This is a genomic window from Streptosporangium sp. LJ11, assembly GCF_051918945.1.
In the GTDB taxonomy this organism is placed as follows: Bacteria; Actinomycetota; Actinomycetes; order Streptosporangiales; family Streptosporangiaceae; genus Streptosporangium.
Genome location: NZ_JBPXMB010000010.1, coordinates 56,468 through 114,138, shown reverse-complemented (window position 1 = coordinate 114,138; position 57,671 = coordinate 56,468). Strand labels below are relative to the sequence as shown.

The 57,671-nt window shown below is 72.3% G+C and carries 45 protein-coding genes and 1 pseudogene (2 of these 46 running past the window's edge); 26 read left to right on the top strand and 20 right to left on the bottom strand.

Going from position 1 to position 57,671, the window contains the following annotated elements; all coding sequences use genetic code 11:
• The 4 genes from ACTOQ3_RS16770 to ACTOQ3_RS16755 form a co-directional block, all read right to left on the bottom strand.
• A protein-coding gene (locus tag ACTOQ3_RS16770; RefSeq protein ID WP_440084308.1) for a hypothetical protein crosses the window boundary here: on the bottom strand, nt 1-244 show its start. The gene continues 644 nt to the left of window position 1, outside the view; only the first 244 of its 888 coding nucleotides appear in the window; the start codon lies at nt 242-244; the stop codon falls past the left edge of the window.
• Between the two features lie 2 nt (nt 245-246).
• Complete coding sequence (locus ACTOQ3_RS16765) at nt 247-2,817, bottom strand: DUF7824 domain-containing protein (protein ID WP_440084307.1); 2,571 nt, start codon at nt 2,815-2,817, stop codon at nt 247-249.
• A gap of 218 nt (nt 2,818-3,035) precedes the next feature.
• A complete protein-coding gene (locus ACTOQ3_RS16760) occupies nt 3,036-3,719 on the bottom strand; it encodes an ArsR/SmtB family transcription factor (RefSeq protein WP_440084306.1) in 684 nt (227 codons plus the stop codon).
• 4 nt (nt 3,720-3,723) lie between these two features.
• The gene (locus ACTOQ3_RS16755; RefSeq protein WP_440084305.1) at nt 3,724-4,212 is read right to left on the bottom strand and encodes a cupin domain-containing protein; all 489 of its coding nucleotides are present in this window, start codon (nt 4,210-4,212) and stop codon (nt 3,724-3,726) included.
• 311 nt (nt 4,213-4,523) lie between these two features.
• Here ACTOQ3_RS16755 and ACTOQ3_RS16750 point away from each other — a divergent pair, with 311 nt between their 5' ends.
• On the top strand, nt 4,524-6,569 hold the full coding sequence (locus ACTOQ3_RS16750; protein ID WP_440084304.1) for a hypothetical protein: 2,046 nt from the start codon (nt 4,524-4,526) through the stop codon (nt 6,567-6,569).
• 117 nt (nt 6,570-6,686) lie between these two features.
• On the opposite strand, the gene ACTOQ3_RS16745 is transcribed toward ACTOQ3_RS16750, so the two are convergent.
• Entirely contained in the window at nt 6,687-7,661 is a 975-nt protein-coding gene (locus tag ACTOQ3_RS16745) for a GNAT family N-acetyltransferase (protein WP_440084303.1), read from the bottom strand.
• Here ACTOQ3_RS16745 and ACTOQ3_RS16740 point away from each other — a divergent pair.
• From ACTOQ3_RS16740 to ACTOQ3_RS16730, 3 genes are all read left to right on the top strand, one after another.
• On the top strand, nt 7,660-7,911 hold the full coding sequence (locus tag ACTOQ3_RS16740) for a hypothetical protein (protein WP_440084302.1): 252 nt from the start codon (nt 7,660-7,662) through the stop codon (nt 7,909-7,911). The two genes, ACTOQ3_RS16745 and ACTOQ3_RS16740, sit on opposite strands and share 2 nt — an antisense overlap.
• Nucleotides 7,902-8,216 (top strand): hypothetical protein, encoded by a 315-nt coding sequence (locus ACTOQ3_RS16735; protein WP_440084301.1) that lies wholly within the window; start codon nt 7,902-7,904, stop codon nt 8,214-8,216. The genes ACTOQ3_RS16740 and ACTOQ3_RS16735 overlap by 10 nt, the downstream gene beginning before the upstream one ends.
• Before the next feature lie 300 nt (nt 8,217-8,516).
• Nucleotides 8,517-9,584 (top strand): N-acetyltransferase family protein, encoded by a 1,068-nt coding sequence (locus ACTOQ3_RS16730; RefSeq protein ID WP_440084300.1) that lies wholly within the window; start codon nt 8,517-8,519, stop codon nt 9,582-9,584.
• Nucleotides 9,585-9,627: 43 nt separating this feature from the next.
• Here the strand turns inward: ACTOQ3_RS16730 and ACTOQ3_RS16725 are convergent, their stop codons facing one another.
• Nucleotides 9,628-9,864, bottom strand: coding sequence for a nucleoside triphosphate pyrophosphohydrolase (locus ACTOQ3_RS16725; protein WP_440084299.1), 237 nt, complete (start codon nt 9,862-9,864; stop codon nt 9,628-9,630).
• Between the two features lie 247 nt (nt 9,865-10,111).
• Between ACTOQ3_RS16725 and ACTOQ3_RS16720 the strand changes: the two genes are divergently transcribed.
• Complete coding sequence (locus tag ACTOQ3_RS16720; protein WP_440084298.1) at nt 10,112-11,080, top strand: hypothetical protein; 969 nt, start codon at nt 10,112-10,114, stop codon at nt 11,078-11,080.
• A 99-nt stretch (nt 11,081-11,179) separates the two neighbouring features.
• Here ACTOQ3_RS16720 and ACTOQ3_RS16715 read toward each other — a convergent pair whose 3' ends face one another.
• A complete protein-coding gene (locus tag ACTOQ3_RS16715) occupies nt 11,180-11,416 on the bottom strand; it encodes a DUF397 domain-containing protein (RefSeq protein WP_440084297.1) in 237 nt (78 codons plus the stop codon).
• Nucleotides 11,413-12,270: a helix-turn-helix domain-containing protein gene (locus ACTOQ3_RS16710; protein ID WP_440084296.1), complete on the bottom strand. Its 858-nt coding sequence runs from the start codon at nt 12,268-12,270 to the stop codon at nt 11,413-11,415. Before ACTOQ3_RS16710 ends, ACTOQ3_RS16715 begins: the two co-directional genes overlap by 4 nt.
• A 338-nt stretch (nt 12,271-12,608) precedes the next feature.
• On the opposite strand from ACTOQ3_RS16710, the gene ACTOQ3_RS16705 reads away from it, so the two are divergent.
• Entirely contained in the window at nt 12,609-13,106 is a 498-nt protein-coding gene (locus ACTOQ3_RS16705) for an ATP-binding protein (RefSeq protein ID WP_440084295.1), read from the top strand.
• A 345-nt stretch (nt 13,107-13,451) separates the two neighbouring features.
• A complete protein-coding gene (locus ACTOQ3_RS16700) occupies nt 13,452-13,994 on the top strand; it encodes a hypothetical protein (RefSeq protein WP_440084294.1) in 543 nt (180 codons plus the stop codon).
• A gap of 156 nt (nt 13,995-14,150) precedes the next feature.
• On the opposite strand, the gene ACTOQ3_RS16695 is transcribed toward ACTOQ3_RS16700, so the two are convergent.
• Nucleotides 14,151-15,302, bottom strand: coding sequence for an HNH endonuclease (locus tag ACTOQ3_RS16695; RefSeq protein WP_440084293.1), 1,152 nt, complete (start codon nt 15,300-15,302; stop codon nt 14,151-14,153).
• 310 nt (nt 15,303-15,612) lie between these two features.
• On the opposite strand from ACTOQ3_RS16695, the gene ACTOQ3_RS16690 reads away from it, so the two are divergent.
• Nucleotides 15,613-15,864, top strand: coding sequence for an AbrB/MazE/SpoVT family DNA-binding domain-containing protein (locus ACTOQ3_RS16690; protein WP_440084292.1), 252 nt, complete (start codon nt 15,613-15,615; stop codon nt 15,862-15,864).
• Nucleotides 15,865-15,867: 3 nt separating this feature from the next.
• Complete coding sequence (locus ACTOQ3_RS16685) at nt 15,868-16,278, top strand: type II toxin-antitoxin system VapC family toxin (RefSeq protein ID WP_440084291.1); 411 nt, start codon at nt 15,868-15,870, stop codon at nt 16,276-16,278.
• Here the strand turns inward: ACTOQ3_RS16685 and ACTOQ3_RS16680 are convergent.
• Nucleotides 16,214-16,882: a zinc-binding dehydrogenase gene (locus ACTOQ3_RS16680; RefSeq protein ID WP_440084290.1), complete on the bottom strand. Its 669-nt coding sequence runs from the start codon at nt 16,880-16,882 to the stop codon at nt 16,214-16,216. The genes ACTOQ3_RS16685 and ACTOQ3_RS16680 overlap by 65 nt on opposite strands.
• 13 nt (nt 16,883-16,895) lie before the next feature.
• Here ACTOQ3_RS16680 and ACTOQ3_RS16675 point away from each other — a divergent pair.
• A pseudogene (locus ACTOQ3_RS16675) lies at nt 16,896-17,117 on the top strand (helix-turn-helix transcriptional regulator); the annotation flags it as partial.
• Nucleotides 17,118-17,205: 88 nt separating this feature from the next.
• Here the strand turns inward: ACTOQ3_RS16675 and ACTOQ3_RS16670 are convergent.
• Nucleotides 17,206-20,700: a BTAD domain-containing putative transcriptional regulator gene (locus tag ACTOQ3_RS16670; RefSeq protein ID WP_440084289.1), complete on the bottom strand. Its 3,495-nt coding sequence runs from the start codon at nt 20,698-20,700 to the stop codon at nt 17,206-17,208.
• 430 nt (nt 20,701-21,130) lie between these two features.
• On the opposite strand from ACTOQ3_RS16670, the gene ACTOQ3_RS16665 reads away from it, so the two are divergent.
• The 7 genes from ACTOQ3_RS16665 (at nt 21,131) to ACTOQ3_RS16635 (ending at nt 38,126) form a co-directional block, all read left to right on the top strand.
• Complete coding sequence (locus ACTOQ3_RS16665) at nt 21,131-23,656, top strand: hypothetical protein (protein ID WP_440084288.1); 2,526 nt, start codon at nt 21,131-21,133, stop codon at nt 23,654-23,656.
• On the top strand, nt 23,649-27,089 hold the full coding sequence (locus tag ACTOQ3_RS16660) for a DUF6603 domain-containing protein (RefSeq protein WP_440084287.1): 3,441 nt from the start codon (nt 23,649-23,651) through the stop codon (nt 27,087-27,089). The genes ACTOQ3_RS16665 and ACTOQ3_RS16660 overlap by 8 nt, the downstream gene beginning before the upstream one ends.
• Complete coding sequence (locus tag ACTOQ3_RS16655; RefSeq protein WP_440084286.1) at nt 27,086-30,082, top strand: hypothetical protein; 2,997 nt, start codon at nt 27,086-27,088, stop codon at nt 30,080-30,082. The genes ACTOQ3_RS16660 and ACTOQ3_RS16655 overlap by 4 nt, the downstream gene beginning before the upstream one ends.
• Nucleotides 30,079-34,953: a hypothetical protein gene (locus ACTOQ3_RS16650; RefSeq protein ID WP_440084285.1), complete on the top strand. Its 4,875-nt coding sequence runs from the start codon at nt 30,079-30,081 to the stop codon at nt 34,951-34,953. Before ACTOQ3_RS16655 ends, ACTOQ3_RS16650 begins: the two co-directional genes overlap by 4 nt.
• Complete coding sequence (locus ACTOQ3_RS16645) at nt 34,950-36,734, top strand: hypothetical protein (RefSeq protein ID WP_440084284.1); 1,785 nt, start codon at nt 34,950-34,952, stop codon at nt 36,732-36,734. Before ACTOQ3_RS16650 ends, ACTOQ3_RS16645 begins: the two co-directional genes overlap by 4 nt.
• A gap of 74 nt (nt 36,735-36,808) precedes the next feature.
• Nucleotides 36,809-37,579, top strand: a complete 771-nt coding sequence (locus ACTOQ3_RS16640; RefSeq protein ID WP_440084283.1) for a neutral zinc metallopeptidase — start codon at nt 36,809-36,811, stop codon at nt 37,577-37,579.
• A 247-nt stretch (nt 37,580-37,826) separates the two neighbouring features.
• Nucleotides 37,827-38,126 carry a hypothetical protein gene (locus ACTOQ3_RS16635; protein ID WP_440084282.1) on the top strand — a complete coding sequence of 100 codons (300 nt, stop codon included), beginning with the start codon at nt 37,827-37,829 and terminating at the stop codon, nt 38,124-38,126.
• A 51-nt stretch (nt 38,127-38,177) separates the two neighbouring features.
• Here ACTOQ3_RS16635 and ACTOQ3_RS16630 read toward each other — a convergent pair whose 3' ends face one another.
• Entirely contained in the window at nt 38,178-38,666 is a 489-nt protein-coding gene (locus ACTOQ3_RS16630) for an N-acetyltransferase family protein (protein WP_440084281.1), read from the bottom strand.
• Between ACTOQ3_RS16630 and ACTOQ3_RS16625 the strand changes: the two genes are divergently transcribed.
• A complete protein-coding gene (locus ACTOQ3_RS16625; protein WP_440084280.1) occupies nt 38,665-39,192 on the top strand; it encodes a hypothetical protein in 528 nt (175 codons plus the stop codon). The two genes, ACTOQ3_RS16630 and ACTOQ3_RS16625, sit on opposite strands and share 2 nt — an antisense overlap.
• Before the next feature lie 979 nt (nt 39,193-40,171).
• Nucleotides 40,172-40,465: a MerR family transcriptional regulator gene (locus ACTOQ3_RS16620; protein ID WP_440084437.1), complete on the top strand. Its 294-nt coding sequence runs from the start codon at nt 40,172-40,174 to the stop codon at nt 40,463-40,465.
• A 124-nt stretch (nt 40,466-40,589) separates the two neighbouring features.
• On the opposite strand, the gene ACTOQ3_RS16615 is transcribed toward ACTOQ3_RS16620, so the two are convergent.
• The 3 genes from ACTOQ3_RS16615 to ACTOQ3_RS16605 all read right to left on the bottom strand — a co-directional run bounded on the left by ACTOQ3_RS16615 (nt 40,590) and on the right by ACTOQ3_RS16605 (nt 43,499).
• Nucleotides 40,590-41,024, bottom strand: coding sequence for an N-acetyltransferase family protein (locus ACTOQ3_RS16615; RefSeq protein ID WP_440084279.1), 435 nt, complete (start codon nt 41,022-41,024; stop codon nt 40,590-40,592).
• A gap of 199 nt (nt 41,025-41,223) precedes the next feature.
• Nucleotides 41,224-42,132 carry a phosphotransferase enzyme family protein gene (locus tag ACTOQ3_RS16610; RefSeq protein WP_440084278.1) on the bottom strand — a complete coding sequence of 303 codons (909 nt, stop codon included), beginning with the start codon at nt 42,130-42,132 and terminating at the stop codon, nt 41,224-41,226.
• Nucleotides 42,129-43,499, bottom strand: a complete 1,371-nt coding sequence (locus ACTOQ3_RS16605; protein WP_440084277.1) for a helix-turn-helix domain-containing protein — start codon at nt 43,497-43,499, stop codon at nt 42,129-42,131. The genes ACTOQ3_RS16610 and ACTOQ3_RS16605 overlap by 4 nt, the downstream gene beginning before the upstream one ends.
• 276 nt (nt 43,500-43,775) lie before the next feature.
• Between ACTOQ3_RS16605 and ACTOQ3_RS16600 the strand changes: the two genes are divergently transcribed.
• The 3 genes from ACTOQ3_RS16600 (at nt 43,776) to ACTOQ3_RS16590 (ending at nt 47,877) form a co-directional block, all read left to right on the top strand.
• On the top strand, nt 43,776-44,276 hold the full coding sequence (locus tag ACTOQ3_RS16600) for an ATP-binding protein (protein WP_440084276.1): 501 nt from the start codon (nt 43,776-43,778) through the stop codon (nt 44,274-44,276).
• A 227-nt stretch (nt 44,277-44,503) separates the two neighbouring features.
• A complete protein-coding gene (locus ACTOQ3_RS16595; protein WP_440084275.1) occupies nt 44,504-45,319 on the top strand; it encodes a TetR/AcrR family transcriptional regulator in 816 nt (271 codons plus the stop codon).
• The gene (locus ACTOQ3_RS16590) at nt 45,316-47,877 is read left to right on the top strand and encodes a PEP/pyruvate-binding domain-containing protein (protein WP_440084274.1); all 2,562 of its coding nucleotides are present in this window, start codon (nt 45,316-45,318) and stop codon (nt 47,875-47,877) included. The genes ACTOQ3_RS16595 and ACTOQ3_RS16590 overlap by 4 nt, the downstream gene beginning before the upstream one ends.
• A 21-nt stretch (nt 47,878-47,898) precedes the next feature.
• On the opposite strand, the gene ACTOQ3_RS16585 is transcribed toward ACTOQ3_RS16590, so the two are convergent.
• On the bottom strand, nt 47,899-48,729 hold the full coding sequence (locus tag ACTOQ3_RS16585) for an SDR family NAD(P)-dependent oxidoreductase (protein ID WP_440084273.1): 831 nt from the start codon (nt 48,727-48,729) through the stop codon (nt 47,899-47,901).
• A gap of 165 nt (nt 48,730-48,894) precedes the next feature.
• On the opposite strand from ACTOQ3_RS16585, the gene ACTOQ3_RS16580 reads away from it, so the two are divergent.
• The 3 genes from ACTOQ3_RS16580 to ACTOQ3_RS16570 all read left to right on the top strand — a co-directional run bounded on the left by ACTOQ3_RS16580 (nt 48,895) and on the right by ACTOQ3_RS16570 (nt 51,336).
• Complete coding sequence (locus ACTOQ3_RS16580) at nt 48,895-49,398, top strand: MarR family winged helix-turn-helix transcriptional regulator (protein WP_440084272.1); 504 nt, start codon at nt 48,895-48,897, stop codon at nt 49,396-49,398.
• A gap of 276 nt (nt 49,399-49,674) precedes the next feature.
• Nucleotides 49,675-50,457 (top strand): SAM-dependent methyltransferase, encoded by a 783-nt coding sequence (locus tag ACTOQ3_RS16575; RefSeq protein ID WP_440084271.1) that lies wholly within the window; start codon nt 49,675-49,677, stop codon nt 50,455-50,457.
• 360 nt (nt 50,458-50,817) lie between these two features.
• Entirely contained in the window at nt 50,818-51,336 is a 519-nt protein-coding gene (locus ACTOQ3_RS16570) for an O-acetyl-ADP-ribose deacetylase (protein WP_440084270.1), read from the top strand.
• 153 nt (nt 51,337-51,489) lie between these two features.
• Here the strand turns inward: ACTOQ3_RS16570 and ACTOQ3_RS16565 are convergent, their stop codons facing one another.
• Both ACTOQ3_RS16565 and ACTOQ3_RS16560 read right to left on the bottom strand, forming a co-directional pair.
• Complete coding sequence (locus tag ACTOQ3_RS16565; protein ID WP_440084269.1) at nt 51,490-52,248, bottom strand: restriction endonuclease; 759 nt, start codon at nt 52,246-52,248, stop codon at nt 51,490-51,492.
• A 134-nt stretch (nt 52,249-52,382) separates the two neighbouring features.
• The gene (locus ACTOQ3_RS16560) at nt 52,383-52,994 is read right to left on the bottom strand and encodes a TetR/AcrR family transcriptional regulator (protein ID WP_440084268.1); all 612 of its coding nucleotides are present in this window, start codon (nt 52,992-52,994) and stop codon (nt 52,383-52,385) included.
• Between the two features lie 83 nt (nt 52,995-53,077).
• Here ACTOQ3_RS16560 and ACTOQ3_RS16555 point away from each other — a divergent pair, with 83 nt between their 5' ends.
• Complete coding sequence (locus ACTOQ3_RS16555; RefSeq protein ID WP_440084267.1) at nt 53,078-54,076, top strand: SDR family NAD(P)-dependent oxidoreductase; 999 nt, start codon at nt 53,078-53,080, stop codon at nt 54,074-54,076.
• A 93-nt stretch (nt 54,077-54,169) separates the two neighbouring features.
• On the opposite strand, the gene ACTOQ3_RS16550 is transcribed toward ACTOQ3_RS16555, so the two are convergent.
• Nucleotides 54,170-54,976 (bottom strand): thioesterase II family protein, encoded by an 807-nt coding sequence (locus ACTOQ3_RS16550; protein ID WP_440084266.1) that lies wholly within the window; start codon nt 54,974-54,976, stop codon nt 54,170-54,172.
• Nucleotides 54,973-57,671: the 3' portion of an SDR family NAD(P)-dependent oxidoreductase gene (locus ACTOQ3_RS16545; RefSeq protein WP_440084265.1), read on the bottom strand. Its footprint extends 373 nt past the window's final position; 2,699 of the gene's 3,072 nt are visible here — the last part of the coding sequence; its start codon lies beyond the right edge, outside the window; it ends in the stop codon at nt 54,973-54,975. Before ACTOQ3_RS16545 ends, ACTOQ3_RS16550 begins: the two co-directional genes overlap by 4 nt.

Sequence of the window (57,671 nt, the reverse complement as noted above, 5' to 3'; positions counted from 1 at the left end):
GCAGCTCGCAGGAGAACCACGTGCCCTCGCCGTCGCGATAGGCCAGCTCGCGGAGTCGCCGGACCTGCTCCTCCAGCCCCTGAACGCCGACCTCTGCCCCGTCGCAGTCCACGACGACGCGGGTGAATCCCCCGACCTGGCCGCAACGGACCGTGGCGTCGCTCCAGCCGGGAGGCGCGGCGGCACGGACCAGGTCGCCGATCGCCAGCCGCAGGCGGCGCTCCTCGTCGTACTTCGAGCGCATGGTCAGCCTTCCTTCGCCGTCAACAGCCCGTGCAGGCGGCGCGCCTCACGGAGCAGGCCGCTCGATCCCCTGCGCGCCGCCATGGCCTCGATCTCGGGGATCGCCCCGCGGGCGCGACACCACGCCGCCGTGGTGGCGGCCAGCTCCACGAACCCGGTCAGCCCGTGGCGCGGCCGGTCACCGGCCCGGGGCAGGAGCGACGGCAACGCCGCGGCGACCGCCGTCCACACCTCCTCGTGGGCGCCCTGGCGGGCCGCCGACTCCAGGGCCGCCGTCAGGTGGACGAGCTTGATCTGGTCGTATCCGACCAGCGCCGCCGCCTGCCCGCCGAGTTCGGCGGCCGGCAGGTCACCGCGACCCGCCATCGTCAGCAGGATGTCGACGGCCTCCGGCGTGTCCGGGTTTCCCAGCAGGCGGGCGAGGACGAGCGCCACGGCGGCTCCCGGCGGCCCGTCGAGCCGGGCGAGCTCGCGCAGCTGGCCCGGTCGTACCGCCATGTGGTGCCACTGGTCGTGCCGGAGCCAATGTGACAGGTAGGCGGCGGCCACCTCGCGGTGGGACGGGAACATCGACGGCCACCAGCTCGGCTGGACTCTGTCGCCATACCGCGGGGGGTCGACGAACATCCGGTCGACGAGGGGCAGCCCGGTGGCCGGCGCGCGCAGCGACGGGACGGGCTTCGCCTCCCCATGCCCGTATTCCGAGTGGGCCCAGCCCATCTCCACCACCGGGTCGGCGAGCCGGGCGCCGGACAGCCATCGGGCGACCAGGCGACCGGCCGCCGAGGAGAGCCGGCCGGCGCGTTCGGCCGCCTCCCCGTCCCGCTCTCTCGGCAGCCGCAGGAGCGCCTGCTGCAGGTCCGCGGCGAGCGGCTTCGCCCCGGCGGCCTCGATGACCTCCAGCCTCGTCACCAGCTCGGCCGCCTCCACGTGCCCGGTCGTGAGGGTGGGGGTGGCCAGCAGCAGGGGCGGGACGACGTCCTCCTCCACGGCCCTCTGGATCTCGGCGGCCCGGTGCAGCAGGAGCAGGTGCGGCGGGCAGAGATACCGGGTGCTGGGGAGCCTGGTCTTCCAGATGCCCCGCTCCGGCGCGATGCCGATGAGGGAGTACACGGCGCCGATCAGCCAGTGGTCGACCCGCTTCCAGCGCTCGGCCCGGTCCCAGTAGTCGTTTTCTCCGTACAGGTACTCGTACCTTCCGATCAGGCTGGGCTTGAACGCGGCGGCCGTACCCTCCCGATCCTGATGCACGAGGATGACGAAACCGGCGAGCAGCCGCTCCCACGCCTGCCAGTCGCCGGAGTCGTCCAGCAGGGGCACCATCTCGGCCACGGAACCGATCGGTTCCGGCATCCGCCGCGGGGCGTCGGGCCGAGGGAGCGCGGGCGGATCGAACCCGTCCCGCGGTCCGGTCCCGGCCGGCTCCTCGCCGCCGAAGACCGCGAAGGCACGCCGTCCGAGGTCGGGCGGGAGCGCGCCGAGCGCGCCGCGGATGACGGCACGGCCCTCGTCGCCCATCAGGTCCGCGTGCTTGATCGCGAACGTCAGCGCCCTTTCCTGCAGCTCGGCGGAGTCTGCGGCGAGCGCGAGCGCCAGCGGTCCGGCGATCGAGGTCGCGAGGCCGGGCGAGAGCCGTACCCGCTGGTCCAGCCAGGTGAGCCCGGCGCGGACGAGCTTGCGCTCGGGCCGGAAGAGCACCGACTCCCAGCCCTCCAGCAGGTCGAGGGGGTCGAGCCCGTCGAGCCCGCGCAGGTGCCGCAGCGCCAGCTCGGCGACCGGCCCGGGGGCCGCGGGCAGCAGCCGCAGGTAGTCACGGGCCTGCGGCTCGATCTCGTGCGGCGCGGGCTCCAGGGCCTCGTGCAGGCGGACGAAGAACCGCAGTTCCGTCACCGAACCCCCCAGCAGGAACCGCCTGACGCATCCCTGGAGCAGCTCCCGCCGTCTCGTCACGTCCCGGGCGGCCAGGGTGCGCAGGGCACCCAGCAGCGACCGGGCCGGATCGCTCTCCCACTGCAGGACCCGCCCCACGCCCTGGGCCTCGAAGAGGCGGGGAAGCATGACGTCGAAGAGCGGATCCTCGTGCGGAGCGGGCAGGGCGCCGGCCGCGCTCGCCCATCCGGCGACCACCGGGTCGTGGTCCGGCACCTCGGTCCCGGTCGCGCGGAGCAGGGCGAGCGCCAGTTCCAGGCCGCGGTCCTCCCATGTCCGGAGCCTCAGCACGAGCCGCCCCGCCAGGTCGGCCCGCCACTCCGCCGGCCGGGCCGCGAGAATCGTCATGATCCGCTCGGTGTCCTCGTACGGCGGGCTCCAGCGGGAGGTGAAGTCCCGGCGGTTCAGCCAGGTCGCCACGGCGGCCGCCCCGGGAAGGACCCCGGCCCCGGCGGCGCGGAGCGCCTCGGCGTGGTCGTCGAGCCCCTCCCAGGATTCGCGCCGGCCGCGCAGCGTCTTCAGGTGTCCGGGAAGACGGCCGGCGACCTCCTTGCGCGCCTCCTCGTCCAGCCCGGCGATCCGGGCCGCGACGGCGTCGGCGTCCCGGCGGTCGATGAGCCCGCGGATCTCCTCCCAGGCGGTCATGCGCCGGCCTCTTCGCGGCGGCCGGGCTCTTCGCGGCGGGAGGTGGGAGGGAGTTCGCCGGGAACGGGGACCTTCGTCCCGGCCGGCGAGGCAGCGTGCGGGTGGGGGGTGGACATGCCGCGAACAGTAGTGATCCACTCCGACAATTCGGCCGCGGACCCGTCACGGAGCCGGGACCTGCGACGAGTCCGTGGCCTTGTCGCAGGTCCACCGACTCGTCACAGGGTCACGGGGGTGGAACCGGCCTGCAGCCGGTTGCCCGTACGCCGCCAGCGAACGAGCCCGCCGTCCAGCGGGCGCGCGTGAAAACCTCGCTCGCGCAGCAGCCGCACGGCCTCCGGAGAGACCGCGCAGTAGGGTCCGCCGCAGTAGGCCACGATCTCGGCGTCCCGGGGGAGCTCGTCGAGACGATCGCGCAGCTCGGCCAGGGGCACCGACAGCGCCCCCGGCACATGACCGCGGGCGTGGTCGGCCGCGGGACGGACGTCGACGATCACGATGCCGGATCCGGGGTCGGCGACACGCGCCGCGAGCTCGCCGGCGGTCACCGGCTCCAGCGCCGCGAGGTCGCCGAGGTGTTCGGACACCGCCTCCCGCAGGTCGGCGAGCCTTTCCCCGGCGAAGTCCTGCAGCTCGCCCAGGAACCGGGAGACCCGCTCGTCGGCCAGCCGGTAGTAGATCCGCGTACCGTCCCTGCGGCTCGTCACCAGGTGGGCGGCGCGGAGCTGCTGCAGCTGGGCCGAGGTGTTCTTCAGCGGGACGCCGGCCGCCTCGGACAGCTGCTCGACGGTGCGTTCCCGCTGGTCGAGCACGTCGAGCAGCCTGAGCCGCACCGGGCTGGCCAGCGTCTTCCCGATCCGCGCCAGCTGCCGGTAGATCGGTTCCTCGCGAAACTCCGCCATGACGTCAGACCATGTACTGGTCGTGGCGGAGGTAGAGATCCGTCCACTCCGCGTCGCTGAGCCGACGTCCCTCGGCCACGATCGCGCCGAGTTCCTCGAAGTACGCCTCGCGCGGTGCCCCGGGGGCGAAGAGCAGGAGCATCGAGGCCGGCTCGCCTGACTCGTTGCGGAAGCTGTGCACCCCGCCCGCCGGGACGTGCAGGAAGTCACCCTCCGTCGCGTCGATCTGGCTCCGCCCGTCGAACAGCCGCACCGTCCCGGACAGGACGAAGAAGGACTCGGAGATCGTCCGGTGGAAATGGGGCGCCGGACCGGACGGCTTCGGCCCCATCTCCCAGCGGTACAGGCCGAACTGCCCGCCCGTCGAGGCACCGGTGCCCAGATAGTGCACCGCCGTCCCGCCGATCGTCAGATCCGGACCCGCGCTCGCCGGCCGGAAGCTCCCGCTGCTCTCGCCCGCCTCGCCCAGGTAAAGCGCCTCCGGGTACGACATCGCACGCTCCATCCCTTTGAGCCAATATTCCAAAGAACTATAGAACACAGAGGTGAAGGTGCGAAAGATAGGGCGCGAGCGACGGGATTCGTGACGCCCCTACGGGCTCGGTCAGCCCCCGCGCCGACGGCGCTGCTGTCACGATGGATCCGTGCGTGTCGAGGAGGAGCCCGTCCTCAACGAGCTCCTGGCCGCCGACCCGCACACGCCGTCCCTGCGGAAAGGGACGGCCGGGACATGACACGGACGGCGAGAGCGGCCGGGAAAGAGCAGTTCGACCTGGTCCGGCGATATGAGCGTGGGGGTTCACGGTGCGAACGCTTTTCGATCCGGAGGAGACCGAGAAGTTCGAGTCGGCGAAGGGCCTGCTGATTCGCCGCTGCCTCGCCTGGGCGGGCGAGCACGGCACGCGGGCCGACGAGGCGATGCTGGCGGCGGCTCTGAACGCGCGGCACCACAGCCGTGACGGGCGGCTGGCCTGCTGGGACGCGCGACAGGTGCGGCGTTTCCTCCTGGAATGGATTCCCCGGCACCTCGTGGCCGAGCGGGAGGTCCTCGACACCGCGCCGGAAAGCCTGCTGACGCTCCTGCGCTACCTCACCGCGTCCGGCCTGCGCGACCCTCGGGGCGCCTCCCTCGCGGAGCTGGAGGCGGCCGTGGCCGAGGCCGCGGCGGAGTATCCGGCGGCGCTGGCCGACCCGGCCCGGCAGGGCGTCGGGAAGTTCTGGACGCAGACCGCCCTCGACAACGGCGTCGTCCTCGACGACGAAAGGGCCGTGGCCGGATTCCGGCGCGATGTCGACGCGGGCCGGATACGGTTCGACGCCGACGTGCTCGACAGGCTTCTCGAGGCCGAGTTCGCCGGTGAGGGACCCGACGACGAGCGAGCCTTCCCCCAGTGTCCCGTCGCCCTCCCTCCCGCCGCCGAACTCGCCGCCGAGGCCGCCCGGAGCGAGATCGTACGGCAGCTGGCCGCCCTGCCCGGCTGGGTAGGGACGGACGGGCGGCCCCTCACCAAGACCGGAAACCTGCGGCCGGCCGACGCCCGCGAGCTGGCGGAGCTGCTGGGCACCGGGGAGCGGGACCTTCGGGTGCGCGGCTCCGCCGAGCTGCCCCGGGTGAGCCTCCTGCTCGCGTGGGCGAAGAAGGCGGGCCTGGTGCGGGTGCGCAAGGAGCGCCTGGTCCCGGTGGCCAAGGCCGCCCCGCTCCTGCGCGACCCCGAGAAGCTGTGGGGGCGCGCGTTCGAGGCGGCCTTCGAGCTGGGCGCCGCGATCTGCGCGCCCACCTCCGGGTGGTCTCGCCCCTCGATGTTCGTCACGGCGTTCGACGAGCTGCTGCCCGACGTGCTGAACACGATGTACAGCCTGCCGGCCCCGATCCCCGTGGCCCGGCTGCAGGAGACCGTATGGCTGGCCTGCCAGGCGTACTTCCTCCTCGACCCCGAGGAGAACGGTGTCCGTCAGGACGTCTGGCGCCGTCAGGTCGACAAGGACCTGCTCGCGGTGCTCGACGCCCTCTCCCGCCTCGGTGCCGTCGAGACGAGCCACGGCATGGCCGACGAGCTGTACTCCAGCGACCTGCGTCCCGGCATCGTCGAGGGGATCGGCGAGCTCACCGAGGACGACCTGCCGCTGCCGCCCGAGGCGTGCGCCCGGCTCCTGTCGCGCCTGGCGGAGCCGGGCCCGCTGGTACGGCTGACGCCCCTGGGCATCCGAGCCGTACGGGAGCGGCTGCTCGCCGACGGGCGGGACGCCCCGCTGCTCGGGGAGCTGGCGGACGCCGAGCCGGGCGAACTGCTGGGGGTGCTCGCCCAGCACTACACCCGGGAGACGGCCACGGCAGAGCTCGAGGGCTGGCTGGCGGCGCACGGAGGTGACGTCGAGCCGCTTCTGGAGGCCGTACGCGCCTGCCCCTTCCGTACCCGCGCCTCCGCCATGCTCTCCACCCTGGTGGAGGCGCTCCCCGACGGCCGGTCGACGCAGGCGAGGCTCCGGCGCGACTCGGCGCTGGGACCCCTCGTCCTGACCGCACTCCTGGAGGCGGGAGAGCTGAGCCCCGAGGATCTCACCGCCGACGAGCACCCGCTGCTCCTCGCCGAGAGTTTGATCATTCTGCTGGAGCTGGGCGGTCCCGAGGCCGTCGTGGAGCAGCTCCGCGAGTCGGCGGGCAGGAACGCGTCCGAGTTCGTCGCGGAGGTGCTGGACTCGGGGCATCCCGCGAGAGCGGCCCTGGAGGAACTGCGCGTGCTGGTGTACGAGCCGATGCTTGCCAGGAGCGCCCGGCTCCGCCTCGTGCCCGGCCCGGCACCGGGCTCGCGCGGCCGCCCCAGTGGCCGCGGCAGGAAGCGCAGGCACTGACGCGGCCTCGCCGGCGCCACCGTCCGCCGGGACGTTCGGCCCCCGGCGTCCCCGATCCACCTGGCCACCGGTCCACCGGACGCCACCGGTCCACCGGACGTTCCTCGACGGCGGTCGTCACGCCGTCGAGGGAACCAGCGGGAGCCCGTGGTAGGCCGCACGGCGCGCGATCTCGAACCCGGCACGGGTGTAGAGGCCGAGGGCCCCGGTCGGGTTGTCCGCGTCCACCTCCAGCCCCGCCGTGTCGTACCCCTGCGCGCGGAACTCGCCCAGCGCGTGCGCGAGCAGCGCGCTCGCCACCCCGCGCCCCCGCCACTCGCGCAGGGTGCCGATGATCTGGATCCACGCCTCACGGACCCCGGTCGCCGCGGTGTCGGCCTCGAAGTAGTGGGTGAGCAGGATGCCCACGCACTCCCCCGACGCGTCCAGCGCGACGAAGGACCCCTCCGGCCGGAACGCCCGCACCCCGACGATGGTGCTCCGCCAGGACTCCGGGGTGTGCTGGACACTCCCCCAGTGGTCGACGAACGAGCGGTTGCGCACCTCTCTGGCGGCATCCTCCAGATCGTCCCGGTAGGTGATGACCTCCACCCCCTCCGGCGGCGAGACCTCCGGCAGTTCGGCGCCCAGGTCGAGGTTCATCTCGTAGAACCACCGGACCGGCTTCATCCCCGCCCTGGCGACCAGCGCCCGCAGGCCCTCGTTGCGGCTGTCCACCTCGATGTGGAGTTCGAGCGGCTGCCCGGGAAAGCGGCGCTCGTGCAGCACGGGGGTGTTGCCGATCGCCCACTCCAGCAGACGGCCCCCCAGCCCCCTGCGCCGGTACTCCGGGTGCACCCCACCCCACAGGCTCATCTGATGGATCGGCTCGGCCGCGGACCGGGACATGGTCATCCCGTACGCGACCAGCCGGCCGGACTCCCACGCCCCCAGCGTGCCCTCGACGGGGTCGAGCAGCGGGTTGGCGAGATCCTCGGCGAGGGCGTCCGCGGTCTCCCTCCCCCCGACCTGGTCCACCTCGCCGATCGCCACCAGCAGCTCCGCCCACGCCCCGACGTCGTCCTTGGTCAGCGGAGCCCACTCGAAGGTCATGGTTGTCGAGCGTAGAAGCACGCCGCTCTCGCCGGCCACCCATTTTTGGGGCGACTGGACATGCGCCGGCGAGGCGCTCGCCCCGCAGGCCGAGTCGTTCGGCGCGTGGTACCACGACTGGCTGGAGGTTTCGCTGCGCGAGGTGCTGGGTGAGCGGATCGAGGACACCGTGCGTGACGAGACCGGCTGGAGCGTTGACCGGCGGTTGCTCGGCCTCCTCCCGCCGCCCTGCGCGTCGAGTTGCTTCTGACGCAGGGTCGGCTGGACGACGCGCGCGCGGCGACCGAGGAGCACATCGCGCGCTGTCCCGACGACGACTTCGGCTACGTGCGCCGCGCTCTCCTTCGGGTGTTGACCGGTGACCCCTCGTCCGCCGAGGAGGTCCTGCGCGCCGACGCCCCGCTCGGGAGGGGAGTTCGATCGGCAGGCCACCCACGTTCCGCCGACCGCGCCCCCATCGCGCTACGACTCCGCGCCCGGCGCCTGGCCTGGGAGTGCCGCCGCTGGGGACACGCCACCGACGCGTCACGCTTCGACGCGATCGCCACCGGCTGACCGTGGGCCAACGCCTGGAGACCCGGACCCGGCCGCGCGACCAGCAGAGCCGAACCATGCCGGGCCACCGCCGCACAGCCGCGTGAGCCCATCGTCCCCGTACTCGGCGCCTTCCCGCTGCCGCACCGGCCACCCGACGAGGCCGCGCTGCGCGCCCGCGCCCTACGGCCACGCCAGCCGCTCGGCCTGGGCTGACATCAAAGGGTGCCGCGATATCCGATGGTTCGTTCATATCCAAACATGTCACTGTATGACGATGTTCGAGAAGGTGAACGCCCGCGAAGTCGTCCGAGCGGCATCATGAGCTTCGGTACCTACGCGCGCCAGGTCCGGAACCAGGATCTGCCGTACGGCCTGCGCTACGTCTCCCTCAGATGCGCGGTCGAGCGATACATGCCCGTTGGATACAACGCGACCTGGGACTACCTCAACAGCCGCGCCGGACGGTTACGGAAGGACGAGACCGCCCTGCTCCGCGCGCTGGACATCCTGGAGACCAGCCGGAAAGCCCGGCTGGCGGAGATGGCGGCGTTCGCGCTGCGCCGTACGAGCGAGAAACGCGATCGCCGCACACTGTCCGCCGGCGAGTACCGATACCGGCACGGCTGGCGCTGGCCGGGCCCTGACGCACACGAGGCCATGCACCGAACGGTCCAGACCCTGTGGACCCAGCACCAGCGGCTGCCCTTTCCGGAGGTACCATCCCTGGTCACGCTGGGCTCGACCGTCGCGGACTGTGTACAGACCTACCTGCGCCGGCGCGGAGCCCTGCATCCCGGCCATCGGGACATCCTGCGGTCCTGCCTGGCCGACCTGCGTGCCGTACGGTTCGATCACCGTTCGCCCGTCTCCGAGGCGTTCCCCTGTTTCCTTCGGCTGCACAAGATGGCCGAACTCATGGCACACGACGCGCTGCCCCTCGTACGCCGGGCATGGCACGGCGACGTGGAGCGGATCGCGGACGTCTTCCTGGCCGCGCGTGGTCAGATGACCTACCTGCCGCGCCTGCACACCGACAGGGAGACCAGGGCCTGGATCGCCGGAGTCGTGGTCGCCCACCACGAGACATGGGTGGCCGAACGACACGGCCAGGTCGCCGGGTTCGCCGCACTGGACGACCGGTGGCTGGAACACCTGTACGTCGCGCCGGAGGCCCAGGGCCACGGCATCGGCTCGGCCCTGCTCGCCCAGACCAGGAAGGTACGGCCCGGCCCGCTCGACCTGCACGTGTTCCAGCAGAACACCGGCGCCCGCCGCTTCTACGAACGGCACGGCTTCGCCCTGGTGGCGCTGGGAGACGGCGGCGACAACGAGGAGAACCTCCCCGACGCCCACTACGTGTTGCGAACCACCCCGCCGGGCAGGTGACAGCCCAGCCCCGGCGCCCCGTTTCCCGCCCCCGGCTCACCCTTCACCCGAGGTGGATCCGCCCGGAGAACGCACCCCGCTCGGCGCGTTTGACCTCCGCGACCTTCTCGATGTCCCACCACTCGTATCCGTGGACATGGGCGACGGCCCGTAGCACTTCGAGCACGTCGGCGATCTCCTCCGCCACCCCGGCCGCCGGAGCCTCGCGCAGTTCCGCCGCCTCCTCGAACAGCTTCTCCAGCAGAGCCTCGCGATACTCGGCGTCCCCGAGAACGGTCACCGCCGGTTCCCCGCCACCCTCACGAATGATCTCCGGAATCCTGTCCCGCACGAGTTTCCCCACCTCAGACCGCCCCTTCGCGCACGTACGGCTTCCTTCGGAAAGCCCAGAGACTACCGGCCTCCTCCTCCGTGCGCGCTTCCCTACACGAGCGGTGAAAATAGCCTGTATTTCGGCAAATACACACCAAGGGCGGCGGCGGATGGATTTCTCTCACTGGGAGCGGAGCCCACGCTCCTCGTGGCGCATGGCCGTGCTGATAGGGGCGAACAGCCGTACCTACAAGTTCGCCCTCGGTGCCGCCCTCCTGGACGCCGCAGCCGAAGGCCGGTCGGAGCTCCTGCTCCGGGATCTGGCGGCGCCGTACGCGATGGGGCTGGTACGGCATCTCGGCCAGGCGCCACAGGTATCCCAGAAGGGCGAACGGGGAGAGAAGGACTTCCTCTCGGTGGCCGAGCGAGAGGCCGCGGAGTCACTCAGGCTCGGGAGCCCCACCGAAGAACTACTGGCGGCGGCTGTCGACTCCATGCCCAGGATGGTGATGCGGAAGTTCCACAACCTGCGTGGCGAAGGAGCGGAGGTGCCGCACCGCTTCTACGAGGTGACGGGCCGTTCCCACGAACAGGTCGTCCGGCTGAGCAAGGAACTCAGCGATATCGCCCGGTCAGAGCAGGCTCCGACCCTGCGGGGCGAGCTGTCAGCCCGCTGGAGCATCGTGGAGACGTCCTTCGCCGCCGGGATCGGCCGCAGCCTGATCGATGAGGGTGTCGCCGTGGACATGACCACCCTGCAGATCACCGACAGGCGGCGCCGCCGATCGGTCACCGGCGTCACGGACGCGGTCATCGGCTTCCAGCAGGGTCTCTGCATGATCTGCGCGGAACCCATCACCCCGGGCATCGACGTCATCGCCGTCGACCACGTGTTCCCTTACTCGTTCATGAGGCTTCTCCGCCCCGGAGGCGGGGGCGCGGCACCGGACCTGGACGCGGTCTGGAACCTGGCCCCCACACACGCGTGGTGCAACGGCCAGAAGAGCAACCGGCCACCTGCTCCAGCGGAAATGACCAGGCTGGCTCAGCGAAACGAAGCCATCATGCGGTCACCGCACCCACTCAAGAAGACCCTGAAGTTGGCCTTGGAGCACAACGGGTACAAAGGAACCCGGCCGGGCCAGTGGTTCACGTTCATCCAACACGTACGCGACCTTCTCTGACACGCCCGTCCACGGTGAGGGGCCGGCCGTCGAGGGCTTCTCCGGCTGGAGCCCTTCTCGCGGTTAGAACGCCGGATCACGGGCAACGACCGGTCACGTTCAAGGACGTCGGAGTTCCCCGCGTTCGATGCCTCCGGTGAAGGCGTCGTACTCGGCGTCGGTGAACAGGTGCGGAGCTTTCTCCGGGTTCTTGGAGTCGCGCAGGGCCACGATGCCCTGGTCCAGGAAGGCGATTTGGACGCAGTTGGTGCCGCCACTGCTAAGGCTGCTGGTGTGCCAGCAGACGTCGCGAAGCTGGGTTTCGATCCAGTCGGGGTCGAGGGTGGTCTTGTTCATGAGGGGTCCTTGGCGATCGCGGTGAGGAGCGGTATCGATGCCTTCGGGGAGAGTGCGTCGGACTTCAGCAGGTCGCTGGTGGTGCGGTAGAGCTCGACGGTCTCGGGGTCGTTCAGGTGCAGGGAGGCGCGCAGGGACTCGATGCACACAAGGTCGCGACCAGTGGGAAACGACATGAGCATGAACGGGCCGTCCATTCCCGCGTGGGCTCCGGCGGAGAACGGCAGGACCTGGATCGTGACGGCGGGGTTGGTGCGGGCGAGATGTGTCAGGTGCTCGATCTGGGCACGCATGCAGGCCCGTCCGCCGACTTCCTGACGCAGCAGGCCCTCTGGAAGCACGACCCAGATCTTCAGTGGAGGTCGGCGCTCCAGCATGGTGCGCTGATGCTCCAGCCGCAGTGCCACAAAGCGGTCAATGTCCTCCGGCGTCTTCCAGACTCTGCTGCCCTCGGTCACCGCGCGGGCGTAGTCCGGGGTCTGGAGAAGGCCGTGGACGGCGAGGGGGTTGAAGACGAACAGGGCGTCGGCGCTCTCCACCTGGGAGAGATAGTCGCCGAGCGGGTCGTCGACCACGCCTTCGTAGCGCTGCCACCAGTCGGCTTCACCGGCTCTGCGTACGAGGTCGCGAAGTTCTTCTTTCAGAGCGGTGTCGGTGATGCCGAAGACCTCGAAGAAGTGCGGAAGCTGCTGGATCCTGAGCCCCTGCAGTCCGTTTTCGATCTTGCTGACCGTCGAGAGGGACTGGTAGCCGAGGTGGCCTGCCGCCTCCTCCTGGGTCCAGCCGAGGGCCTCACGGATGCGTCTGAGTTCCGCGCCCAGGCGTCGGCGTCGCGGCGTGGGTTCGACGGGCATGGTCACCTCCTTCCTCGTGGGGAGCGTAGTGCTCAGGACGGGGCAAGGAAATGCCATCCTCCCTGGAGGAAAGACTTTCTTATAGGAATGACTTGCCTGAAGGGTGGCCTTCGCTGCATTATCGAGGCGTGACAGCGGTGAGTGTTTAAACAGTCACAGAAAGGCGTGATCGTCGGCTTTGTCTGTATGTCTTCGCGGAGACGTCCCCTGTGCGCCGCCGATCCCGAAAGCACCGTTGACCTCAGGCTTCCTCACCGGGGTGAAACCCAAGCGAGCCCGCAGAGCATCTGCCGACCTGCTCGCAGGGCTGCCCCCAGTCCCATCCGTTAGGAGCAACGATGCTCATCGAGCACGTTCCGGATACCGGCGAGTACGACAGACCACGCAAACGCTTCCGGATGACCGCCTGGTGCCTGCCTCCTGGCAACGCGGCCCGGCGCGCCCGGGAACTGTTCCGCGACCGGCTGGCCAAACTGCCCCTGGATCCCGACGTGCTCGACGAGCTGGAAATCGTGGTCTCCGAGCTGGTCACCAACGCCACCCGCTACGCCCCGGGCCCCTACGAACTACGCCTCCTGCACGACCACGGCCTGCCCGTCCGCACTGAGGTCGTCGACGCCGGAGCCGGAACCACTCTCATCGACCACCTCCTGCACCGCCCCCTGCCCGTCCCCGAGCGGATCGACGATCTCGAACTCGGCGGCCGGGGCCTGCGCATCGTCGCCGAACTCACCCACGGACGCTGCGGCACCCAGTGGACCCGCCTGTGCGGCACCGGCCGGCTCGGCACCGTCGTCTGGTTCGACCTCCCCACCCAGCGGCACCGGCACCCCTGAACGCCCCGACCTCCGAGCAGACGGGATCGTCCCCCGATCTCCCTGACCTCGGAGCCGGTCCACGCCAACGGCTCCCCCGTACCGGGCGTGGACCGTACAAAAGGCCGGCGTCCACGGACTCCATGCCCACTCCCGTCCGGGACGCCGGCCTCCCACCCCTCATGAAGCGGCAACGCCCGACCTGCACGTAGAAAGCTTTGATGGCCCGCGCCACGCGGCCGGTGTCAATGACAGCTCGGGCAAGTTCATGACGTACGCGCGCGGCGTGCGGAAGGATGACGCCGGACGACTGGACGTACGGTGAACTTCGGAGAACCACGCATGTCGCAACATGGCTACTGGCGCGTGTCTGACGGCACTCCCGTGACGGCGGCGGAGGCCCGGGAGATCTGGACCCGTGAGGCCTATCCCCTGCTCGTCGGTGTGGCGCGCACGTATCACGCGGTCATCACCTACAAGGAGCTCGCCGAGAAGATCCAGGAGAGCACGGGCATCCGCACCAGGACCCTGCTCCACAACTGGATCGGAACCGTTCTGAGCAAGGTGGTCCGGGAAGCTCATCGCCGCGGCGACCCGCAACTCACCGCCCTGGTGGTGCACACCGACGACGGCATGGTGGGCGAGGGCTACAAGGAGGTTCTCGAGGTTGCCGGAGAGCCGGCGGCGGACAGCGTTTCGGATCGCGAGCAGCACGCCGCTCGTGCCCGGCTGGAGTGCTACCGGCGCTTCGGTGCGGCCCTGCCCGCCGATGGCGGCGTTCCCGCTCTCGCCCCGCTGTATCAGGCCGCCGTCGAGCGTCGACGCGTACGCACCGAGAGTCCTCCCCGGCTCTGTCCCCGCTGTTTCGTGCAGCTTCCGTCGACCGGCGCCTGCGACTCGTGCGACTAGCGGCGGCCGAGCCGGGAAGAGCCGACCCCCCTCAGTCGTTCGCACAGGACAGAGCCCCCGCCGACTTCCTCAGGGTGTTCCAACCAGAGCGGCGCGAACCGGTGAGTCGTGGGTGCCCATCGCCTCCGGCTCGGCGCGGGAAGGAAGAACCCGGGCTCAGCTCTGCTTTGCGATGACCTGCCGGTGGTAGTCGAGGTGATCCCGGCTGATCCCGTGGCCCTGGATGACTCGGAGATGGCCGAGCGAGACACCGGATGCCGTGTCCGTCGTCGTGAGGTCGGCCTGGATGGTGATCATCCCTCGGTCGAACAGGACGTGGTGGTTGGGGCAGAGGCAGAGCAGGTTGCCGGGCTCGTCGGGGCCGTTGTGCGGCTTTCCGAGCGGGCGGATGTGGGCTCCCTCGGCGTAGAAGCCCCGGTGGAGAGCGAGACGGTCGCCGCAGATCTGGCAGTGGAAGCCGTGAGCGCGCTTGATCTGCTCGGCGAGCGGGGAGTCGCGGATGACGCGCTCCACGACGGCCTCGCGACGGCTGGGTGGAGAGGACGCCGCGTCCAGTCCGACCCTGGTGAGAAGCCTGTGGTGGTCGACGCCGTGGAAGTACGCGCTGAGCAGCCTCACGACGATCCGGGCCCGGATGTCCTCCCGGTCGGTGATGATCTCATGCGCCCACGGCCGCAGGCCGCTGTCCGGCTGGTGCTCTTTCATCCACTTCTGCGCGTGCCGACCACTGGCGGCCGGTACGTCGGTGTGGCCGGGCAGATCCCAGAGGCCGTGATGGTGAAGCCACAGCACGGGGAACTCCGGGTTGGGCCGGTCCTCCTCAAGACCGAACTCCTCGATGAGCCGCCCGAGTTCGCGGTAGGTGCTCTCCCACCGCCGCAGGCGTGGCTTGCCCTGGGCCGCGCGGCCGATCACCCAGAGCAGGGTCAACGGCTGATGCCTTTTCTGCGCACCGGTCGCGGGAGACACGGCGGGCTTGAGCGACTCGACCTTCCGCAGGAGGTCTTCGACGGAGGACACCTTGGCAGCCTGCCCCGGTTTCGTCACCTCGAAGCCCAGGCCGCCGAGCACCCGGGCGACGGTGGCGTTCCCGCCGGAGAACTCGTCAGGGCGCAGGGGCCTGCCCCCGACTCCGCGGTGAGCGACTCCGGCGATCGCCTTGGAGTCGTACCGCCTGCCGCCGTGAAGGAGGAAGTAGCCGAGGGCGGGCCGGTAGCCGTACTTCTCGAGAAAAGCGTCGCGGCCCAGCTTGTCGAACTCGTCGATGGCGGCGAGCACCATCTCACGTCGAAGATCGGAAAGCGCCACCCCACGAGCCTATGCAGGTATCGCCGAAACTGCCGCTGATTTCAGGTGAAATCGGACTTCAAATCGGCAGGGACACTGCCTGAATCCTTCGGCGGATACCAGCCGTTCCTTGAGAGGTGCGCTTCGCCAACAGCCACGTTCGCCAAGGACCCGGGATCGTCCCCACCGGCAGAGTTGAATCCGGTAGCTCGCGTGGAGCGCGTTTGACGAGTCGGCAAACGCCGGCGAAGGGTCGGTGACTTTATGGAATCACTCACGCGCTTTGAGTGACACAGTTTAACCTTTACCCATGACGGTTAAGGTAAAGGTTATGGAGCATGACAAGAGGACGCGTGCCAGGCGTACGGGGCCGGCGCGCATCTCCAGCAAGAACCAGGTGACCCTGCCTGCGGCGGTGTTGCGCAAGCTCGGTCTTCACGCGGGAGACTCGGTCGACATCACCGAAGATGACGGTCAGATCATCATCCGGCGGCACCGCAGCCGTCTCGACGGGGTGGTCGGCACCATCCCAGGCTTCACCGAAGCCGTGGACGTCGAGGCGAGCCGCGAGAGCTGGGGATGACGGGTGCCGACCGTGATGCTCGACACCAATGTCATCGTCGGCCTGCTCGATCCCGACGACGCACTGCACGGCCAGGCCCGCGACGCCGTTCGCCGCTGGGAGGACAAGATGGCCTCGTTCGCCATCTCTGTGATCACCTGGGGCGAGCTGCGGGTGGGTGCGGTCCGCAAGGGTGTCGCGGCCGAGAGGATGCTCGAGGCGTTCCGTGCCACCGTCATCGATCGGATCGTCGGGGTGGACGAGGCGACGGCCGAGAGCGCCGCCCTGCTCAGGGCCGCGGATTTGACGATTCGGGTACCGGACGCCCTCATCATCGCGACCGCCCGTGGGGCGAAGGCCGACGCGCTGCTCACCACAGACCGGAAATTCCCGGGCATCGCCCCGGAACTCGTCGAACTGCTACGGCCGGGCTGATTCGGTGGAACATCCGCCATCCCCGGTCGCTGACCTGGTCCAGACCGCTCCGGTGATACAGGCTCTTCGACGTCACGCGAGGTGAAGGTGCCCCCGATTGTTTCGGCCGCCGAGCGTGCCGGCCGGACTCGGCGTCGCGGTGTACCGAGGCCAGGTCGGCGAGCGGGCGGGACGCGGAGACGTCGACGTGGACGGCTCCGGCGTCGACGAGCTTGACCAGGGCGGCGAGGTGGCTCGTGTCGTTGCGGACCACGAAGTGCGTCGCGGTCACCGGGGAGTCGGCCGGCACCTCGACCGGGACGGTGATGGACACGAGGACGCCGGACGGCCGGACCAGCGGTATCAATGCCGCGGCCTGCCCCGCGTCCACCGCGACGAGGTTGAGGACCACGTCGACCGGTTCGCCCAGCGCGCCGGCGACGGGCGTGGCCGTGTAGTCGACGATCTGGTCGGCGCCGAACCGGCGGACCGCCTCGGTACTGCGCGGACCGGCTGTGGCGATGACGTGCGCACCGGCGTACTTGGCGAGCTGGACGGCGAACCCGCCGACGCCGCCGCCTGCGACCCGGACGAGCTGACCGGGCCGGACGCCCCGCGGTTCCACGCCAGCGTCCCCGAGGACGCCGTTCGCCCGCCGCTTCACCGCCCTGCTCGGCCAGCCGCCGCTGACCTACCTGACCTGGTGGCGGATGACCGCCGCCGCCCGGCTCCTCCAGGAGTCCGACGCGCCGCTGCACGCCGTCGCGGCCAGGGTCGGCTACACCTCGGAGTTCGCCTTCGCCGGCGCGTTCAAACGCCGGTACGGCATCGCCCCGGGCAGATACCGCCGCACCGGGTGACGGCGGTCCGCGGCACGCGCCATCCGGAAGGACCGGACGGGCCTGCCACGACCGGCCCGGCCGCCGGGGCAGGCGCACAAGGCCGGGACTAACGGGTCTCCGCCTGGGCGGCCAGCACGGCCTGGCGGAGGGGCCGGGCGCCGCACAGGTCGGCGAGTTCCAGGGCCGCCTTCAGCCGGGAGCCCGCGTCCTGGAGGCGGCCGGAGCGTCGCAGGGCCTCGCCGAGCCGGTACAGAGAGGTGGCGTGTTCGAGGCGGGCGTCGGTCGCTTCGAGCAGCCGGACCGACTCCGCCAGCATGTCGAGCCTTCCCGGCCCGGTCACGGTGGCGGCGGCCGACCTAAGGGCCCTGCCGACCGCCCTGGGCGTCCCCCACCCGGCCGCGGCGGCGAGCAGGTCCTGAGCGACGGCGTGCGCCTCCTCCCGCTGTCCCCGCAGGAGCAGGCAGCGTACGAGCGGCGTGCGCCAGTCGAGGATTTCCGGGTTGGTGATGCCCATGGTGCGACAGTGGTCCCTGGTCGCCCGCGTCATCTCCGTCGCGCGCCGGATGTCGCCCTGAGTGAGGAGTAGGTCGATCTCGCCGTTGGCGTAGATGTGGTGGTTGAGCTCGGGGCCGTGGGCGGCCTTGATCTCCTTGAGGACGGATCGCGCCTCTTCGAGGTCGCCGCGTGCCAGCAGGGCCGAGATGAACGGGTTCCCGACGAACACCAGCCCGAGGCCGAGGCCGCCGTTCCTGGCCGCCTCCACGGCCAGCCGCCCGTCGTGGACGGCCTCGTCGAGGTTGCCCTTGGCGTGCATGACCATTGACCTGTAGGTGAACGCGGGGGCGGTCCCGCGCAGCGAGCCGGCCTCGCGGCTGTACTCCAGCATCGCCTCGACGGACGTCAGGAGTCGCGGGTTGTCGCAGGGGCTCAGCGCGTACCACGCGCACGTCAGCAGGGGGAACGCCAGCGGCTGCCCCATCAGGCGGTCGCCGGTGACGGCCCGCAGGGCGCGCCGCTCGGCCGATTCGCGCCTGTTCCGCATCGCGTCGTGGAGCGCGAGGCTGCATTCGAGCATGAGGCCGCCGAAGGAGGCGTCGGGCTCCTGCGCGCCGAACTCGTCGAGCGACGCGACGAGGTCGGTGCCGTACGGCGTTCCGTAGGACACCATGCCGATGCAGGCCTGCAGCGCCCTGCGCGCGGTGACGGAGATGTCGCTCTCCCCGCCGAGGACGGACTGGCAGGCCAGCGCCGCCTGCCTGGGCCGGCCGATCGTCCAGGTGGTGCAGCCGAGGATGAAGGCGATCTCGGCGCGCCGCTCGGGGTCGGGTTCCAGGATGAGCACCTCGGAGAGGCGTTCGACGGCCTGCGGCATGTTCACGAGCGCCTCGGTCATGCCGAGCCGGGTCAGCACGCCTAGCCGCTGGTCGGCGCGGGCCTCGTCGAGCTGCCTGCGCAGGAACGCGACCGCGCCGTCGACCGAGCCGCGGGCCAGGCTGAGATCGACGGCCTCGCCGAGGATCGCCGTCGGATCGTAATCGCCCATGCCGGGAGGGACATCGTGGTCGCCCATGCCCGGAGGGACCCGGAGCAGGTGGGTCGCCGCCCTGATCGGGTCGTGCCCGGCCATCGCGGCACCGGCGGCACGCAGGTGGAGGTCGGCCAGCCTGCTCGCCCTGATCCCTGAGTAGACGGCGGCCTGGATCAGCGGATGGCCGAACGAGAACCGCGCGGGCACCCCGTGCGAGGTGACCAGGTCGTTGACGACCAGCGAGGACACCGCGTCGAGCGCCTCCCGCGACGAGAGCCCGGCCACCTCGCCTAGCGCGCGGGCACCGGCGCCGTCGCCGAGGACGGCCAGGGCGTGCGCCACGCTCGTGGCGTGCGCGGGCAGGTGGCGGAGCTGCCCGGCGACGAAGCGCTCGATGTTCGGCGAGCCCTGGAGCAGGGCGGGTGCGCGGCCCCCCGGCGCGGTCAGCTGGCGGCCGAGCTCGCGTACCAGAAACGGGTTCCCGCGTGTCGAGTCGTAGCACCGCCGGACGAGTTCCTCGTCGGGCGGGGCGGCGGTGAGGCCGGCCAGCAGCTCGGCGCAGCCGCCGGGGGTGAGCGGGGTCAGCGTGGCCGTGACGGCCAGGGGCAGGCCGGCGATGACCGAGACGATGTGGTCGACGCGTTCCGAGCCCGGTCGCAGCCCGGTTACGACCGCCGCGGGCAGCCCGTCCAGCCGCGCGGCCAGGTAGGCGAGGAACTGGGCCGAGGCGGCGTCGCTCCAGTGCAGGTCGTCCACCACGATCAGGAGCGGGTTGCGCGACGCCAGGTCGTGGGCGAGCCAGAAGAGGGAGTTGATGATCGAGTACTCGCCCTGCGGGGTGGCCGGATCGGCGCCGGCCGGTCGCAGGACGGCCGGGGTCGGCACCGCGGGGTCCCTGGCGAACGGCTCGAACAGCTGCCGGACGCAGCCCCAGGCGTATCCGACCTCAAGGTCGGTGCCGCGGGCGCCGGCGACCGTGAAGCCCAGCTTCTCCGCCCGCGCCCGAGCGTGCTCCAGCAGGCTCGTCTTCCCGATCCCGGCCGGTCCCGCCAAGAGCAGGAGGCCGCCCTGCCTCCCGATCATCGCGGTGTTCAGGATCCGGTCGATGAGGTGCGTCTCCGCCGCCCGCTCCACCAGGGCGGGCACCGGGGGAACGCTTCCGGCCCCCTGGGACCTGAACGCGACCGCTTCGACTCTCCAGGGCTCGGACCCGGCCGCTTCAGCTCCCTGAGCCCCGGACGCGACCCCTTCCACTCTTCGTGCCCCGGACGCGACCGCCGGGCCCGGGGCGAGCAGGTCGAGGCTGGGGTCCTGCCGGAGGATCGCCGTCTCCAGTTCGCGGAGCGGGAGCGTGGGGTCGATGCCCAGCTCGTCGAGCAGCCGGTCGCGTAACCGGCGGTAGACCGCCAGCGCGTCGGTCTGCCGCCCGCTGCGGTACAGGGCGACCATCAGCAACCCGTGCAGGTCCTCGTCGTAGGGGTGCGGCTCGACCAGGCCCTCCAGCTCCGGCACCAGCTCCGCGTGTTCGCCGAGCGCCAGCCTGGCCTCGGCCAGCCCCCGCCGCGCGCCGTGGCGCAGCCGCTCCAGCCTGGCCGCCTGCTCCTTGAACCAGGACAGTCCCGCCACGTCCTCCAGGGGGCGCCCGCGCCACAGTTCCAGGGCGGCCGTGAGCGTGGCCGCCCGCGCGGCGGGATCGGCCGCCCTCTTTCCCCGCTCGACGAGGGCCTCGGCCCTCCGGACGTCCGTGTCCACCGCGCCGGGGGTGAGCACGTACCCCGGCGGGCGGGCCACGATCGCCCCGGGCACCCCCAGCAGCCTGCGCAGGTAGGACATGTGGCTCTGCAGGGTGTTCGTCGCCGTCGCGGGCGGCCTGCCGTCCCACACCGCGTCGATCAACCGGCCGGCGTCGACCACGTCGCCGGCCCGCAGCGCCAGGACGGCCGCCACCGCCTTGCGGCGCAGCCCGGAGACCGGCAGGACGGCGTCTCCCGCGACGACGTCCACCGGGCCGAGGAGCCGCACCAGGACGGGCCGCGGACCACCGTCGTGATCATGATCGTCGGGGACGGTCATCGCCACATCACCCCCGGACCGTACGCCGCCTGAGCCGAGACGGATTCAGGCTAACCGCCCGAGAGGGGGTTGAACACCGGATGGGCCTGGCGCGTTCCAGCGCCGCGTCAGCCGCGTTTCAGCGCCCGGTGGCAGTGTTCCCGCGTACGGCAGGGCAGCCGGCCCGGCCGTCACGGATCGACACGGGGTCAGGGTGCCGGCGCGCTCACGGGGTTCATCGCCGTCAGCGAGGGCGCGCACGCGCTGCCTGACCACTTCCGCGCGGTGCTCAGAGGTTCGAATCGGGGACTTCGGAGTCTGGCTCGCGTGACCATCACCACCGATTCAGGACGCCTTCCGAACGGACGCGAGGTCGGCCCCGGCCCGGGGCGGCACGGTCCGGAACGCTCTGCCGGACGACGGCGCCTGACCGACTTCCACGGGGGACGCGTTGATTCCCGGCATTGTCCTGTTTCCGCACTGCGACCTGCACCTCTCTCTCGACGACCCGGAGCTCGGCGTCCAGGTCTTCCGCCGCACGATGTCCGGCTTCCAGTCGCCGTACGACCTCGTCCCGATCGCCGGCGCCGACGTGAGGTTCGACTTCTACGCGCCCCACGCACCGGAGGGGCAGCGATATCAGAACCTGCCCGTCGTCCAGCCGGACGGCAGGGTCGTCGCCACCACACCGGGGATCTACCTCTTCCAGTGCACGGCCGACACCCGCTCGATCGTCGGCCGGCTGCAGGTGCACCAGGCGATCACCGACTGGTGGTTCGGCAACGACTCGATCACGACGGCGGTGGACACGGTCGCCCACGCGCAGCCGACGATCTATGCCAGGTTCACCCCGGACGACACCGGCACCGACCTGGTCGGGGACATCACCGGGCACGGCTACGTGGCGCTGGAGTCGTCCGACGAGGGCAAGGTCGAGCTGAACCCGCTGCAGCGCCTGCGCGGTATCGCGGAGACCGGCGACCAACCGGTCAACCTGATCGGCAGTTACCTCAACGTGGTGCGGCAGCTCCCGGTACGGGTGGTGGACTACCGCAGGCGCAGGGACATCCTCGAACCCGTCGTCCACGACCCGATCGGGGATCACCTCCTCACGCCCAACCTGGTGTTCCTCGGCGAGGGCTTCACCGCGTCCGACCAGATCGCCTTCGACGAGATCGTCGAGGACGTCTACATGGACATGTTCATCAAGCCCCGCCACGAGCCGTTCCCCATGCTGATGAGGAGCATGAACGTCTACAAGGCTCCCGTCGGATCCACCCAGGGCCTGCTCACCCCCGGCTTCCGGGTCGTCGACCACTCCGACCTCAAGGGCATGCCGGTACCGCTGCAGATCGAGATGAAGGGCTTACCGGCGGACGCCTACACGGTGCCACAGTTGACACTCCTGGTGGGTCTGCCGAAACGGGGAGAGAACCGCTCGGTCGAAGCTCTGAGAACCGACTGGGGCACCCAGCACCTCGACGGCCTCGACCTCGCCAGGGTGCATCCCCCCGTGGTGGAGAGATGGCGGGCTCAGGGGTCCACCGCCGCGCTCCAGGCCCACGACACGTTCTTCGGCCTCCACCTCGGCCGGCGGCTGGCCGATCGCGAATCCGACAACCACCCGGTGCCCAACCCCGGCGCGGACGGTGACCAGGCACTGCTGCCGGCGTTCGTCCGGAAGCTCTACACCTTCTATCAGACCGGCGGGCCCCACAACATGCAGCTCGATCCCCGGCGGCATCCGCCGGAGCTCTACGGCGAGAACATGGAGAACCCGCTCACCTCGGTGAGCACCTTCGTCCGCGGGCTCGCGGAGTCGCTGCCACCCCACAGGCATGTGGGGCCCGAGTGGATCCCCGACGGGGTCAACCTGAAACTGAGCCGGGGGCTGATCATCGTGATCGCCAAGGACTTCATGCACGGCGGGCAGAACATCGAGCACGGGCTCGCCTGCCTCACCCTGAACTCGCGGGACCGGACGGGGTTCGCCTCCGGAAGCCCCTCCGTTCACACGAGACGGCGCACGGGGGCGTCGGCGCTCACCTACGACAAGACCAGCGTGAGCGACCTCGCGATCCACGAGCTCGGTCACAGTTTCAGGCTGGGCGACGAGTACGAGGAGAACGCCGGCCGGGCACCCGCGGTCGGGGGGGACGGGTTCGACAACCTCACATCGTGGACAGCCATCGCTGACCCCGCCAATCCCGGGCGTTTCCTTCCCGAAAGGGTGAAATGGCTGGGCCTGATACGCATCAGGTTCGCGTCCCGGGTACGGGACGTGCAGCCGCTGCCCGACGGCATCAGGGTCACCGTGCCGCCGGAGGACATCCCGCACTGGGAGCGGGTGCGCCTGGAGAACCCCGCGGTCCTTCTCCAGAGGGCCCTGAGTCTCGGCATGGGCCAGATTCCGTTGATCCCGGGTGAGTTCGGGAATCTGATGGAGTTCCACATGGGGAGCAGCCCCGACCCGGTGGCCGCGACCATCGACCTGACCGGGCCCCCGACCCCCTTCGGGAAGGACTCCATCCTCCTCAGCCAGTTACGCAACACGAGAAACGAGCCCCTGTTCGTCACCGAACGACGCGTGCTCGATTTCCTCCGGAATCCCGAGGGCCGGCCCGGGCGCCCGCTCAACGTCGACGTGGCGAACGACCCCAACGGCCCCGGGCCCCACAGCGGGCCCGACCTGCCGAGAGAGATCTCCGCCTCCACGCCGGGCAACCCGCCCGGTCGCAGGGTCACCTTCACGCCGGCCAACCCGTCCAGCCAGACGATCGGCGTGTACGAGGGCGGGCTGAAATACGCCCAGGGCATCTACCGCCCGGCCGGCTCCTGCAAGATGCGCAACCAGCACCAGTCCGGCGACGACGGCAAGTTCTGCTTCGTGTGCCAGTGGCTGATCGTGAACCGGCTGAATCCCTCCCTGCACCGCACTCTGGACCTCACCTACTCGTTGGGGACGCCCCATGCCTGAGCCGAGCACGTTCGACCGCGTACTGTGCGAGCTGGCCCTCGCGTTGCGACCGCTCACGCGGGCGCTGTCGTCGCCCAGAGCCGCGCGCGGCCTGCTGCGGGAGCTGGGCTGGGTCGTCGACGACGTCCCGCAGCCCCTACTCGACCTGCGCACCGACCTCGACGTGCTGGACGAGGCGCTGCGCAGGATGTTCGGCCCGGCCGAGCCCGTGAACCCGGCCGCGCGGCCCGACGACCTGGCGCGCGCCCTGGCCGCCGTCGGGCGGATCATCGGCGCCGTCCGCGACCTCGCCACCGACGACCTCATCCCGTCCTCCCTCCGGAAGGACGGGTTCGGCCAGACGTTCCCCCGCCAGCTCGTCGACCACCTGGTGGGCGCCTATCTGATCAGGCACCGGCCACGCGTCGGTTTCGCCCTGCGGGCCCTGGGCGTCCTGCGCACCACCCGCGAGCCCGCGCAGGGTGACCGCCCCGCCCACCGCGGGACGACACTCGACCTGGCGAGGCTCCCGCAGGCTCTCGGCGACCCCGAGGTGGTGCTGCGCGACGCGTTCGGCTGGGGCGAGGACACCTTCGACCACAGCGCCTTCCTGTCGGCCGTGGACGACCTCCTCATGTCGGTGGGTGTCGACGTCAGGTTCGGCCCGGTGGAGGACGCCACGGCGACCGGCCTGCTGGGACTGCCCGCCGGGGAGGATCAGCCCATCGAGCGGGCCGTACCGCGCGGGCTCAAGGCCGTCCTGCTGGAGCAGGTCGTGGACGGGACGGTCACAACCGCCGGCGTCCGGCTGCTGCCGCTGCCCGCCACCTCGACCGGCAGGCCCGGCCTCGCGCTCGTGCCCGCCCTCGACGGCGAGCTCGACACCGCCCTGCCGGTCGGCGGTGACCTGACCGCGACGGTGCGCGCCGACCTCGACCTTCAGGGCGGCGTCGGCCTGCTGGTACGGTCCGGCGAGCCCGTGGACCTGATCGTCGGTTTCCTGTCGGAGGAGGCCCCCACCCACGCGACCGGCTCGATCCAGGTCAGGCTGGACGGCGCCACCGGCGCCACCGGCACGCCGCGGGTCCTGCTGGGCGCCGAGGACCGCACCCGGTTGCGGCTGCGCGGCCTGGGCGGCGCGGGCGGCGTGCGCGTCGACGCCGAGGGCGGCGTGGATCCGTACGTCGAGCTCGAACTCAAGGGCCTGGAGTTCGTGTTCGTCCCGGACGGCTCCGACGGTTTCCTCGCGGCCGTCATGCCCTCGGACGGGTTCGCCTTCGAGACCGACCTGACGATCGGGGTCTCACACCGGGACGGGTTCGCGTTCCGCGGCACCTCCAACCTGGAGATCCAGGTCCCGGCGCACCGCAGGATCGGCCCGGTCGAGGTGCGGTCGCTGACGATCTCCGCGATGCCGTCCGGCGGCAGCCTGCCCGTCTGCCTCGGCGCCACCTTCGCCGTCTCCCTGGGCCCGGTGCGGGCGCTGGTCGACCGGGCAGGGCTCGCGGTGAACCTGGAGCCGCGGCCGGACCTCGACGGGAACCTCGGCCCGATCGACCTCTCGACGGGCACGCTGCCGCCCTCCGGCGTGGGCCTGGCCGTCGACGCGGGCATCGCCTCCGGCGGCGGCTACCTGCGGTTCGACACCGACCGCGGCGAGTACTCCGGCGTGCTCGACCTCGCCCTCGGCGACGCCCTGTCGCTGAAGGCCCTCGGCGTCCTCACCACCCGGCCGTTCTCCCTGCTGATGCTGTTCACCGCCGACTTCGGCGAGGGGCTGCCGGTCGGGTTCGGGTTCACCCTGCTGGAGGTGGGCGGGCTGCTCGGGCTCGACCGGGGCATGAACGTGGCCGCCCTGATGGAGGGGGTGCGTTCGGGCTCGCTGGGGTCGCTGATGTTCCCCCGCGACGTGGTGGCGAACGCACCGAAGATCATCAGCGACCTGCGCGCCTACTTCCCGGCCCGCCCTGGAACGTTCCTGGTCGGCCCGATGGCGAAGCTGGCCTGGGGCACGCCCCGGCTGATGCACCTCACCGTGGGCGTGATCGTGGAGATCCCCGGCGACGTCGCGGTGGTGGGGGCGCTGCGAGTGGCCCTGCCGCACGAGGACGCCCCGGTCGTGGTCCTGCAGGCGCAGTTCGCCGGCGCGATCGAGTTCGGCAAACGGCGGATGTTCTTCCATGCCGCCCTGTTCGAGTCCAGGATCGCCTTCGTCCCCCTCGACGGGGAGTTCGGGCTGCTCGTCGCGTGGGGCGAGGACGCCGGCTTCGTCGCCTCGCTCGGCGGGTTCCATCCGAACTTCGAGGCGCCCGCGCTGCCGTTCCCGACGCCGCGCCGGGTGACGATGAGCCTGCTCAACACCTCGGTGGCCCGCCTGACCGCGCAGGGATACCTCGCGGTCACCTCCAACACGGTCCAGTTCGGCGCCCGGGTGGACCTCTACTTCGGGGTGTCCGCGTTCAGCGTCACCGGCTTCGTCGCCTTCGACGCGCTGCTGCGGCTCCTGCCGCTCCACGTGGAGGTGGAGATCGCCGCCGCCATGTCGGTGAAGGCGTTCGGCGCCGGCCTGTTCTCGGTGAAGATCCGGGGCAGCCTGGACGGCCCCTCGCCCTGGCACCTCAAGGGCCACGGCGCGATCTCCCTGCTGTTCTGGGACCTGGACGTGGAGTTCGAGCACACCTTCGGCGACCCGCTGTTCCAGCCGGAGCTGCTGATCGACGTGCTGGACGCGCTGGTCTCCGAGCTGGAGCGGCCCGAGGCCTGGAGCGCCGTGACCCCCGGGGGCGGGCGAACGGCGGTGACCGTACGGGAACCCGCCGGGATCACGCTGCACCCGAACGGGGTGCTGCGCGTCTCGCAGAAGGCCCTGCCGCTGGGACTCACCCTCGACAGGGTGGGCACCCAGCGGCCCACCGGGGCGAACCACCTGACGCTCACCCCGACCGGCCCCCTGGTGAAGGTGGCCGACGCGCACGAGGAGTTCGCGCCGGCCCAGTTCGTGGAGCTGTCCGACGCGGACAGGCTGAGCAGGCCCTCGTTCGAGACCCAGCGCTCCGGCGTGGACCTGGCCGTGGCCGGCGCCGACCTGCGTACCGGCGGGATGGCCAGGCGGGTGGTCCGCTACGAGGAGATCCTGCACGACCGGTCCTTCGCCAGGCGGCGACGCCGCCTCACCCCCTACCAGGGGGAGCTGTTCTCCTTCCTGCTGCGTGACAACGCGGTGGCGCGCTCCCCGCTGTCGCGGTCCGGCCGCGACCTGCTGCGCCCGCCCGGGGAGGCGGTCACGGTGTCGGCCGAGAGCTACACCGTGGCGTACACGGCCGACAACCGCGCCCACGCCCCGGCCTTCGCCAGTGCCGCGGCCGCGCACGAGTTCAGGGCCGGGATGGTCGCCGGCGACCCGGCCGCGGCCGACGCCGTTCACGTCATTCCGAGCTTCGAGGTGGTTCCATGACCGCGCCCGCCTACACGTTCCTGCCGTGGCTGCGGCGGGGCCTGGCCAACCAGGTGACCGCCGCCGACGGCGACCCGGCGGTGCGGCTCCGCCCCCGGGTGACCGTCTCGCTCACCGCGAGCGGCCGCGCACCCGGCGGGGCCGTGCAGAACCGGACCGTCACCAGGCAGGTCTCGCTGTACGGCCCGGCCGACATCGTGGGCATCGACCCGAACGCGATCGTACGGGCCGAGCCGCGCCCCTGGATCACGAACGCCGAGCCCAACCTCCTCGCCCACGTGGACTTCCACGACGAGGACCTCCCCTGGCGCCACACCCCGGCGGCCCCGGCGGCCGGCCGGCTGCGGCCGTGGCTCACCCTGCTGGTGCTGACCGAGGACGAGTTCCGCGACGGCCCGGCGGGCGGCGCCGCCCCGCTGCCCCGGGTGGACGTCCTGGACCTGGCCGTGCTTCCCAGGGCCGACCAGTTGTGGGCCTGGGCGCACGTGCACGTCGACCGCGGTCTCGGCGCCGACGACGGCGAGATCGTCTCCGGCGACGGCCCGGCGGTGGCCGCCCGGCTCGCCGCCACCCTGGCCGGCGATCCCGACCTGGCCCGCTCCCGGTTGCTGTGCCCGCGCGTGCTCGCGCCGGACACCGGCTACCACGCGTTCCTGGTGCCCACGTTCGAGGGCGGCCGCCGGGCCGGGCTGGGGCTCGACCCCGGCGACATCCCGGCCACCATGTCCGCGTGGCCCGCGTCGACATCCGACCAGGGCCCGCGACCGCAGCCCTCGTCGTTCCCGGTGTACCACCGCTGGTACTTCAGGACCGGCGCCAGGGGCGACTTCGAGACCCTGGTCAGGCTGCTGCGCCCGGCCCCCGTCGACCCGGCGGTCGGCACCCGGGCCATCGACGTGCGGCACCCCGGTTCCGGCGTGCGCGGCGTCGACAAGCCCGGGCTCGACGGCACGCTGCGCCTCGGCGGGGCGCTGCGGCCGCCCCACCTCCCGCTGCCGGGCGACCCCTGGGAGTCCTGGGACCAGCCGTTCCCGAGTCCGCTGCAGGAGGACCTGGCCCGCCTGATCAACCTGGCCGACGACTACCGCACCGAGGCCGGCGCGGACCCGGTGATCTCGCCCCCGCTGTACGGGCGGTGGCACGCGCTGACCTCCCGGGTGAGCACCGACGGGACGGCCGACGGCTGGGTGCGGAGGCTGAACCTCGACCCCCGGTTCCGGATCGCCGCCGGCCTCGGCGCCAGGGTGGTGCGGGAGAACCAGGAGCGCTACACGCAGGCCGCCTGGGACCAGATCGGCCAGGTGCTGGCCGCCCGGCGGCGCGTGCGCAACGCCCAGTTCGGCCTGCGGGTGAGCACGGTCTGGCACGAGCGGCACCTGGCCTCCGCGGTGCCGGTGCCCCAGCGGGCGCTGCACCTCACCGCCCCGCTGCACCGCCGGATCCTGTCCGGGGGCGAGACGCTGCGCCAGGCACAGACCACCGCCCGCGTCTCGCCGACCCTCTTCTCGGCGCCGCTGCGGCGGGTCCTGCGACCGCGCGGCCGGGTGGCCGGGCTGCTGCCGTTCGACGACCATCACCGGGCCGCGCGCCTGCTGGACCGGGTCAACTCCGGCGAGGTCGACCCCGCGCCGCCGGAGTCGCCGCCGCCCGGCGTCCTCACCGCCGACGTGGCCGCGACGCTGGTCGACGACCCCCGGGCGGCCGGCACCGTCGGGGAGTCCGGCCTCACCGCCGGGTGGCTGGCGGGACTGCCGGGCGCCTCCGGCTTCACCGTCGGCACGCTCACCGAGCCCGGCGCGCCCGGCCGGGGCGGCGAGGACAGCCCGGAGGCGATCATCTTCAAGGAGGCGCTGGAGGACAGCCTCGACTTCCGCGAGGAGGCGGAGGAGAGGGGCACCCCGCCGGAACCGGACGAGGTCGACCTCGACGGCATGGCGCAGACGGCGGTGGACGCGGTGCGCCCCGACGTGACCATCCCGCGCCGGATCGAGACGACCGTCCACATTCCCCAGGCGATCCGCGACGAGATCGGCCCCGGGCTGGTCGAGCCCATGGCCTACCCGGTGATCGACCAGCCGATGTACGAGCCGTTGCGGGACCTGGGCGCCGACCTGTTCCTGCCGAACGCCGGCCTGATCACCCCCAACACGGTGACGCTGCTGGAGACCGACCAGCGCTTCGTCGAGTCCTACCTGGCCGGGGCCAACCACGAGTTCGCCCGCGAGCTGCTCTGGCGCGAGTACCCGACCGACCAGCGGGGCACGCCGTTCCGCCAGTTCTGGGACGTGCGCGGCACGATGGCCGCCGCCTCCGGCGACGCGCGGGAGTCGCTGCGGGACATCCCGCCCCTGCACGAGTGGGCGCCCGCCTCCGCGCTGGGCGGCCACGACCACCGCGACACCGGCGGCGGGCGGGACGAGCTCGTGCTGGTGATCCGCGGCGAGCTGCTCAGGCGCTACCCGAACGCGGTCGTCTACGCGCATCGGGCCCGGTGGCCCGCGCCGGGCCAGACCGGCCCGCGACAGCTGTCGGACGATCCGGCCGCGGTGCGCACTCCACGGTACGCCGCGAGGATCGACCCGGACATCACCGTCCTCGGGTTCGACCTCACCGCGGAGGAGGCGATCGGCGGCGACGCCCCCGACGCCGATCCCGGCTGGTACTTCGTCATCAAGGAACGCCCGGGCGAGCCCCGGTTCGGCCTGGACACCGAGCCGAGTTCCCCCCGCGAGGTGTGGAACGACCTGTCCTGGCCCGAGGTCCGGCCCGGACCCGCGGGCGGCCACCTCGACCTCGCCGCCGCCCCGGCCTCCCTGACGCTCACCGCGCCGGCCGGGCCCCCCGAGGCGGTCCAGCACGCCGAGGACGTCCAGGTCGGCTGGGATCCGGCGATGACCGCCGCCGACCTCGCCTACATCCTCTTCCAGGCCCCGGTACTGGTCGGGGTGCACGCGGCACAGATGCTCCACACACCCTCCGAGGAATCCCCATGAGCCAGTTCACCACCGACCCTCGCGAGGGTGTCAGCGACCTCGACGACGGCTCACCGATCCTGCTGATGCCCGTACGCCTGGAGACCAGGTTCGCCGAGGACCCCGCGCTCCTGGTCCGCGTGTACCCGGACGACTGCCACCTCTCCACCTTCGACGCGGAGATGACGCCGTCGGAAGTGGACAACGTGCGGCGCTACTGGACCGAGGTCCACGAGGCCGGCCCGGACGAGGCCCCGCGGCGGGCGGCCTGGCGGCGGCTGGTCGCGGCGCACGGTTCGGGCCGGGCCACCTGGCTGCGGGCCGCGCACCGGCCCCTCGACCCGTCCGCCCTGTCCGGGCCGCCGGAGTTCCCCGAGGTCACCACCAGGCAGAACGCCTGGTCCCAGGCGCCGCGGGTGCTGCTGATGCCCCAGCGTTTCGTGGTCGTCGGCTTCCGCACCGGTGAGGACCCGCTGGTCGAGGTCGGCGCCGAGGTCGACCAGGAGCTGTTCGCCGGGCCGGACCCCGCGGCCACCGGCGAGGACCAGCTGCACCACGACGAGAACGGCGACCTGGTCGTGCCCGACCGGTTGCGCTGGCTGTCGGACTTCGACCGGGCGGTCGAGGTGGGAATGGGCCTGCGGATCCCGCTCACGCCGGAACAGGCCGAGGGCGGGTTCGACCGGCTGCTGGTGCTCGGCGTGCGGCTCGGGTCCGACGCGGAGGAGGGCGCCGCCCTGCTGCGCGACCTGCTGGAGCGGCACGCCCACAGCCGCACCGGCGTGGCCCTGGTGGCCCACGGCACGCCCACCAACAACGGCGAGGACGCCGTCTCGGGCCACGGCCGCCGCGACGACCCCGACGCCTCCTTCGACGACCTGTGCGCGCCGGCCTACGAGGTCACCCCCCGGCCCGAGGAGAAGCGGGACGGGCAGTGGCTGGCCGAACACCTCGGGCTGCCGGCCGACTTCTTCGCCCACACCCGCGGTGCCGCCGGGGCGGACCGGCTCACCGCCCGCGCCATGAACACGCTGCTGTGGCCGGCCACCTTCGGGTACTGGATGCGGTCGATGATGGGTCCGGTGTTCGACGACGGCGCCACCGGCGGCGTCGGCGAGTTCCTCATCGGGCACGTGCTCGGCGGCGGCGCCGTGCCGGCGATCCGCCTCGGCGCCCAGCCGTACGGCATCCTGCCCGCGACCGCGTTCTCCCGGCTGGAATGGCCGGACCGCGACAGCGGCGCGGACAAGATCTCCGGGCCGCTCTACCAGGTGCTCGACACCGTCCGCCGGGACTGGACGCCGCTGGTCGAGCGGGTCGCGCGCCTCGGCGGGCCGGCCGACGACCCGCACCAGACGCTCCTGGACGTGCTCGCGCTGCACCCGGGCTCGGTGGAGTGGTCGCAGCGCTACGCGGAAAGCCTCACCACCCTGGTCAACCGGCTGAACCTGCAGAACCTCGCCGGGGCGATCCAGCAGGTCCTGCCCGCCGCGCAACGCGTCGCCGCCCGCCATCTCCTGGGACGCCACGGGTACGACGGCGCCGTACCGCCCATCCTCGACCAGGTGTTCTCCGGCCGGCGGAACCTGCTCACCGGCGGGGTGGTGGACGGGCTGCCACCGTCCGAGACCGCGCCGTTGCGGCCGTCCACCACGGACGGCCGCAACTATCTCGCCTGGCTCGCGTCGGCCGCGAGGAACGGCCTGGACCGGCTCTACGAGCAGGACGGCTTCGCCGGCGACCGGCCGCCGGCGTCACTGCTCTACCTCCTGGCCAGGCACGCCCTGCAGCAGGGATACCACGAGGCCGCGGTCCGGCTGTACGAGACCGGCGGCCTCTACACGCCGGCGCAGGCACGGGCCGCCAGGACCGACAACCCCGTCCTGCACATCGCCTCGGGCAACTCCCTGAGCGAGAGCCGCTACCAGCCGCTGTTCGCCACCGCCCCGCCGATCACCGGGAGCCCGACCCGGCGGGTCGGCGACCACATCGCGATGACGATCGGCTCGCCGCAGAGCGCGGAGCTGGCCGCCCAGCTCGACGCGCTGGCGCGGCTGGAGAACGCGCCCACCGCCCGGCTGGAACGGGCCTTCGCCGACCACGTCGACATCTGCTCCTACCGCCTCGACGCGTGGCTGCTCGGCCTGGTCGACCTCCAGCTCACCCGGATGCGCGAGCAGCGGCCCACCGGCCTGCACCTGGGCGCCTACGGCCTGGTCGAGGACCTGCGCCCCGGCCGCTCCGGGCGCCTCGGCTTCGAGCCGGAGGACGAGGACGTCGCCGCCGACTTCCGGGGCGGGCCGCTGACACTCGACCCGGCCAACCAGGGCTTCGTGCACACCCCCTCGCTCAACCACGCGGTCGCCGCCGCGGTGCTGCGCAACGGCTACCTGTCGGGCGTGGCGCCGGGCGAGGGGCCCGCGGTCGACCTGTCCTCCGCCCGGGTACGCGCCGCGCTGGCGCTGGTCAACGGGGTCCGGGACGGGCAGAGCCTGAGCGACCTGCTCGGTCACCGGTTCGAGCGGGGCCTGCACGACCGGTACGGCACGGCCGAGGTCGACGCCTTCATCCCGCCGCTGCGCAAGGCGTTCCCGCTGCGGGCCGACCGGATGGCGTCCACCCGTACCGCCGGTGACGTGCCGATCGAGGCGGTCGAGGCCGGCAACGTGCTGGACGGCCTGGCCCTGGTGGACCGGCTGCGCACCGCGAGCGGCTACCCGTTCGGGGTCGCGGACCTGCCCGCGGCGACCCCGGCCCAGGCGGCCGCGATCGACGCCGAGGCGCACCGACTGCTCGACACCCACGACGCGGTCGCCGACCTGGCCCTGGCCGAGGGCGTCTACCAGGCCGTGATGGGAAACCACGACCGCGTGGCGAGCACCTACGACGCCTACGCCAAGGGGACGAGCCCCGCCGAGCCCGACATCGTGCGCACGCCGTCGAGCGGCGTGACCCTCACCCACCGGGTGGCGCTGCACCTGCCGCCCGCGACGACGCCGGGAACCGGCTCGACACCGCGCGCCCGGATCGAGCCCTCGGTCGACGCCTGGCTCGCCGGGGTGCTGCCCCCGCTCGACGAGGTCGGCTGCACGGTCACCTTCCGCTCGGCCGGCGACGGGACCGAGACGACCCGCGAGGTCACCCTCGCCTCGCTCGGACTGCAGCCCGCCGACCTGGTGGCGATCGGGCGCGTCGAGGCCCTGTCCGAGCTGGACGCCCGGGTGCGCCGGTTCGTCCGGGCGACCTTCGACCCTCGCCCCGACCGGCCCGTCACCGTCGACCACCAGGAGGCGGCCCCCGGCCGGGTCAGCGTGTTCGAACTCCTGCCCCTGCTGCGGGCGGCCCGCCGGCTGGTGACCCTGTCACGCCCGCTGACCGGCAACGACCTGCGGCTCACCGTCGACGCCCGCGCCGGCGACGAGCCCGCGCCGTTCGTCGACCGCAAGCGGGTCGGCGCGGTGGACTCCGAGCTGCGGATGGTGCGGTCGGAACTGGCCGCGGTCGCGGACGCCCTGGCCACCCCCGGCCAGGTCGCCGACGTGGACGGCCAGGTGGAGTCCGCGGTGGACGCGCTCGCGCGCGCGGCCCTGTTCGGGCTGCCCCAGGCCGGGTGGGACTTCGCCCACGAGGCCCTCGGGCTGGCGTACGCGGACCTGCTGGCGGCGTGCGCCGAGACCGCCGGGCGCTGCGGCGACCGGCTGGACCGGTTCGCCGAGGAGTTCGCCCGCTACCTGGCGGTGCCGGCGGAGGGGTCGGACGAGGAGCGGTTCCTGCACCTGGGCCGGGCCGAGGCGGCCGTCTCCACCACGCCGATCCGGCCCCGGCCGGCCACCCCGGCCGCCTACGCGACCGCCCTGCGGGCGGGCCCCGTCGCCGACCTGAGCGCGGCCGGGGACCGCTACCGGGCCGTGGCGGCCACCACCCGGACGACGGTGTCGGGCCTGCGCGCCGACATCATGGCCCTCCCCCCGGCCGCGCCGGTCGACCTGGCCGTACCCGATCTGGCACCGGCCGAGGACCGGCTGGCCCGGCTGCTCGCCGACACCCGGTCGGTGCTCGACGTCGTGCTGGCCGAGACCGACCGGCGGCTGGCGGCGGCCGGAACCGCGTTCGAACGGCACGACGGCACCGACTCACCGGCCGAACGGGTGGCGGCGCTGCAGGAGGCGGCCAGGGCACTGCTCGGCGACGAGTGCCGGCTCGTCGCCGAGTTCGCCCTGGAGAGCCGGCACGCCGCCCAGGTCTCGGCGGCGCTGGCGGCGAGCCGCTCCGGGACACCGTTCGCCCACCTCGACGTGGACTTCCCGGTGGACACCTGGCTGCACTCGGCCGCGCGGGTCCGGGAACGGCTGCACGACTGGGAGCGGCTGCAACTGCTGGCCGGCGCGTTCGGCGGGCCCGAACCGGAACTCGACGCGCTGCAGCTGCCGCCGGTCACCGGCGAAGGCTGGCTCGGCCTCGACATCCGGCCGGACCAGGTGGTCGACTCCGACCGGCTGCTCTACACCGCCCACCTGCCGTCCGGCGTCGTGCCGGGCGCGCCCCAGCGGGGCCTGCTGCTCGACGAGTGGACCGAGACGATCCCGTCGGCCACCGCGGAGAGCGGCATCGCCTTCCACAGCGACCGGCCCGGCACCGAGGCGCCGCAGGCGATGCTGCTCGTCACGCCGGCCCTGACCCGCGGCGCGTGGCAGTGGGACGACCTGGTCGACGCCGTGTGCGACACCGTGGACCTGGCCAAACTGCGGGCGCTGGAACCGCGTCACATCGGTGAGCTCCCCTACGCGTCCTTCCTGCCGACGACCCTGATGGCCAGTCAGGTCAGGCAGCTCACCATCGCCGCCGACCTCGCACTCAACAACGTGCTCGCCGACGTAAGGGCCCCGTCATGACAGAGAAGTACATCACCCCGCAACTCGGCTCGGTGATCGCCTCCCGCCGCAAGCCCGGCGTGACGTTCTGGAACCGGCTCGAGGGACGGCCCCGCACCCGCGCCTTCGACCGCGCGCTGCGGGCGGAGGTGCGCGACGCGCTCTGGATGCTGACCCGCCAGTGGCAGGTCGGCGAGCTGCGCGGCGAGGACGCCGGCTCCCCCATCCAGGCGAAGGTGCGCGTCGACACCACGCCGGTACGGGCGTTCCGCGCCCCCGGCGCCGACAGGACGGTCTCCGACCTGCCGCCCCAGGCGCAGGTGGAACGGCTGCCCCTGCCCGTCGACACCCCGCTCGACCTGCGCCTACTGATGGGCAGGTACTGGTTGAAGCTGCTCGCCACGGTACGCCCGGCCGCGGCCGGTGCCTACCGGGCCGCCTACCCCGTGCCCCGGCCCGACCCCGTGCGGGACACCGGGATCTGCGCCCACCCCCCGGTCTGGTCCGCCCACCGGGCCGCCGCGAACCGGCTGATGGACGGCGCCGCCCTCTACCTGTCGATCGTGTCCGGCACCCCCGCCTCGACCGGAATCGACGGGGTCGCCGGCGCCGAGCCCGAGGTCGACGCGCTCGGCGTGCGCTTCGCGGCCTGGTTCGACCGTCTGATCAGCCGGCCCGGGGAGGTCTCCGCCTGGCGGCCGGAACGGATGGAGTACGGCTTCCACGCCGACGCCGGAACCCGTGACACCCCGGCCGGCCTGGTCGCCGAGGAGTACTTCCACGGCCGGATCGACTGGCACACCCTCGACGCCGCCCCCACCCCGCCGAACCCGGGCGACGACGAGACGGCGACGACCCGGCACGTGCTCACCACGCTGCCCACCGCCGCGTCGTTCAACGGCATGCCGAACACCCGCTGGTGGGCCTTCGAGGACGGCGACACGAACTTCGGCGGCATCCGGCCCGACACCACCGACCTGGGCACGCTGATGCTCATCGAGTTCGGGCTGGTCTACGCGAACGACTGGTTCGTCGTCCCGTTCACCGTTCCGGTCGGCACCGTGGCGAGCGTGCGCGGCCTCGTCGTGACCGACGTGTTCGGAGAGCGCACCTGGATCGAACCGGCCGTGTCCGAGGACTGGAAACTGTTCAGGACCAGCGTGGCCGGCGGCGCTGGAGGTGTCGCCGGCCACGATCTCACCGTCCTCGACACGGCCGACCACCTCCAGGAGAGCGCGCCCCTGGACGAGGTCGTGTTCGTCCGCGACGAGATGGCCAACCTCGTGTGGGCCGTCGAGAGGACCGTCCCCTCCCCCGCCGGGGGCGGCATGCCGGGGGCGGAGGCCGGCCACGAGCTGCGTGACTTCCTGCTGCGCGACTTCGAGCGCCGTCACGGGCACTCTCCCACGCCACCGCCTCCGGCCGAGGGCACCCACGTCCGGTACGAGGTGATGACCTCGGTGCCGGAGAACTGGATCCCGATGATCCCGATGCACCGCCCCGGCGACAACCGCGAGATCCAGCTGCGGCGGGCCGCCATGCCCCGCACCTTCGACGGCGACCCGGCCCCGCCCGCCGCGGTGCGGCCGCGCACCTGGTTGCTGGGGGCACCCGGCCTGCACGTCCACGAGGAGGAGGTGCCCCGGGCGGGCATCCGGGTGACGCGAACCTACCGGCGCACCCGCGACCGGCGAGGCCGGGTGCATGTCTGGCTCGGCGCGACCAAGCGGACCGGTCGCGGCGAGGCCTCCAGCGGGCTGGTCTTCGACCGGATCGCCGACCACCCCTCGCGGAGGTCGTGACCTCCGGGCGGCCCGGTGCCGCCCCGGCTCGACACCGCCTCGGCCCGGCGCCGGGAGTCCTATGCTGTCCGACCATGCGCCTCCACGCCGCCGCCCTCACCCGGTGGGTCCTCCTGGTGACCGTGTGCCTCACCGTCCTGCCGTCCGGGGTCGCGCGGGCCGCCCCGCCCAAGAGCCCGCTGCTGACGAGCGGGAAGCTGGCGGCCACCTCCTGCCGGGAACCACCCATCGTCGACAGGGGCGTGCCGATGATGCGCGAGTACCTGACGGCGGCCCTGGGGTGCCTGAACACCTCGTGGTCCGCCCACTTCGCCCGCGCCGGGCTGGGATTCCGCAGGCCGGCGGTCCGCTTCTACGAGGAACCGGCGCGGCGCGTGTGCGGGGTGCGCTGGCCCGTCAACGCGGACGCCTTCTACTGCACCGAACGGGCCACGCTGGTCTTCCCGCTCACCGGCCACTGGATCGAGAACCGGACCGACCTGTACCCCCTCAAGGTGGCGGCCCACGAGTACGGCCACCACCTGCAGAGCCTCACCGGCGTCAGGGACCGCTACGAGACCCTCGCCCGCGCCGACCGTCCCCGCCAGGCCGAACTCGGCCGCCGCTACGAGCTCCAGGCCGACTGCCTGGCGGGCGTGTTCCTGGGCAGCGTACGAGGCTCGCTGCCCCGTACCGAACAGGACTGGGAGGCGCTTTCCGGCGCGCTCCGCGCCGGCGGCGACGAGGGCAGCCACCATACCCACGGCACCGGCGCCAACCGGCTCCGCTGGTTCGAACGCGGCTTTCGGGCGGTCTCCCCCGCCGCCTGCGACACGTGGACCGCCCCGCCGTCCCGGGTGTCCTGACCCGCGTGGGAGGGCGGCTGCGGGCCCGCGTCCCGGCGTCGCGTGCGGCCGCGGGGCCGGGGAGCGCGGAATCGGCCACCGGGAGGACCGGACCAGCCGGTGCGCCGTCGGAGAACATGTCCTCAGCCCCCGAACGCGGAGCCGAGGAGACAGAGATGCGCGAGTCACACCATGATCGGGCCCCGGCGGCACCGCCGCTTCCGATCCTCCCGTCGCCCGGAGGCGGCGGCCCTCTCGGGAGGGTCTGATGGGGGCCCGGGACCACGAGCTGCTGCAGGCCGCCAGACACGTCGCCGTCGCGCTGGGCCTCACCCCCGCCGAGGTCATGCGGCGGGTCGTGGAGCTGGGGCGCGGCGACCGCGCCGACTGGGGCAGCGGCGAGCTCCTGCTGTTCGCGCTCGCCCAGCTGACGGCCGAGCGATCGTCTCCCTCCGGAGCGGGCGGGCGCGCCGAGACGATCGAGGACGTCGAGGCGCCGTGTCTCGGCGTCGTCCCGGCCGGCCGGCGGCGCGGCCGGGCCGCCGGCCCCGGAGCGGGGGGTGGCTGACCGGCGTACCGGCGATCGGCGAGGCCGGTGCCCTCAGGCGAGCCGGTACGTTCAGAGGGACCGGTACATGATGTGCAGCCCGACGTAGCCCTTGACCGGGTGGTCGAAGCCCTCCGGCAGGGTCGCCAGCACTTCGAAACCGAGTGAGCGCCACAGTCCCACCGCCCGGGTGTTGGTCTCCACGACGGCGTTGAACTGCATCGCCCGGTAGCCCTCGGCGCGCGCCCAGTCCAGGGCGTGCTCGCCCAGCGCCCGCCCGACGCCGCGTCCGGCGTGATCGGGGTGGACCATGAAGCTCGCACTGGAGATGTGTGAGGCGGGCCCCATGTGATTGGGATTCATCTTGGCCGTGCCCAGGACGGTCCCACCGGTGTCGACGGCGACGACCGTGCGTCCCGGATGCTCGAGAAGCCACATCGCACGGGCGCGCTCCTCGCTGACGTCGCGATCCCAGGTGAAGGTCTCACCGGCCGCCACGATCCGACGCAGGAAAGGCCAGATCAGCGGCCAGTCGGCGGACGTCGCGTCTCTGATCAGCATGACGTCCAGCATGCTGGCCGGGGTGACGGGCCGCAAACCGTTTCCACAGGGAGCTTCGCCGACACTGCCCGACCGCACGGAATCGGTAAAGCGCGCCGAGAAGATCTTGAAGGAGAGCGGCGTCACCGTACGGAGTGACAGCGGAGTGATCGGGCATCTTCCAGGTGGGGAGCCCGGCCACGCAGGCTCTGTCCCGACGCCATGGCGCCCCCTAAAACCGTCCAGTGAACGACGTTTCCAGGAGAAGCCGATGGCTCCCGAACCCAGCCAGCCCGTCACCGATGACAGCATCGTCGTCCGCCAGCTCAGCCACTACCAGTTCAGCTGGATCGCCGGCGAGCCGGGCCGGCCCGGCAGCTACACCTTGCAACTCGTCCTGGACCAGGGGGCCTGGGAAGAGGTGCTGACGCTGGATCCCGACGACGCCGACAATCTTCAAGAACTGTTGTCCAGCGCCGGGACCGTCTTCTATGACGTCCGGCGGCGCACCCTGATGTTCGGCACCACCCCTGTCGGCCGCAGCTGACATCCCGGGCGGCGCGCGAGTGCAAGCCCTCACTTCCTCGGTATCGAAAATCTGTAGTGACTGAAGTAGACATCCGCGGGTGGTGGGGATAGAGTTCCTGACATCGCAAGGAACGGTTCCACGAGGGCAGAGCAGGACGTAGGCATCACGACGAACTGCCCGGACGAGCGTGGACAGCTGGACGACAAAGACGAAGCAGTGAAGAGGGGCAGCGGGTCGGACGTGCCAGGACCGGTAGCAGGCGAAAGGGTCCCGGCCGTGGACGCGCTGCCACAGCGGTAACGGAAAAAGCACCAACGTCGGACGTGCCAGGGCCGAAGCAGCGGAAGGGTCCCGGCCGTGGACGCGCAGCCGCGGCGAACAGCGAACGAGCAGAAGGTCGGACGTGCCGGGACCGGTAGCAGGCGAAAGGGTCCCGGCCGTGGACGCGCTGCCACAGCGGTAACGAGGTACGACGTCGGACGTGCCGGGACCGGCACAGCAGGTCAAGGGTTCCGGCCGTGGACGCGCAGCTGCGGTGATCAGTGATGCATGAGGTCGAAGAAGCAGAGATAGCGAAGGGAGTGTTGAACGCCATCAGGATCGCCCGTTGACGGCTGATGTTCCGCCGCACGGGTACCGCAGTCCCACGGATTGGAAGGTGGTCTACGGTCACGCACACGCGATCCCCGCATCCCCGTCCCCATCGGGCGGCCGGTGCGGAAGAAACAGGTCGGCCCCAGGGCCGATAGATGGTGTTGAACCTCGTGGGCCCCGGCGCATCAAGGCGCCGGGGCCCCTGTCGGCATTTCGGGAAGGTTGTATGGATCGAACACCGTTGGCGTCGGCCGTCCGCTCGGAGCCCAGGCTCCGCGACACCGCCGACAAGGCTGAACCGGCCGGCGAGGCCGACATCGCGGGCAGAGCCGACGGGCTCCCCGCCACCCCGGGTGACGTCTCCGGTCACCGGTTCGACGACGAGGACTACCCCGCCTACAGCATGGGCCGGGCCGCCGAGATGGTCGGCGTCACCCCGGCGTTCCTGCGCAGCCTGGGCACCGCCAAGCTGATCGAGCCGCAGCGCTCCGAGGGCGGCCACCGCCGCTACTCGCGCTACCAGCTACGCCTGGCCGCCCGCGCTCGCGAACTGGTCGACCAGGGCACCGCGCTGGAGGCGGCCTGCCGCATCATCATCCTGGAGGACCAGCTCGCCGAGGCCCTGCGCATCAACACCGAGCTCAAGCAAGCCCACGACCACCGACGATCCGACAGCACCGACCGCATCTCCGCGTGAGACCGGTGACCGGTGCCCCAGCGGCACCGGTCCGGGTCCGGTCGCCGGCCCGGGTCACCTGGTCGGCCCCACCGGATCACCAGGACGCCGGCCGGGAAGCGATTCCGGCTGTTCCGCCCGATGGCTAGAGGTCGATCTGGTAGAGGATGAACCCCCTGTTCACGCCGACCTTGTCGTAGAGCCGCCGGGCGGCGGTGTTCGTCTCCTGGGTGGACCAGTAGACCCTGCTGCAGTCGCGGGCGCGTGCCCACTCGGTCACTTCATCGATCAGTGCCCGCCCCGCCCCCTTGCCCCGGGCCTGCGGTGCGGTGAACAGGTCCTGCAGGTAGCACACGTCCAGCGCCGTGGTGCTGGAGTGGATGAGGAAGTGCGCGATGCCGACCAGCTCGCCGTTGAGCTTCGCGCCGAGGGCGTGCATCCGGATGTCCTCCCGGAACTCGTCCCAGGCACGGTCGTACAGTTGGGGCGTGAGCGTGCGCTCGTAGAAGTCGTTGTAGCCGCGGAACAGGGTTTCCCATTGAGGGCGGTCCGAAGAGGTGAGCTTGCCGATCCTGAGCATGCGATGTCCTCCGAGCGACGGTCGGGAGTTCAGCCCCTATGTCCCCCGTGGGGACCACCCCGAACGTTGACCGGGTGTCGCTTCCCGACAACCTGCCACCGCTTGCCGTCCCCCCGGACCACATCCCGGAATCCTCCGGCCGGCGACGGCCCCGGTGTCCCCGGGGCCGTTCGCGGTTTCCGCCGGGCCCGTTCACCGGTCACCGGTACGGCTGCCACCTGACCGTCTGGTCGCGGGACCTGAAGCTGCGCATGCGGTGTTCCCACTGCGGCCGGATGCCCGGGTTGCTGCGCAGGACGGGCACGACGCTGGTGACCAGCTTCAGCTCGCGGAGGCGGCGCAGCACCGGGAAACCCGGCCAGCGGGTGACGTCGAAGCCGTAGCCCTCGGCGAGCGGCGTGTGCTCGTCCCAGGGATAGTCCATCCGCAGGCGTCCGACCGCGACGGGAGCCAGGTCCCACTCGCGCGGGCCGATCGCCGTGCTGTCGAAGTCGCACAGCACCGGCCCCGCGGGACCGGCGATGACGTTGCCCATGAACACGTCGCCGTGGATGACCCCGGCGGGGAGCACGTAGTCGAGTGCGGCGAGCCGCTCCTCGATCTCGTCGCACTCGTCGAGCAGGAAGGCGTGGTCGCCCGGGGGCAGGTCCTCCGGCTCGTCGAGCCGCTGGCGGACCTCGGTCATCGGGGCCCACTCCGGCAGGTCCACCGGCGGGTCCGCGAGCGTGTGAAGCCGCCTGAGCATGGCGGCCAGGTCACCGCCGCCGGGGCGCGGCCCCACCTCGGGGGTGTTCTCCCACAGGGTGACCAGGTGGCCCTCCACCTGGAGCGGCTGCTCGCAGCCGGGCAGCAGCCGCACCGCGGGGAAGTCGTGGTCGGCCAGCCAGCGGGCGACCCGCACCACCGTCGGCACGCGGGAGCGGGCGGCCGAGGAACCGGCGACCCGCACCACGACGGACGCCCGCCGCAGGCGGAAGACGGCGTTGTTGGTGAACTTGATCAGCTCGGCGTCACCGGGCACGAGCCCCGCCCGGGCGCAGACCGACGCCAGCAGCGAGTGGAGCCGGTCGCGGGTGAGCCCGCCGGCGTGGTCGGTGGTCATCGTCATGCGGCGCGCACCGCCGAGATCCGCCGGGCGAGGTCCTGCGCGTCGCCGCTGTGCGCCCGCATCATGGCGACGGCCTGCAGCGGCGCGAGGCGGTCGCTGATCCTCACCGAACGGATCTCGGTCGCCAGGGTGACGGCCTCGTCGCCGTTGGCGAGCCCCGAGGTCATGTCACCGGCTCTGAGCTGCACCGTCGCGAGGGCCGTCAGCTCGAAGGCCCTGCTTCTGGCCATGCTCGGATCGCGCTGCCCGAGCGCGTCGGTGAGGAACCGCTCGGCGATGCCGAGGTGACTGTCGAGATGGGTCACGGCGAGGTCGGCGTGGACCATGCCGCTCGTGGCGTCGAGGTCGGCGGTGCCGAAGAAGCTCACCCAGGCGGGTGACTCGCGGTCGCGGGCGCGGGCCAGCTCGTCACTCGCCCTGTTGATCGACTTGAGGGCGAGGTCGCTGTCGCCCAGCAGCGCGTAGGCCCACGCCTCGTTGGCGAAGAGCATCGCCACGGTCCGCTCGCAGCTGGCGTCCTGCGCGCAGATCTGCCCGAGCTGGAAGAACCGCAGCGCGTCCAGGATGCGGTCGCAGTGGAGGTGGACACGTCCCATCCGGTAAAGGACGTTGGCCGCGAGCGAGGAGTTCCTCGCGTACTTGGCCTGCTCCAGCGCGCGGGCCAGGTGACCTCTGGCCGCCCCGTACAGGCCGACGTCGAAGGAGGTCCAGCCCGCGAGGTTGTGCTGGTCGGCCAGCGCCTGGTGCAGCCGCAGGGTGACCGACTCCGGGCACGCGGCCCGCAGCAGCCGCTGCGACCAGGTCAGCTGCGCCACCACCGCGTCGCGGCAGACACCGCCCCCGTGCCGGTAGTCCAGGGCGCGCAGCGTGCGGGTCACCGCCTCGATCTGCTCGACGTCGGCCATGCCGATGCGGTACGGGACGGGGGTCTCCGTGGGCGTCAGCGGCTCGGCCCACTCCTCGGCGTCCCCGACCGTCGCGCCGATGGTCACCTGCGCGGCGTGCGCGAGGAGGCGGCGCACCTGCTCGTCCTCCCCGGGGTCGTCGCGGTGGTCGTCCGCCGCCGTACCGGCCAGCGCCGCGGAGGAGGCGTCGTAGGCCAGCCCCATGTAGCCGCGCGGGATTCCCAGACCGTCGGCGATCCGGCCGAGCACCTCGTACGCCATCACCTGGCGGCCCTTGAGGATTTCGGAGATCTCCGACTGGGACTGGGCCGTGAGGGCGGCGATGTGACGCTGGGAGACCCCGATCCGCTGGAGTAACCGGTATACGGTGGCCATGTCGCGGACGGCCAGAGCCTGGCGCATCTGCGGGCGTTCCCAGAGCGCGGGGTCGATTTCCTGCGCGTTCCCACTGCTGACGTTCATGCCGACCTTCCCGGCCGAATTCCCCTGACGGGTTGCCTTGACGGGTTCCCTGACGCCAAGGTAACCGGCGACCCGGCACCGCCGAAGCCGTATCGGTACGACCGATCATGCAAGGTGATCGGTCTCGCCTATCACCGGACCGATCTGCGGACAGTATTGGCCCTGCGACTCTCCGTATATCGGTCTTGTCCCGCACCATGGGTAATTCAGACCAGCGAGCGGCCGGAAAGCCCCGGCGGCACCGTGTCCCTGGTGCCCTACGCGATAGGAGCGACGATGCTCATCGAGCACGCTCAGGCTCTGGAGTTCGGCGTGCACGGTGGAATCCGCGGCCGCTTCCGGATGACCGCCTGGCGCCTTCCCCAGGGCAACGCCGCCCGCCGCGCCCGCGAGCTGCTGCGCGACCTGCTGTCCCGGCCGCCTTTCGCCGCCCACGAGGTGGCCGAGATGGAGGTCGTGGTCGCCGAGCTGGCCACCAACGCCAGCAGCTACGCCCCGGGCCCGTACGAACTTCGGATTCTGCACGACGGCGATCTGCCGATCAGGGCCGAGGTGGCCGACGCCGGCGGCGGGGTCCCGCTGATCGAACGCCTGTTGCACCGCCCGTTCACCGCGCCCGGCCGCGTGGACGATCTGGAGCTCGGCGGGCGGGGGCTGCGGATCGTCGACGAGTTCACCGCGGGCCGCTGCGGGGCGCACTGGACGCGGCTGTGCGGCACCGGGCAGATCGGGACCGGCGTCTGGTTCGACCTGCCCGCGCGCCGCCCCCGGACGTAGCCCTTCACGCCTCCACGCACCCTGAAAAGCACCCCGGGCACCGCTCACCGGCATCGCTTCCGCACCCCCGGACACACCCGCCGCCCCCGCTCACCGGCACGCCCCGGACGTACCCCGGACACCGCTTCCACGCCCCGCCTCACACCCCGTCCCCGTACCGCCACCTCCCCGGCGGTGTGGTATTAATTAAATGACCAAATGAGGACATTTGGTCAAATTTACGGGAAATGGTGGGGACCATGAAGCCGGAGGGCAGGAAGGCGGGTCGACCGCCACAGGACGCCTCGCACCGGCTCGCACGGGCGCACCGCATCCTGGACACCGCCGCCGACCTCGTCCTGCGCTGGGGGTACGACAAGACCACCGTCGAGGACATCGCCCGGCGGACCGGGGTCGCCAAGGGCACGATCTACCTGCACTGGAAGACGCGCGAGGAGTTGTTCGCCGCGCTGGTGCGCCGTGAGCGGGTCGAGATGATCACCGAGGTGCGGCGGCGGCTCGGGGACGGCCCGGCCACCCTCCGCGACCTGCTCAGGTCGCTCGCCTCGGAGGTTCTCGGCAGGCCCCTGATGCGGGCGAGCATCCTGGGCGACTCGGAGGTGCTGGGCAGGCTCACGCGCCAGAAGCGGGACGGCGCGGCCGGCGCCGAGCTGGGCGGCGACTTCCAGGCCTACCTCGGCACGCTGCGGGAACACGGCGCGCTGCGGAGCGACCTGTCGCCCGCCGAGCACGTGACCATGCTCGTCTCCGTCCTGTACGGGTTCCTGCTCGTCTCGCCGATGATGCCGGGCGGGTACAGACCGTCCGACGAGCGGCTGGCGGAGCTGATCGCCGACGCCGGCGGCAGCGCGACGGAGAACGCGGGCCCGCTCCCCGCCGGCGTCACCCGGGTGGTGACGCGGGCCACCCTGGAGTACGTCGACGCCACCGTGGAGGCCGCGCAACGAAAACTGCGCGTCTCCCTGGGCCTCGAGAAGAACGGGAGGTCCGGGGAGTCCGGGAAGTTCGAGAAGTCAGAGAAGTTCGAGGAGAACACGCGGTGAAGACCCTCCCCCTGGACGACGAAGCGGCCGACCTCGCGCTGGCGGGCGGCAAGGGAGCCTCACTGGCCCGGCTGGCCCGCGCGGGCCTGCCGGTTCCCGGCGGTTTCCACGTCACCACGGACGCCTACCGCGACTTCGTCTCGCGCGACGGCCTCAACGAGCAGATCATGGAGGCCGTCTCCGGCATGCCCCCGGAGCAGGCGTCGCCGCGGATCGCGGCACTGTTCTCGGAACGGGAGATACCGGCGGAGACCGCCGCCGAGATCCGCGCGGCCCACGCGAGGCTCGGCGAGGACGTGCCGGTCGCCGTACGCTCGTCGGCGACCGCGGAGGACCTCCCCGACATGTCGTTCGCCGGACAGCAGGACACCTACCTCAACATCCGGGGCGACGGCCTGCTGGACGCGGTCCGGCGCTGCTGGGCCTCGCTGTGGACCGCGCGCGCCATCGCCTACCGGGCCGCGAACGGCGTGCCGCAGGACGACGTGACGCTGGCCGTGGTGGTCCAGGAACTGGTGGCCGCCGACGCCGCGGGCGTCCTGTTCACCGCGAACCCGGTCACCGGCGCGCGCGACCAGATCGTGATCAACGCCTCGTGGGGCCTGGGCGAGGCCGTCGTCGGCGGGCAGGTGACACCCGACACCGTCATCGTCGCCAGAACCGGCGGCGGAAAAGACGAGGACGACGAGCACGACGAGAACAGCGGCATCGGCGACATCGTCGAGGAACACGTCGGCGACAAGACCGTCATGACGGTGCGCACCCCCGGCGGCACGCGTGAGGCACCCGTGCCCGAGGACCTGCGCCACCGGCCCGTACTCGACCCGGCCCAGGTCACCCGGCTCGCGCGGCTCGCGACGGAGATCGAGGAACTGTACGGGACGCCCATGGACGTGGAGTGGGTCAGGCGCGAGGGGACGTTCCTCATCGTGCAGGCCCGCCCGATCACCCGGCTCAGGCAGCGGGTCGAGGAGTGGAACGACAGCCTGACCGGCGACTACCTGTGGACCGGCGCCAACCTCGGCGAGGCCATCCCCGACGTGATGACGCCGTCCACGTGGTCACTCGTCCAGATCTTCATCGGGGAGGCGATGTCGACGTCGGCGCTGCCGGGCTTCACCATGGTCGGCAACATCGGCGGCCGCTTCTACATGAACCTGAGCGTCGTGTTCTCGGTGGCGCGCGCTCTGGGCATGCGCAGGCGGCTCGGCGCGGTCGAGCAGGTCTTCGGCAGGCTGCCGCGTGACCTGGACGTACCGCTGCTTCCCGCCTCACGCCGGCAGATCATCAGAAGCGTGCTGCCGCTCGCCTTCACCCTGCGCAGGCGGATCGCGGCCAACGCGGAAAGGATGCCCGGTTTCCTCGCCACGGCGCGGCGGCGATGCGAGGAACTGCGCGGGCGGATCGCCGCGACCGCGACCACGGGCGAGCTGGCCGGGCTGTGGGAGGCCGAGCTGCTCCCGTACTTCGTCGAGGCCTGCCAGACCCTGGAGGCCGCCGGGCGACAGGGCGGCAACACCCTGGTCATGACCCGCGCCAGGCTGCGCGAGATGGTGGGCGAGAGGGACGCCGAGGCCATACTCACCGGCGCCAACGCCGACGGGGAACTCGCCAGCCTCGGGACGATCGTCGGCCTGGAGAAGCTCGCCGCGAAGGAGATCGACAGGGAGACGTTCGCCCGCCTCTACGGGCACCGGGGCGCGCACGAGTTCGAGGTCTCCATCCCCCGGCCCGGCGAGGACCCGCGGTGGATCGACGCGCAGCTCGCGGCCGTTTCCGAGAGCGGCGGGCACACCGGCGCGCTGCTCGACCACCAGCGGGAGGCGCGTGAGGCGGCCTGGAGGCGCTTCGAGGAGCGTTACCCCCGCAAGGCGGCTAAAACCCGCCTGCGGGTGGCGAGGTGGAACGCGATCGTCCGTGACCGGGAGTCGGCCCGCTCGGAGGTGATTCGCGCCTTCTGGGCGTTGCGCTCCTTCGTCCTGCGGGCCGGGGAGCTCACCGGCCACGGTGACGACCTGTTCTTCCTGTCGATCCAGGAGATCCTCGCCGTCCTGCGCGGCGACGACGTACCGGCGGAGAAGGTGGCGGTCCGGCGGGCGACGTACGAGCGGTACGCGGCCCTGCCCGCCTATCCCACGCTGATCGTCGGCCGGTTCGACCCGGAGCGATGGGCCGCCGATCCCGGACGGCGCGGGGACATCTTCGACGCCAGGGGTGGCGGCGCCCCGGTGAGCGACACCGTGACCGGCTTCCCCGGAGCGCCGGGCGTCGTCGAGGGCGTGGTCCGCGTCATCGCGGGTCCCGAGGACGGCGACAGGCTCGCCCCCGGCGAGATCCTCGTGACGACGCTGACCAACATCGGCTGGACGCCGATGTTCCCCCGCGCCGCCGCCGTGGTGACCGACATGGGCGCCCCCCTGTCACACGCCTCGATCGTCGCCCGCGAGCTCGGCATCCCGGCCGTGGTCGGTACCGGCAACGCGACCATGCGCCTGCGCGACGGCGACCGGATCAGGGTCGACGGCGAGCGCGGCACGGTCGAGCTGCTGGAGCGGTGATCCCCCGGCCCGCGCACCGGATCACGGGCTCTGAGGCTGCGCGGGCCGGCCCTCGCGGTACATCCGCGGGGGCTTGTTGCCGGCGTACTGGCCGCCGTCGACGGGCAGGACCACCCCGGTGATGAAGGACGCCCGGTCGGAGCAGAGCCACACGACGGCGTCGGCGACCTCCTCGGCCCGGCCGACGCGGCGCATGGGGGTGGCGAGACCGGCCATGCGCTGGGCCTCCTCGCCCGCGGCCCTGAGGTGGTGGGTGAGGATCGGCCCCGGGGCCACGACGTTGACCCGGATCCCCTGGTCGGCGTAGTCGAGCGCGGCGACCTGGGTCAGGCCGATGATCCCCGCCTTGCCGGCCACGTAGGCGGCGAGATTGGCGGTGCCCCGCATCCCGGCGATGGACGCCATGTTGACGATCGCGCCGCCGCCCGAGCCGAGCATCGCCTGGACCTGGTACTTCATCCCGAGGAACGTGCCCCGGACGTTGGTGCGGATCCCCCGGTCGAAGTCGTCGGGGTCGATGTCGGCCAGTGGCGCGGGCAGGGGCCCGTCGGTGGCGTTGTTGAAGGCGGCGTCCAGGCGGCCGAACGTGTCCAGCGCGTGCCGGACGAGCCGCTCGGACGACGCGGCGTCACCGACGTCGACGGGCACCGCCAGCGCCCGGCCTCCCTCGGCGCGGATGGACTCGGCGACGGATTCCACCGCCCGCTCGTCGCGGGCTCCCAGCACGACGGCGGCACCGGCACGGGCGAAGGCCCGCGCGGTGACGGCGCCGATCCCGCGGCTGGCTCCGGCGACGAGCGCGACCCTGCCGTCGAGCGGGCGGTCTCCGGTCGGGTGTGTCGTGGCGGTCATGGCGTGCTCCCCGTGGAAAAGGCCCTCGCGTGCTCCCGGCAAGGGGCGAGGGGCGAGGCGTGATGGGCGAGGTGGACGGCCGCGCCCCGGCGGCCCGTCCCGCCAAAAGATAGATGTCTAATAATTAGACGTCAAATGATTAGAGCGCGATGTTACCGTGGGCCAATGCCGCCGCCCTTCAGGCCGCCGATCGGCCTGCACCTGACCCGTACCGCCAAGTCCGTCAGCCGCGCCTTCGACGAAACGCTGGCCGCGGCGGGCGGGTCGTTGCCGGTGTGGCTGATCCTCATCTCCCTCAAGACCCGCCGGCTGGGCAACCAGCGCGAGCTCGCCGACGCGGTCGGCATCCAGGGGGCCACGCTGACCCACCACCTCAACGCGATGGAGAGCACGGGCCTGCTCACCCGCCGCCGCGACCCGGCCAACCGGCGCGCCCACATGGTGGAGTTCACGCAGGAGGGAGAGGCCCTGTTCCACCGGCTACGGGAGGCGGCGACGGCCTTCGACCGGCGGCTGCGCGCGGACCTGGACGAGGAGGACGTCGCCGCCTTCGAGCGAGTGCTCGCGACGATGGCGAACAACGTGCGGGACGCCCCCGACACCCCCGGCACCCCCGGCATCCCCGACATCCCCGACATCCCCGACGGCGGTCGCGGGGCGGCGGGCTGACCGGCCGCGGCGGAAAACCCAGCGGTGCGAGACGGTCTGCTCTGTTAGCGTTGACGGAAATCCGCCGGGCGAGGTCCGGCGACGAACGTGGAGGAAGCCATGGCTGCCCGGGATCTGACACCGGGCCACCGCATCGCACCGGCCGTTCCGGCGCGGTGACGACCGAGACCGACGCCTGAGACGCCCGAGTGGCGTCCGAGTGGCGATCGACCTTCTCCCGTGGTGCCCCGGTGATGTCGCGATCATGTTGACGCACGACACCATTGGAGCTCTTCCATGTCACACGACACCTCATCCACCTGGTACGCGAACTTCTTCACCGAACTTCCCAACGAGTTCTGGCGGCGCGCGGCGACGCCGGAATCCACCGAGGCGGACGTCGACTTCGTCGAACGTCACCTCGGCCTGCGCCCCCGGGCCCGCATCCTCGACGTGCCCTGCGGCAGCGGCAGGCACACGCTGGCCCTCGCCGCGCGTGGCCACCGCCTGACCGGCGTGGACATCTCGGCCGAGGCCGTCGGGTACGCCCGGCGGGCCGCCGCCGACGCCGGGCTCGACGTCGATCTCGGCATCGCCGACATGCGGGACATCCCGCGTGACGGCTCGTTCGACGCCGCCGTCTGCATGGGCAACAGCTTCGGCTACCTCGAACCCGAGGAAACCCGCGAGTTCGTCGCCGCCCTGGCGGACGCGGTCCGGCCGGGCGGAGGGCTGGTGGTCGACTTCAATGCGACGGCCGAGTCCGTCCTGCCCGGCTACCTGGGTGAACCACGCCGGATGCGGACGGGCGACATCACCGTCACGGCGACGACAGGGTACGACGTCGCCCGCAGCCGCCTGATCAGTGGATACCACTTCACCCGGGGTGCGGAGGAGCTCGAGGTCACCGCGATCCACCACGTCTACACCAGCGCCCACCTGGGCCAGATCCTCACCGACGGCGGGTTCACCGGCGTCGAACGGTTCGGCGGGCCTGACGGCTCGCCCTTCGAGATCGGTGCCGGACGGTTGCTGCTCACCGCGCGCCGGGCGGAAGGCCCGCCCCCGGCGGGAACGTGAGCACCGGCCACGCGGGCTCCCGGCGCGAGCCGCACCCCGGGCACCGTGTCCTGACCCGCGTCTGAGACGGCCCCCACCGCCCGCCGCCTCCGGAAATCGGTTCCTCTCCGGTTTTCCGGTCTTCCGGCGGCGGGCGGCGGGCGGCGGGGGCGATCACGGCTCAGGCGCGGGTGACGCGCTCCCGGCGTACGGCCAGACCGGTGAAGCGACCCGTCACGTGGCACGGCTGCGGCGTCCCGGAACGGCGAGGAGCGGAACCGCCGCGGGTCCGGGGCGGAACGCCGGGGAACACGTCAGAGCACGGGAAACCGGGGAAGGACCCGATACGAGAAGACGAACCGCCGAGGAAGGCCATGGCTCATGAGGATCACGCTGGTCCAGGGGGACATCACCACGCAGGACGTCGACGCCGTCGTCAACGCCGCCAACTCCTCGCTCCTGGGCGGCGGCGGGGTCGACGGGGCCATCCACCGGCGCGGCGGCCCCGCCGTCCTCGCCGAATGCCGAGACCTGCGCGCCTCCCGGTACGGCAAGGGACTCCCCACCGGGCAGGCCGTGGCCACCACCGCGGGAGACCTCCCGGCCCGCTGGGTCATCCACACCGTCGGCCCCGTCCACTCCCGCACCGAGGACCGCACGCACCTGCTGGCCTCCTGCTACCGCGAATCCCTCCGCGTCGCCGACGAACTCGGCGCCACCAGCGTCGCCTTTCCCGCCGTGTCGGCGGGAGTCTACGGCTGGCCGATGGACGACGCCGCCCGCATCGCCGTCGGCACCGTACGGGCCACTCCGACAAAGGTGACGGACCTGCGGTTCGTCCTGTTCACCCCGGAGGCCCACGCCGCCTTCGAAAAGGCCCTCGACATCACGGGATCGTGAGCCGCCTCCGGCCGAACGAGCCCGGGGTCCGGCACCGGCTCGCCGGGAGACTCGCCGGTCGCCGTCTCCCGGCGTCCTCCGGCCCCGCAATGCACCGACATACTCCGCGGTGCCCCGGCATGCACCGGCGCGCACCGGCGGACGGCCCGGTCGTCAGGCCGGTTCGTCGCCGAGCGCTCCCTCCAGGCCCGTATCGCCGTCCGGACGGGGCATCGCGGGACGGCGTCCCGGCAGGAACCGCCGACCGGCCCCGCGGCGTGCCCGCGGAGCGAGGGCGAAGGACCCGGTGAACCAGGCGGCGAGCAGCGCGCGATCGATCAGCGTCAGGTCGGTGCCCGCCGCGCACTCCCTGGCCGGAGCCGTGAAGGTCGACGAGGTGACGAGCACGCCGCGGTGGCCGGGATAGGCGTGGAGCGCGCCGAGAAGGTCGCGGATCTGGGGTGAGCCCACCGAGGCGCCCCAGCGCTTGCACTGGATGACGAAGCGTTCGCCGCCGGGCGCGGTCGCGACGACGTCGACGCCGCCGTCACCGCTGCCGCCGATCCTGCGCACCCCGCGGAAGCCCTCGCGCCGCAGCAGGGTCTCGACGAGGGCTTCGAACCGGTCACCGGTCATGCGGTCGACGCGTTCGAGGCGCGCGTTGTCCTCCAGCCATTCCCGCTCCCGGGCCTCGATCGCCCGATGGCGGAGCAGGAGCGCCCCTGCCAGACCCGCGATCAGCACGACCGTACCGCCGATCACCAGCGGCCAGTTGGCGACGACGACGTCGGCGAGCCACACGGCGGCCACGAAGAAGGCCACGGCCGCGATCGCCCACAGCGACCGGTCGCCGTCGCCCTCGCGCCGGCGCGGCCTCCGCCCGCCGGACGCCCGCCGTCGTACCGCCTTGGCGGGTGTCCGTCGCCGTGCCATCGCGCACCTCCGGGGGACGAGGGTGGAACGTTGCCGCTGACCCTTGTGACTCTGACAACGGGCACCGACAGTTTCCAGGGCGACGTGCTTCGGCGTGACCGGCGAACGCGAAGGGAGGGCCGGGCGACGGCGCCTCAGCTCGCCCGGTGACGGCAGCACACGACCAGGTCCACGGCCTGCCGCATCGCGTTCCGCACCCCTTCGGGCGAGTCGCCGCGCCGAAGGCTGGCCAGTGTCGCCGCGCTCACCGCGCCGACCATCGCGCCCACCAGGGCAGCGGCGGCAATCGGGTCCAGCTCGTCCGGATACGCCTGGTGCAGCGCCCGGGCCAGCTCGGTCTGCGCGGTGACATACCCCTGCAACAACCGCGCCCGCAACACCGGCGCCGACTCGGCCAGGCGGACCCGGAGCGCCGCGAGCCCGCTGGTCAGATCGCTGTCCCAGCTGTTGGCGATCATCTGTTCCATCGCCCGCGCGAGAACGCCGGGAAATCGCTCCTCGGCGCCGCGCTCGGCGACCGCCTGCAGCGCCAGATCGATCCGCACGTCGGCGTTGGCGAAGAGCACATCCTCCTTCGTCTGGAAGTGGAGGAAGAACGTACGGGTGGACACCTCCGCGGCCTCGGCGATCTCGGCCACCGTGACGTGTTCGAACCCCTTCTGCTCGAACAGGCGGACCGCCGCCTCGATCAGCGCCTGCCGTGTGCGCCGCTTCTTGCGCTCCCGCAACCCCGGGCTCTCCGTCATGACCCCAGCCTATTGCATTCCATGCATTGCTTCATGCAATGTATTAATGCATCGAGTGTATTGATTGAGAGGGAGTGGAGCACGTGGGGAGTCTGGACGGACGCGTCGTCCTCATCACCGGCGGCGGGCGCGGCATCGGGCGAGAAGAGGCGTTGTTCTTCGCGTCCGAGGGTGCCAGGGTCGTCGTCAACGACCCCGGCGTCGCCGTCGACGGCACGGGTGGCGACGGCGACGTGGCGGCCGCGGTGGTCGAGGAGATCATCGCCCGCGGCGGGCAGGCGGTCGCCAACACCGACAGCGTCGCCGACTGGCACGGCGCCCGGCGCATGGTGAACGCGGCCCTGCGGGCCTTCGGTGACCTCCACGTCGTCGTCAACAACGCGACCATCGAACGGAACCGCGGAATGGCCGACCTGACCGAGGAGGAGTTCGACGACGTCGTCGCCGTGAAGCTGAAAGGCACGTTCGCGGTCACTCGCTGGGCGGCCCGTCACTGGCGCGAACGGTTCGAGGCCGGCGACCGCGTCGACCGTGCCGTCGTCAACACCTCCTCGGGCTCGGGCCTGCTCAACCCGCTGCCCACGCAGGCCTCCTACGCCGCCGGGAACGCCGGAGTCGCGGCCATGACCATCGTCGGAGCTCTCGAACTCGGCCGGTACGGCGTGCGGGTCAACTGCGTCTCGCCCTCCATGGCACGCACCCGGCTCACCCTCCAGGTCCCCGGCATGCGCGAGGAGCCGCCGGCAGGACGGTTCGACCCGCTGCACCCCTCCACCAACGCGCCCGTCGCCGCCTACCTGGCCACCGCGGCGTGTCCGCTCACCGGTCAGGTGCTCTCCATCCGAGGCGGATCGGTCACGGTCAACCACGGATGGTCGCCTGGTGCGCACGTCCACAAGGACGGCCTGTGGACGGTCGACGAACTCGCCGAGCGGGTGAGGGAGCTGCCGGTGGTCGACCCCTTCGAAAAACTCGCCGACGCCCTCGGCCGCGCCCTCGGTCCCACCGGGCGTACGCAGCTCCAGCAGATGGTCGACGCCCTCCTCGATCAAGGAGCCCGTTCCGGCGGCACACCCGGATGACCGACGTCGGGGGACCCGCCTCCGGTCCCACCGCCCGCTGCCGGGCTGTCGCCGATCACGATCGTGACATCTCTTCCATGCGTGCCGGGAACCTCACACGTGCCGTGAGGAAGCGGGTGAGTCCTCACGGCACGCCTGGTCGACGTCCCCGACGCCGGCGAGGCGCTCCGCGATGTCGGCGACGAGTGCCGCCTCCGCGTCCATCGAGCAGAAGGGGCTCCCGGGGAAGGTCCGCAGCTCGAACCCGGAGCCCGCGACGCGGCTCCAGGCACGCATCTCCCCGTGGCTCACGTGCGGATCGTCCGTCCCCAGGTAGCCGATGATCGGAGCGGTGACCTGCGGGGTGAACGCGGGCCGGTAGGCGTGCAGGAGATCGTGGTCGGCCCGCAACGCGATCATCGCCAGGTCCATCAGCTCCGGGAGGCGCAGGAGCATCGGATTCGCGGCGGCGGCCTGCTCGGCGAGCCGGCAGTCGCCGACGGGGATCCTCCTCGCGTCGTCCGCGCACAGGTGCGGCGCCGCGTGCGCGGACACCAGCAGCGCCGCCGGGGAGATCCGGTACCGTCCGGCGAGCCTGACCGCGACCTCGTACGCGACCACGGCGCCCATACCGTGCCCGAACAGGGCGAGCGGCCGGTCCGCCAGGGTGACCAGTGCCCGGCAGACGTGGTCGACGAGCGTCTCCATCCGGTCGATCGGCCGCTCGCTGACGCGGTTCTGCCTGCCGGGATAGCACACGGCGGAGAGTTCGACATCGGCGGGCAACCGGTCCTGCCACCCGCGGTAGGACATCGGGGCACCCCCGGCGTGGGGGAAGCAGACGAGGCGCGCGCGAGGCTCGGCGAGCGAGCACTCCCTGCGCAGCCACACGCGGGAGTCGGCCGGGATCGTCTCGGTCACGGGAGGTCGTTCCTTCCGGGGGTCGCGTACGGGCCGGCCGCCTCCGGTTCTCCCTCGCCCCCGGCCCGGGGGGTCGCGTCTCCGTGCGCGCGAGACTCCCCGCCCGCCGTGGGGGTCGCGGCGAGGTGACGCGGGCGGAGGGGCCGTGACCGGGCATCCGGCGCCGGGGCCCGCCGGGCGGGGTCCGTGTCCCCCGGCGGGCGGGAGGAGACGACGACCTGACCCAGCGAAAGGACGGCCAGGCACCTCTCGAAGAACGCCGGCCCCTCCTCGGGGCTCAGCCCTCCGGTGAGGCCCTCCCCGGTGAGCTCACGGTGGCGGCGTTCCGTGTCACGGGCCGTTCCCACGCCGTTCCACCGGTCCCAGTTGATCGACAGCACCGGTACGCCTCCGCCGTCGCGCCGCGCGCCGAGGGCGAACGTGTCGAGGAAGGCGTCGGCGGCCCCGTGGCAGGCGAGCCCGGGAGCCCCGGAGAACGACGCCAGCGAGGAGAACAGCACCACGAAATCGGGAAGCGCGCCCACCTCCCGCAGGACCGAGACCAGGGTGGCGGTCCCCTCGGTCTTGGCCCGCAGGGCGGCGGCGATGCCGTCCTCGGTCAGGAACTCCGCCATGCCCTCCCCCGGCACGCCCGCGGCGTGGATCACCCCGTGGATCTCGCCGAACCGCGACCGTGCCTCTTCGAGGACCTCCCTGAGACGCCGGGCGTCGGCGACGTCGGCACCGCGCACCAGCAGGTCGTCCCCCCGCTCCGCGAGAAGGGCCCTCAGCGCCGCACCCTCCCCGCCACCGGAGCCGGGGCCGGGGCCGTACGACGGGAACGTCCCGGGCGCCTCGCGTCCGATCAGGACGAGCCGCGCCGAGTGGACGGCCGCGAGGTGTCCGGCCAGCCGCAGCCCGATCCCGCCCGTCCCCCCGGTGATCACGTAGGTCCCGCCCCGGCGCACCGAGGGACTCCCGTACGTGCCGGGCGCCACGTCCAGCGGCTCGAACCCGCGCAGCCAGCGGTGCCCCGCCCTCAGGCCGACCGGGTCCTCGTGCGGCGGGCGGCAGAGCTCGGCCAGGAGCTCCGCGGCCCGGATCCCGTGGTCTCCGTCGTCGCCGGGGTCCAGGTCCACGAGCCGGACGCGTGTGCCGGTCAGCTCGTGGCGGAGCGGCCCGGCGGCTCCGACCGTGAGGGCCGCCCGCGGGTCGAGCCGCTCGCCTCCGGTGATCTCCAGGGCTCCCCGGGTGACGAGGCAGAGATCGGTCTCCGGCCGGCCGCTCAGGGCACGGGCCAGGCCGGCGACGTGGCCCAGCGGCGGGCAGACCTGTGCGGGCAGTGACGCTCCCCAGAGGCAGACGATCCGCGACGGCCCCTCCGCGTCACCCTCCACCGTCTTCAGGAGCTGCTCGTAGTCCTCCCCGCACCGGGGGTCGATCGTGATCCGGTCCCGGGCCGCGTGGTGGAACGCGCGCCCCGGGGTGACGACGACGGTCATGGCCCCGTACTCCTCCAGCCTCGCGGTGACCGCCTCGGCGAGGGGTGACGAGTCGGAGAGCAGGATCCAGCGGTGTTCCCGCACGGTGGGGCCAAAATCGGCCGGGGGCACCTTCACGGCCCGTTTCCAGGTGATCCCGTACAGACCGACGGACGAACGTTCCCGCCCGGTGACGGCGGGATCCGTGACGCGCGGCCGGTCCGGCGGGTGAGCGACGGTCGACCGGTCCGGCGGGTGAACGGCGGCCGACCGGTCCGGCGGGTGAACGGCGGCCGACCGGTCCGGCGGGTGAACGGCGGCCGACCGGTCCGGCGGGTGAACGGCGGCCGACCGGTCCGGCGGGTGAACGGCGGCCGACCGGTCCGGCGGGTGAACGGCGGCCGACCGGTCCGGCGGGTGAACGGCGGCCGGCGCGAAGGGGTGGGGCGGCGCGGGCGGCCCGAGCCGCCGCTCCGGCCGCGAGGAGGGCAGGTCGACCTCGACGCCCGCCTCCCGCAGCCGGGCCAGCGCGCCGAGCAGGACCTCCCCGTCGGTTCGCTCCTCCGCCGGATGGCGGGTCACGTTGACGACGACGGAGTCCGTACCCGCTCGCGCCCTGGCCAGCGTGGTCAGGGTCGTGCCCGGCCCCACCTCGACAAGGATCTTCGGACCGCCGGCCAGGACGTGGCCGAGTCCGGCGTCGAAGCGGACCGTCGCCCGCAGATGGGTGACCCAGTACCCGGGGTCGGCGAAGTCGGCGTCGCCGGTCCCCGTCACGCCGGACACGAGGCGCAGCGAGGGGCGGCGCAGCGGGACGCCGTCGAGGAAGTCGCGGAACTCGTCGATCACGGGGTCGACCAGGGCCGAGTGCGCGGCGGTGCTGAGCGGCAGGAGGCGGCAGGCGATCCCGCGCCGGTCCAGGAGTTCCCTGACCTCGGCGACGTGGGCGGCGGGACCGGCGAGCACGCAGGACGCCGGACCGTTGACCGCCGACAGGCACACTCCTTCCCCGAGGAAGGGCTCGACCTCCCGCTCGGAGGCCGGAACCGCCAGCATCGCCCCGTCGCGCAGGGTTGCCAGGAGCTCTCCGCGCCTGGCCACGACGGCCAGGGCGTCGCGCAGCGACATGACGCCCGCGACACAGGCCGCGGCGTACTCACCGAGGCCGTTGCCGATCAGCAGGGAAGGGCTCACCCCCCGCGTCATGAGGAGCCGGGCGAGTGCGATCTCCATGA

Coding starts and splice junctions, on each gene's coding strand:
- ACTOQ3_RS16765 (WP_440084307.1), bottom strand. CDS start 2,817: ATGACCGCCTGGGAGGAGATCCGCGGGCTCATCGACCGCCGGGACGCC.
- ACTOQ3_RS16760 (WP_440084306.1), bottom strand. CDS start 3,719: ATGGCGGAGTTTCGCGAGGAACCGATCTACCGGCAGCTGGCGCGGATC.
- ACTOQ3_RS16755 (WP_440084305.1), bottom strand. CDS start 4,212: ATGTCGTACCCGGAGGCGCTTTACCTGGGCGAGGCGGGCGAGAGCAGC.
- ACTOQ3_RS16740 (WP_440084302.1), top strand. CDS start 7,660: ATGGTTGTCGAGCGTAGAAGCACGCCGCTCTCGCCGGCCACCCATTTT.
- ACTOQ3_RS16745 (WP_440084303.1), bottom strand. CDS start 7,661: ATGACCTTCGAGTGGGCTCCGCTGACCAAGGACGACGTCGGGGCGTGG.
- ACTOQ3_RS16730 (WP_440084300.1), top strand. CDS start 8,517: ATGAGCTTCGGTACCTACGCGCGCCAGGTCCGGAACCAGGATCTGCCG.
- ACTOQ3_RS16720 (WP_440084298.1), top strand. CDS start 10,112: ATGGCCGTGCTGATAGGGGCGAACAGCCGTACCTACAAGTTCGCCCTC.
- ACTOQ3_RS16715 (WP_440084297.1), bottom strand. CDS start 11,416: ATGAACAAGACCACCCTCGACCCCGACTGGATCGAAACCCAGCTTCGC.
- ACTOQ3_RS16710 (WP_440084296.1), bottom strand. CDS start 12,270: ATGCCCGTCGAACCCACGCCGCGACGCCGACGCCTGGGCGCGGAACTC.
- ACTOQ3_RS16705 (WP_440084295.1), top strand. CDS start 12,609: ATGCTCATCGAGCACGTTCCGGATACCGGCGAGTACGACAGACCACGC.
- ACTOQ3_RS16690 (WP_440084292.1), top strand. CDS start 15,613: ATGGAGCATGACAAGAGGACGCGTGCCAGGCGTACGGGGCCGGCGCGC.
- ACTOQ3_RS16670 (WP_440084289.1), bottom strand. CDS start 20,700: ATGACCGTCCCCGACGATCATGATCACGACGGTGGTCCGCGGCCCGTC.
- ACTOQ3_RS16660 (WP_440084287.1), top strand. CDS start 23,649: ATGCCTGAGCCGAGCACGTTCGACCGCGTACTGTGCGAGCTGGCCCTC.
- ACTOQ3_RS16655 (WP_440084286.1), top strand. CDS start 27,086: ATGACCGCGCCCGCCTACACGTTCCTGCCGTGGCTGCGGCGGGGCCTG.
- ACTOQ3_RS16650 (WP_440084285.1), top strand. CDS start 30,079: ATGAGCCAGTTCACCACCGACCCTCGCGAGGGTGTCAGCGACCTCGAC.
- ACTOQ3_RS16645 (WP_440084284.1), top strand. CDS start 34,950: ATGACAGAGAAGTACATCACCCCGCAACTCGGCTCGGTGATCGCCTCC.
- ACTOQ3_RS16640 (WP_440084283.1), top strand. CDS start 36,809: ATGCGCCTCCACGCCGCCGCCCTCACCCGGTGGGTCCTCCTGGTGACC.
- ACTOQ3_RS16635 (WP_440084282.1), top strand. CDS start 37,827: ATGGGGGCCCGGGACCACGAGCTGCTGCAGGCCGCCAGACACGTCGCC.
- ACTOQ3_RS16625 (WP_440084280.1), top strand. CDS start 38,665: ATGACGTCCAGCATGCTGGCCGGGGTGACGGGCCGCAAACCGTTTCCA.
- ACTOQ3_RS16630 (WP_440084281.1), bottom strand. CDS start 38,666: ATGCTGATCAGAGACGCGACGTCCGCCGACTGGCCGCTGATCTGGCCT.
- ACTOQ3_RS16620 (WP_440084437.1), top strand. CDS start 40,172: ATGGGCCGGGCCGCCGAGATGGTCGGCGTCACCCCGGCGTTCCTGCGC.
- ACTOQ3_RS16615 (WP_440084279.1), bottom strand. CDS start 41,024: ATGCTCAGGATCGGCAAGCTCACCTCTTCGGACCGCCCTCAATGGGAA.
- ACTOQ3_RS16610 (WP_440084278.1), bottom strand. CDS start 42,132: ATGACGATGACCACCGACCACGCCGGCGGGCTCACCCGCGACCGGCTC.
- ACTOQ3_RS16605 (WP_440084277.1), bottom strand. CDS start 43,499: ATGAACGTCAGCAGTGGGAACGCGCAGGAAATCGACCCCGCGCTCTGG.
- ACTOQ3_RS16600 (WP_440084276.1), top strand. CDS start 43,776: ATGCTCATCGAGCACGCTCAGGCTCTGGAGTTCGGCGTGCACGGTGGA.
- ACTOQ3_RS16595 (WP_440084275.1), top strand. CDS start 44,504: ATGGTGGGGACCATGAAGCCGGAGGGCAGGAAGGCGGGTCGACCGCCA.
- ACTOQ3_RS16585 (WP_440084273.1), bottom strand. CDS start 48,729: ATGACCGCCACGACACACCCGACCGGAGACCGCCCGCTCGACGGCAGG.
- ACTOQ3_RS16580 (WP_440084272.1), top strand. CDS start 48,895: ATGCCGCCGCCCTTCAGGCCGCCGATCGGCCTGCACCTGACCCGTACC.
- ACTOQ3_RS16575 (WP_440084271.1), top strand. CDS start 49,675: ATGTCACACGACACCTCATCCACCTGGTACGCGAACTTCTTCACCGAA.
- ACTOQ3_RS16570 (WP_440084270.1), top strand. CDS start 50,818: ATGAGGATCACGCTGGTCCAGGGGGACATCACCACGCAGGACGTCGAC.
- ACTOQ3_RS16565 (WP_440084269.1), bottom strand. CDS start 52,248: ATGGCACGGCGACGGACACCCGCCAAGGCGGTACGACGGCGGGCGTCC.
- ACTOQ3_RS16560 (WP_440084268.1), bottom strand. CDS start 52,994: ATGACGGAGAGCCCGGGGTTGCGGGAGCGCAAGAAGCGGCGCACACGG.